Origin of the sequence: Streptomyces composti (assembly GCF_012034205.1) — a bacterium.
In the GTDB taxonomy this organism is placed as follows: domain Bacteria; phylum Actinomycetota; class Actinomycetes; order Streptomycetales; family Streptomycetaceae; genus Streptomyces; species Streptomyces composti.
In genome coordinates this window covers 1-57671 of sequence record NZ_JAATEM010000034.1, presented here as the reverse complement: position 1 = coordinate 57671, position 57671 = coordinate 1, and the positions used below count along the sequence as shown (strand labels likewise).

Sequence of the window (57671 nt, the reverse complement as noted above, 5' to 3'; positions counted from 1 at the left end):
ACGGGTCGCTCCGGTCGCCGAAGAGCAGCGGTCGTCTCGGCGGATTCTCGTTCCACTCCTGGATGAGCCGGAAGCTGCGCTCGCGCAGCTTGTCGATGCGCGGGTCGCCGGAGGACTCCTGTCCCGGATCCGGCTGGTGCGAGTTGTCCGGCATGACGGTGAACTCCGGCTCGAACAAGGCGTCCACGTCGATGCCGGTCCAGTCCATGTCCGGCACGGCCGACACGACCGTCTCCACCGCATCCGGGTTCTTCAGGCACATCAGGGCCACGTAGTCGCCCCGGCACGGGTGGAAGGCGTCCTCCGTGTGCCAGGAGAGGTGCTGCAGGCTGTTGGAGCCGATCTCGTAGTGCTCATGGCCCTTGATCGGCAGCACGTCGTGCATGATACGTCCGTCCTGCTGCGTCGCCCACCCGAAGACATCACCGAGAGCACTCGCGCAGAGAAGGAAGAAGATCTCCTGCCGGAAGGCCGGCGAGTCGAACTGGCTGTCGCGCCAGTGCCCGGGCGTCGGACCGAGTTCGGCCTCGTCCACGTCCAGACCGGAGACCAGACAGAGCGCCGAGGGTTCGCCGAGCCGGAACTCTTCGAGGAACGACAGCAGATGCGAGGGCAGCGCCTTCGCGAGCACGGGGGCACGGCGGATCAGCTCTGGATTCTCGATCGTGTCGTACGCCGCGGCCAGCTCAGCCAGCATCGGGGTGAGCGCCGCGTTGTCCTCGGGTGTGAGCGCCAGGTGATGCATGGCCTGTGTCCTCCCCCTTCCCGCCCGCGGGTGTTCGCCACCCGCGGTCCGACGTGAACGAACCGGAGTCTAGGCGCGGACCGGAATGACTCGCGGTCCCCGTTAGAGGGGACAGGCGAGAAGGGTTCCGGGGTCCTCATAATTTCCGACAACATGACAGTTTCTGCGGAGCCCAGTCGCACTTTGGTGACGCCCGAACCGGCTCTACAGCACGGCGAGCAGCAGGCATCCGGGGACTTATTGAGGGGCTGAGGATGACCGAAGTTGTCAATCTGACGACAATGGAAGTTGACGCGCTGATGGACGCCGATGGTGGGCTCAATCTCACCGACGGGCACGCCCGGCTGGTTCTCACACCACAGCAGTCGGAGATTGTCGCCCGTATTCCGGAGATGTTCGTGGAGGCCACTCGACGGCCGTTCTCCGAGATCGAGCTCGCGGCGCACAAGGCGTTCTTCAGCGCCGTGGGCCAGCACACCGCACCGGTCGGTTCCGGCCGGATCCTCAGCTGCTACTCGTCGACGCTCGCCACGGACATCGTGGCCCGCGCGCTGCCGGCGGGAACGACGGTTGCGGTGCTGCATCCGACCTTCGACAACATCGCCGACCTGATGAGGACACGAGGGCTGCAGCTCGTCCCGTTGTCCGAGGAAGACCTCATGGCCCGGAAGTGGCCGGGCCCCCCGGTCGAGGCGATCGTGGTGACCCTGCCCAACAACCCGACCGGGCTCGTCACTCCCGAGGGGCATCTGCGGTCGCTGGCGGAGCACGCCGCGCGCAACGACCAGACGGTCATCATCGACGCGAGCTTCCGCGGCCAGGTCCGCGACGCCCAGTACGACACCTACGCGGTGCTCGACGCCGCGGGGTGCTCCTGGATCACCATCGAGGACACCGGCAAGCTGTGGCCCACGCACGAACTGAAGATCGGCATGCTCGCGTACAGCGAGCGCACCGACCTGCCGATCGAGTACGCCTTCTCCGAGTCACTGCTCGCGGCCTCCCCGGTCGTCCTGCAGCTCATCACGGAACTGGCCGGCGACTGGGTCGACGGCGGCTACGAGCGGGCGCGTGAACTGGTCGATCGCAACCGGGCCGTGGTCGAGGAGACCCTCTCGCCGGTGGGTCTGAAGCTCGCCGACCCGGAATCGCAGATCAGCGTGGCCCGTATCGAACTCCCCGAGGACGGCCCCGACTCGGACGTGCTGCACAAGGAGATGCTGGCGCGTGGCGTCCACGTGCTGCCGTGCGCGCCGTTCCACTGGGCCGACCCGGAGGGCGGGCTGCGCTACATCCGTGTCTCCCTGGCTCGCCCCTTCGAGACGGTGCGGAGTGCCGTGCTGACGATGGCGGAGGCCTACCGCGACCTCACGCCCGCCAGGTGAACGGCGCCGGCGCCCGGGCGCCGGCCTGCTCGAGGCGGCACCGCCCCCCTGCCGGGGGCGGTGCCGCCTTCCTGCTGCCCGGTTGACGGCGCCCGGTGGCGCACCGGGGCGGCCGGCCCCGGCAAGGAGGCAGCCGTCCGCCGCCGCCTCGTCCCGTTCAGTGCTCGAAGGTCCGCACCACGAAGGTCTGACCTGCGACCGACGGCCATCCCGCCCAGGTCTGGTCAGCCTCCGGCACCGGAGCACCGACCCCGTCGGGAAGGCCGGCCTCGGTGGTGACCACACGCAGCGGAAGAGAGCCCGCGCCCCGGGCGCGGACGACGAGGTCGAGACCGTCGGCCGGTGGCGCCGCGTAGGTGAAGCCCCAGCCCCACGTGCCCATGGTGTGGTTGCGGCCTCCGGGAAGCTCGGCCCCCTCGGCGGAGCCGCCGAGGATTTCGTGACCGGAGGTGTCGGCGTACACGGCGATGCTGTGGACTCCGGCGGGCACCTTCACGCGCAGACGCACGGTCCGCACGCCGCCGTCCTCGGTGACCGAGACGTCCTCGGCACGCGGCAGGTCCAGCCGGGCGCCCTTCGCCTCCCCGTTGGGCAGCGCGACGCCCGCCAGTGGCGGAACCCGGTCGTCGTAGCGGACGGGTTCGTCGCCGAGAAACCTGCCGACCATGGGGTCGGAGGCGTCGCCGAGACTGACCCAGCCGGCCTTGCCGGTGTCGGACTCCAGGACGTATCCGAGGCTCACCGGTTCCGGCTCGTCGGGGCTGTATCCGTCCAGGGCGGCGCCCACCCCCAGCGTGAGCACGCCCGACACCGCGGTGGTCGCCATCGCGGCGGTGGCCACCCGGCCCCGCGGCAAGGGTTCGACGAGACACAGGAGCGTTCCTCCCAGGAAAGCCCCGAGAACCAGCGGTACGGCCACGGCCGACAGGCCGAGGGTGGGCAGCAGCAGGAGGGCGACCGGCAGTATCAGCGCCACGGCCGGCGCCGCGGCCACCGCCGCGGCCACCGAACGCCAGGGGGAGTTCCGGCCCGTCAACCGCAGGATTCCGGCGACGGCGGCGAGACCGGTCAGGGCGGGCCAGGTGAAGAGATAGGCGGCCCCCGGCAGCAGCACGGCACACACCACTGCGAGCAGCGCGAACCAGCAGAGCACGGCCACCGCGGCCTCGAGCGGGGACGCCGTGCGGCGGGCCCACCGGTACCACGCGGCGAGCAGCACGGCCAGCAGCAGCACCTCCCCCACCGCGTACCGCTCCAGGTGGTGGATGGCGCCGTCGGTGAGCACGAAGTCCGGACGGAGCCACGCCAGCACCCACCACACGGCCAGGCCCAGCGCCGCCGCGCCGAGCAGCGTCAGCGGGAACGTGGCCGCGGCGCGTGCGACACCGCGCGCGGCCAGGCCCGCCCGACGCCCGGCCCGCAGGAGCAGCGCCGCGGCCGCCGCCGCCAGCACGGCCAGTGGCAGGACCAGCCAGGCCGGGTAGGAGACGACCGCGCCGAACAGCGAGAAGTACGTGGCGTCCGGACCGCCGCGTCCGAGGTCGTCGCCGGCCAGCCGACGGACCGCGCCGAGGACGCTGTCCCCCATGTCCTGCACGGAGCCGGGGTCGAGCCGCTCGAGGTCGTCGTGGTCGGTGTGGTAGTGGGCGGCGCCCTGCACGAAGGCGAAGTTGAGCCCCCGCATGCCGGCCTCGTCGAAGACGGTCAGGTCCGTGTTGTTCGGCAGGTGCCGGTAGACCTCGTCGGCGAGTGACGTGGTGAACGCCCCCGCCTCCCGCACGGCGGGCGTGAGCCCCGTGCCCGCCGTCTGGAACATCACGGCGGGTCCGGAGACCCCCCTCGCCTCCAGGTTGATCACGACGGTGCGCTCGGGGGCGGCTGTCCGCCCCTCGCCCGGTGAGGCGTCCACATAGGCCTGCGCACCGAGCAGTCCGTACTCCTCGCCGTCGGTGAAGAGGAACTCGACGTCGTTGCGCGGTTGCGGTCCGGCCTTGAGCGCGCGGGCGATCTCGAGGATCGCGGCGACGTTGGCCCCGTTGTCGGCGGCGCCCGGCCCGGTCGGCACCGAGTCGTAGTGGGCGACGAGGAGCACGCGGCCGGTGGGCCGCTCGCCGGGCATGGTGGCGTGGACGTCGGAGACGGTGCCCGCGACAGCCGGGGCGTCGTCGGCGGGCCGGACGGCGACCCGGGTCAGCACCTCGGGCTCGAGCCCCAGCGCCCGCAGCTCGCGTACGAGGTACTTCCGTACGTCCTCCTGCGCGGGTGAACCCGTCGGGTGCGGAACCTTCGCGATGTGGTCGAGCCGGCCGATGGCGCGGGCTGCGGAGAAGTCCTCCTCGGCGGCGGAGGCCGGCCGGGGGTCGGGGGTGAGCAGCGGCAGCGTGGCCGCGGCGGCGGTGAGGAGCAGCAGCAGGAATGCGGCCAGGGCCGGTGTCCGTCTCCGCATGGTGGTCATGGCCTGCACGGTCGTACCTCGCGAGGGGATGAGAGGAATCAGGTCGCAGGGGAGCGCCGGTCCATGGCGTCGACGGCGACGACGCGCAGCTCGGCCGTGTACCGCTCACCGGCCCGGTCACGCAGCCAGAGCCGGTCGGTGCCGGGCAGCATCTCGGAGACGGTGAACCGGTCGGCACCGCTCTCGGCGGTCCTGCGGACGGACTTGGCCAGCAGATTCACCAGGGCCAGGCTGCGGAAGTCCACGGCCATCGGCTTGCGTTCGACCGGCACCCGGTAGAAGCCGCGATCGGGCAGGCCGTGCCGCGCCCGCCAGGCCCGGGCTGCCGCATACCGCCGCTGCTCGTCCTTGACGAACGCCCAGTCGCAGTCCGCGGCCCGGAAGGTCCAGGCCTCGCGCTCGACGACGAGCCGGTCGATGGTGACGCGGGGGCGGTGGCGCGCACCGCCGAACGGGCTGAAGGCGTTCGCGGCGAGCAGCGACAGCGGCTCGCCGATCACTTCCGCGAACGGGTACTCCCGGCCGTCGGTGCGGTGGCGCACGCGGAGTTGCTCGTCATCCCCTCGCTCCACCACCAGGTCCGTGACCGGCAGGACCGTCGCGCCCGGAGGCGGCTCGAAGGAGTCCGCGCCGATCGACAGGTAGGTGTAGGACGGCAGCCGCAGCTCGGCGGCCCGGGCCATCCGGGACGTGGTCAGGGCGGCGTCCATCCGCGGGATGACGGTCACTCGGCGGTCCATGCCCGAGGCGGCCGCGCTGTCCCTCAGACGGCCGGGGTCGGGGTGCTGAGAGGCGAAGAGCTGGCTCTCCAGTGTGTTGATGGCGCAGTGCATCTCGCCCAGGACGAAGTCCACGTCGCCGCGTTCGGCGGCCTGCGGGCTGTCCGCCATGAGCATGATGTCGGGCGAGTTCCAGCGGGCACAGCTCCACAGCGGTTCCCCGGTCGCGAACTCCCGGGCCGCCCGCTCGGCGACGTCCGCGGCCGAGACCACATGGCGGCGGGTGCTCTCGAAGGCGTCCAGGGGCAGTCCGAGGACTCGGCGCCAGCGCTCGCGGAACTCCGCGACCACCTCGTCGACCAGCTCCGAGCGGACGTCGTCGGTGGAGAGCCGGGCGACCTCGGGCAGCAGCGAGGTGAGCATCTGCAGCAACGGCATCGTCCCGGCCCCGCTCCGCGCCCGCTCACGGTCCAGGATCTGGCGGGCCCGTGCGAGGTAGCGCTCCCCGATGGTGTTGGCCAGCCAGAGCGCGCTGTCGAGGAGCAGTCCGAGAGGCGCCGCGAGCCGGTCGGTGATCGTGCGGCCCACGCTCAGATCGATGTCGCGGACGGTGTCCTCGTAGACCAGTGTCCGGCCGGCGTAGGTGCCGCCCGCGCGGCGGGTGGACGAGGACTCGGTGAGGCGTTCGAACTCGGCGGCGAGGTGCCGGCTGGCACGCAGCAGCCGGTCCGGGTCTCCGGCCGAGGCGGCCACCTCCGCCCGGGCGGCGAGGAGTGCCTCGAGCGGCTCGGCGGCGCGCCGGCGTACCGCCGGGTCGCCGATCCCGGCGATCCGTTCGGCGAGTTCCCGCTCGGGCTCGGGAACCAGACCTCCCGCCAGGTCCATGCGGATGATGTCGAGATCGCGAAGGCGCAGCAGGGCGGTCACGGTCTCCAGGTCGAAGGGCGTGCCCGCGATGTCGCCGACGGTGTGTCTGCCGTCGCACCGGCCCAGCACCCGGGCCTCCTGCGCGGTCAGGGTGACCGGCTTGCGGAAGGGCAGCTGGACGGTCCAGCCGGTGAGGGAGGCGGAGGGGACGACCCGCGGTGTCAGAAAGGGCAGCACCTCCCGGCGGGCGCCGATGGCGTGGGCGAGCGCCTCGACGGCCCAGCCCTCGAAGTAGGTCGTGCGGCCCTTCACCAGCCCCGGGCCGGGTACGGCCGTCAGACCGGTCTCCTCCGGGCAGATGCGGGCCCAGCCGACCGGGCCGAAGAATCCGACCGTGTCGTTCTTCAGGCAGTAGCGCTGGAGGTAGGTGACGATCGTCTGCTCGTGGTACCGGCCGCGCACATTGCGGGGTTCACCGGCGGCCGCCTTGTCCAGGCAGTTGTGGACGAGTGCGGGGTTCTGCCAGGTGACCGCCTCGCGGAAGACCGGATCGGCGGCGGTGCGGCGCACGGCCGCGCTGAGCCGCTCCGTGGCGGCCTGGAACACCTTCGTGTAGTGGGCACGGGAGGTCTCGTCCCGGTCGTCGAACCGGTCGGCGGCCTGGGCGAGTTCGTCGTCGCACAGCTCGTTGATCCGGTCGGCGGGGAACCCGGCGCTGCGCAGCGCCGCGTCGCCCCAGAGGTCCCAGCCGGAGGCACCCAGCGGCAGCCGCCGGAAGTACCCGGCACCCGCCGGGCCTGCGGGTTCGGCCCTGCTCGTGCGCGCTGCGGCTGGTTCCCTGTCGCGGCCGGTCATCGGTCGGAGACCGGCTGGCGCGCGGTGCCCACCGTCGTTTCCCGGCCGGTGCCCCCGGTCGCACCCGCGTCCTCGGACGGACCGGCGTCCGCACCGCGGGCCGGCTCCTTCTCGGAGGACGGCTCGGCCTCGGGTGACGGTTCGTCGGGCTTCGTCACCTTGTCCGACAGGCTGCGCAGGCCCGGGGTCAGATAGCCCACGGCGGCCGTCGCCAGGACCAGCAGCCCGAGCAGCCCGAGCAGCAGGGCCATGCCGCGTCCGGGCCCGGTGCCGATGACGCCGCCGACGCTTCCCGCGAGCGCGCCGTCCTCGGCGAGCAGGGGCTCGAAGATGCGGTCGGAGACCGGCCCGGCGAGGAGGTAGCTGCTGCACAGGACAGTGTTGGTGATCATGTTGAAGGTGGCGAACGCACGTCCCTGCAGATCGGGTTCCACCTCGGTGCCGATGATGCTCCGCGAGGTGCCGTCGATGATCATCGAGCAGAACATGAAACCGAACGCGGCGATCGCCACCAGGGTGACGCTGGGGCGCAGCGATCCGAGGCACAGGAACAGCCCCAGGGGGATCGCGAAGCCCGCCGTGCCGTGGACGCGGCGCCGGGGGCCGCCCCAGGAGGCCATGGTGACGCTGCCGAGAACCAGTCCGACACCGCCGACCGTGAGCACCATGCCCAGGGCCGAGACCGACGCGAAGCCGATCACCATCGGCGTGATGAGGACGTCGACGAAGCCGACGCTGAGGTCCAGCGCCGCGTAGAACACGGCGAGGGTGACCAGGGCGCGGTTGACGGCCAGAACGCGCCAGCCCTGCCGGATCTCGCTGCGCAGCGACCCCTTGCCCTCGCTGCCGGCCTCCGACGCCGGCGGGGCGGGGATGCGCGTCAGGAAGAGCACCACGACGTTGAGGAAGAAGGTGGCGCAGTCGATGAACAGGACCCCGTTGAGTCCGATGGCGAGCATGAGCGCACCGCCGAGCGCCGGCGCCACGGTCTGGCTGATGGCGTTGGCGACCCCCATCATGCCGTTGGCGCGGCCGATCTGCTCCTTGGGCGCGAGCAGGACGACGATCGAGTTGAGCGCCGGGACCTGCATGGCTCGCAGCAACGACCGGATCACCGTGGTGACGAAGATGTGCCACGGTTGCAGATGACCGGCCGTGAACAACAGACCCAGGGTCAGTGTGGTGCCGATGCCCACCGCGTCACCGACGAGCAGGATCACCCTGCGGTCCCAGCGGTCCACCAGCGCTCCGGCCAGCGGTGAGAACACGATGGCGGGCAGAAACGCGAGCACGAAGGTGAGGGCGAGCTGGGTGGTCGATCCGGTCTCCAGATAGACCCACACGCCGAGCGCGAATCCGGTGAGTGCCGATCCGGTCATCGTCACCAGGCTGCTCGCCCAGATTGCTATGAATTTCCGCATGCGCGACTGCCCCATCCACGGTTTATGTCGGGTCGGAAATGGGATCACGTCGCTCAGGACGTAATGCCTTTCCCTGTCGGAGGCGTACGGCGCCCAATGGACCGTGCACGTAGACATGTTCAGGGATCGGGCGGCACCGGGTGCATCCCCCCTTTATGGGACGCCCGCCCCCTCCGACGGGCGATTACCTTCCTCGGCATGGTGTGGGCTGCCGCCCATATGCGCGCCTCGTCGGACAGCAGATGAAATGCCGCACCGTCCGGCGCAGGCGACGAACCAACCGGCCTCAGGTCCCCGGCAGCAGAACCGGCGCCACGAGCGGTGCGCCCGCAGCGCAGGGGGGCTTACCCGGTCCGCCCGGATTCCCCGGGTGGACCGTCGGACATCGCATGCTTGGGAGGGCCCCTGATGATCGACCGCGCACACCTTCTGGTCGACATACTCCGCTCCCGGGCCGAGCGGGAGCCGGACGCCACCGCCTACGAGCTCGTCGGCAGGGACGGGCGGACCACGGAGCTGAGTCACGGCTCGCTCGCCGGGCGGGCCTCCGCCCTGGCCGGGCAGCTGACCCGTTGCGGTGACGGACCGGCGCTGCTGCTCTACCCCGCCGGCCTGGAGTACGTGGTCGCGGTGTTCGCCGCGTTCCTGGCCGGCCGTCCGGTGATTCCCGCCTATCCGCCGAACCAGTCGTCCCTCCCGGACCGCGCACGGATCGACGGCATCGTGCAGGACGCCCGTCCCTCGGTCGTCCTGGCCCCCGAGCAGCACACCGGCATGGGGGAGGCGTCGTTCCTGACCGTCCCCGGGGCGGAGGCCGACGGCACGAACTGGTTCCGCCCGCCGGGTGCCGCGGACCAGCAGGTCGGAATCATCCAGTACACCTCCGGCAGTACCGGGAACCCTCGCGGAGTCCTGGTCCGCCACGACAGCATCGCGGCGAACACGGCGGCCATCGCCCGGGCGTTCGGTCTGAGCGAGTCCTCGCGCGGGATGACCTGGCTGCCGCCGTACCACGACATGGGTCTCATCGGAGGGCTGCTGGCACCGATGTCGGCAGGCATCCCGGTACGGATCATGCCACCGGAGGACTTCCTCAAGGCGCCGCTGTCCTGGCTGCGGCAGATCACGGAGCACGGTGTCACGGTCAGCGGCGGCCCCGACTTCGCGTACCAGCTGTGTGTGCGCCGGGCGCACGACGACGCCGCGCTGGAGGGGCTCGACCTGTCGGGCTGGAGCGTGGCGTTCAGCGGCGGCGAGACGGTCCGGCAGCAGACCATGGAGGCGTTCGCGCGGCGCTTCGCGCCGGTCGGCTTCGATCCCGGGGCATTCGTGCCCTGCTACGGGCTGGCGGAGGCGACGCTGATCGTCAGCGCGGGCCACTGGGCGGGGCCGGCGTCCGACGCCACGGTCAGCTGCGGCGCTCCGGTGGACGGCCAGCGCGTCCACGTGGTGGACCCGGAGACGGGCGCGCCCAGGCAGGAGGGGCAGGAGGGCGAGATCTGGATCGCCGGACCGCACATCACGCCCGGTTACCACCGCGCCGACTCCACCTCGCTGTTCGGCGAGCTGCACGGCGAGACGTACCTGCGCACCGGTGACCTCGGCTACCTGCGGGCCGGCGAACTGACCGTCACCGGACGGGCCAAGGACGTCATCGTGTTCCGGGGCGCCAACCACCACGCGTCGGACGTCGAGGCGCCCGCCCTGGAACTCCTCGGCCGCAGGGCGGGTACGGCCGCCGCGTTCCTGGTGGACGGCCCTTCCGCGTGCCCGGTCCTGGTCCTGGAGGTGCGCGGCGAGCGCACCCCGGAACTCGCCGCACAGGTGCGCGCAGCCGTGCTCGCGGGCACCGGGCTCCCGCTCGGACTGGTGGTCCTGGTACCGCCCCGTGCCGTACCGCGCACATCGAGCGGCAAGGTGCGGCGCTCGCACTGCCGGGAGAAGTTCCTGGCCGGGGCCTACGCCGACGCGATCGCCGACGATCCGCAGCGGCTGGGCGAACTGTCCGCCGGGGAGCCCTCGCCGCCGGCGGCGGCCGACGAGCTGACCATGCTGATCTGCGGGATCGTCGCCGCGGTCCGGGACATCCCGGACTGCCGCCCGACGGACGGCCTGATCGATCTGGGACTGGACTCGGTCCTGGCCGCCGAGGCGGCGGCGGTCCTGGAGGACGCGCTGCAACTGCCGGTGCCGCTGGGGACGGTGCTCTCGGCGGCGACCCCGCAGGACGTGGCGAACGAGCTGATGAAGGGATGGCTCGCCGACGGGCGGGCTCAGGACGCGGTACTCGATCGCGTCCTGACGGCGATCAAGGGCGAGGCGGCGGCGTGATGGACCTGACGACTGGACGAAACCTGGTGGCACGCTGGCGGGCAGCGCGCGGCGCGAGCGGCCCCGCCTCGGTCAGCCCGGCCCAGCAGGGCATCTGGCTGTTCGAGGGGCTCCACCCCCACACCCCGGTGTTCAACCTGACGTTCGCGGTCCGGCACACGGGACCGCTCGACCAGGAGCGGTTCGACGCCGCGGTCACCGCACTGATCGGCCGTCACCCCGCCCTGCGCAGCACCTTTGCGGCGGGCCCCGAAGGCCCCGTGCGCACGGTGCACGCCGAGGTCGCCGGACCCGCCACCGTCTGGACCGACCTGCGCCACGACCCCGAAGCGGCCGAGGAGTTCGCCGCACGGGCCGCCGCGGAGCCGTTCGACCTGGGCCGGGCGCCCCTGGTCCGGGTGCACGGTGTCCGGCTCGCGGACGAGGAGCACCTCCTCGTCCTCGTCGCCCACCACCTGGTGTGCGACGGCGGTTCGCTGCGCGTCCTCTTCGGTGAGCTCGAGCACCTCTACGGCGGCGGTGAGCTGCCGCTGCCCGGGGCGGACGTCCCCGCTGCGGTGTCCGACCCCGGTCATCTCGCCTACTGGAAGGAGCAGCTGACCGGGCTGCCCGTGCTCGACCTGCCCACCGACCGGCCGCGGACGGCGGATCGCGGCTTCGCGGCCGGTTCTGTCCCGGTGGACCTGCCCGCCGACCTGGTGAACGCAGCCGAACGGCTCGCGGCAGAGGAGGGCACCACCCTCTTCACCGTCCTCCTCGCCGCCTACCAGCTGCTCCTGGGCCGTCACAGCGGGCAGAGCGACTTCGGCGTGGGCACAGCCGAGGGGGGCCGTTCCCGTCGTGGCCGGCACGGCATCGTCGGGCTGCTCACCAACCCCCTGGTGCTGCGCACCGATCTGTCGGGCCGCCCCACCTTCCGTGAGCTGGTACGCCGTGCCGGACGGACGAGTCTCGACGCCCTCGCGCACCGCGACGCCCCCTTCGAGGACGTCGTCGCCGCGCTGGGGGCCGGCCGCAGCATGGACCGGTCGCCGCTGTTCCGCACCCACTTCGTGTTCCACGGCGAGTTCGGCACGCCCCGGCTGGGCGGCGCCGCGCTGCGACCGGTACCACTGCCGCGCCAGGCCACCCAGCACGATGTCGAACTGCACCTGTGGCGCGACGGCGAGCGGGTGTGGGGCAGCTGGGACTACAACGCCGGCCTCTTCGACGCGACGACCGCCCGCGCCATGGCCGAGCGGCTGCGGGTACTGCTCACCGAGGCCGTCGCGGACCCCGACCGGCTCGCCGCGCACCTCGGCCTGCACACCGAAGAGGACCGCGCCTTCCTCGCCCGGTGGGGCTCGGGTCCCCGGCCCGGCACGGAACCGGTTCTTCTCACCGATCTGTTCGCCGAACAGGTCGTCCGCGTACCGGACGCGGTCGCCGTCACCGACTCCCGGCAGCAGCTCACCTACCGCCGGCTGGACGAGCGCTCCAACCAGCTCGCCCACCTGCTGCGGGCCGGCGGCACCGGTCCCGAGGACATCGTCGGCATCCAGCTGCGGCGCACCGCCGATCTCGCCGTGGCGATGCTCGGCATCCTCAAGGCCGGTGCCGCCTATCTGCCGCTCGACCCGGCCTATCCGGCCGAACGCATCGCGTTCATGCGCGAGGACAGCGGCGCCCGCACGATCCTCACCGAGCTGGACCACGAGGCCCTCGACCGGCAGCCGGTGACACCGGTCACCGGAACCGGCACCCGGCCGGACTCGCTCGCGTACGTCCTCTACACCTCGGGCTCGACCGGCGATCCGAAGGCGGTGATGCTCACCCACGCCAGCACCGTCGAGATGGTGCGCTGGGGGCTGCGCGAGTACACCGCACACCAGCTGTCACGGGTGCTCGCCTCCACGTCGGTCTGTTTCGACGTGTCCGTCTTCGAGTTCTTCGGGACGCTCAGCGCGGGTGGCACGGTCGTCGTCGTGGAGGACCCTCTCGCCCTCCTCGCCCCCGACGCCCCCGACGTCACCCTGATCTGCACGGTGCCCTCCGCCGCACGGGAGCTCGTCGCAGGCGGCGGTCTGCGCGGCACCCCCAAGGTGATCGGTCTCGGTGGCGAGGCCCTGCCGGGCGCCCTGGTGGAGGATCTGTACGCCACCGGGCACATCGAGGCCGTGTACAACCTCTACGGCCCGAGCGAGGACTCGACCTACTCGACCTGGTCCCGGGTACCCCGCGGCGAGCGGGTCCCGGCGATCGGGCGGCCGCTGCCGCACGAGCACGCCTATGTGCTGGACGCCGAACTGCGCCCGGTGCCGGTGGGCGCCGTGGGCGAGCTGTACCTGAGCGGGGCGGGCCTCGCCCGCGGCTATCTGAACCGCCCCGCCCTGACCGCCTCGCGTTTCGTCGCCGATCCGTTCGCCCCCGGCCGGCGCATGTACCGGACCGGCGACCTGGTCCGCTACCGGCCGGACGGCGAGCTGGCCTATCTCGGGCGTGAGGACTTCCAGGTCAAGGTGCGCGGACAGCGCATCGAACTCGGCGAGATCGAGGCCGCCCTGCGGCGACGCCCGGAGGTGGACGACGCCGTCGCCATGATGCACGGCGACCGGCTCGTCGGATATGTGACGGCCACCGCGCCCGGCGCCGTCGACCATGCGGAGCTGCGCAGCCATCTGCGCCGGACCCTGACCGACGCGATGGTGCCCTCCGCCTTCGTGGTGCTCGACGCCATTCCGCGCACCCCCAACGGCAAGGTGGACCGGCGCGCCCTGCCCGCCCCCGTGCAGCCGGCCGGCCGGGGCGAGCCGCCCCGCGGCGCGACCGAGGAACTCGTCGCCGGCATCTGGCGTGAGGTGCTCGGCGTCGAGACCGTCGGGCGTGACGACGACTTCTTCGACCTGGGCGGGCACTCCCTGCTCGCCGGGCAGGTCCTCACCCGGCTGCGCGAGCGCGCCGGCGCGGACGCCTCCGTGCGTCTGCTGTTCGAGCGTTCCGTGCTCTCCGATCTGGCGGCGGCGCTGAAGGACGACGGCACACGGCCGGGGCCGGCGACCGCTCCCCGCCTGCCCGGTCCGGACGGCACCGAGATGGCCGCGGTGACCACGGGGCAGCAGCAGCTGTGGTTCCTGTGCCGCATGGATCCCGCCGCCCACCGGGCCTGGCTGATGCAGGGATCGCTGCGCATCAGCGGCCCGGTCCGCGCGGAGGTCCTGGACCGGGCACTGCGTACGGTCGTACAACGCCATGAGACGCTGCGCACCACCTTCCGCGAGGTGGACGGCCAGCTGCGGCAGCTCATCCACCCCGAGCCGCTCGCCGGCCTCGAACGGGTCTCGCTGAGCACGGAGTCGGAACTGGCGGACCTCGCCGAGGAGGCGGCGCAGGGGATCGACCTGAGTGCCGGTCCGCTGCTGCGCGTCCACCTCGCGGAACTGGGCGAGGAGGACCACATCCTGCTCCTCACCGTTCATCACCTCGTCGCCGACGGCTGGTCCCTCGCCGTGCTGGGCGAGGAACTGGGCCGGGTGTACGCGGCGGGGCTGGAGGAACGCGACCCCGGACTCGAGCCGCTGCCCGTCCAGTACGCCGACCACGCCGCCTGGCAGCGGGAAGCGCTGGACGGCGGAGCCCTCACCCCCCACATCGACTACTGGCGCCGGCAACTGGACGGTGTGGCCCCTCTGGAGCTGCGTACCGACCGGCTGCGCCCGGCCCGCCCGAGCTACCGGGGTGCGCTGTCCCGGCACCGGGTCCCCGCCGGCGTCGTACGGCGCCTGCACGCCCACGGGGCGGAGCACGCGGCCACTCCGTACATGGTGCTGCTCGCGGCATTCATGGTGCTGCTCCACCGGCACAGCGAACAGACGGACATCGCGGTCGGCTCGCCCGTCGCGGGCCGCAACCACAGCGACTTCGAGCGCCTCGTGGGATTCTTTCTGCACACCGTCGTGCTGCGTGCCGAGGTCCGCGACGACGTGCCCTTCACCGAACTGCTGCGGCAGGTCCGCCGGACCGTGCTCGACGCCCTCGACCACCAGGACGCGCCGTTCGAGGCGATCCTGGAGGAGCTCGACCTGCCCGTACGGGGCCCGAGCCGCACCCCGCTGTTCGACGTGATGTTCAACTATCTCAGTCAGCCCGGGGCCGGTTTCACCGCGCCGGGTCTGAACGCCGAGCAGATCCCCGCCGAGCGGCTGCCCGCCAAGTACGACCTGGAGCTGTACGTCGAGGACCTGCCCGACGGCTCCGTCGACCTGCTGCTCAGCTACAGCCAGGACCTGTTCGACTCCGGCACGGCCGAGGCCGTGCTCGACCGGTACGTCACACTGCTCGCCCAGGTCGCGGCCGACCCGGGCCGTGCCGTGGGCGACCTGCGCCTCACCGACGGCTCCGGCATCCCCCATACCCCGTCCGTCGCCCCGGAGGGGGCCACCGTCGCCGACGCGTTCCTGAAGCAGGTGGCGCTCCACCCCGACCGGGTGGCCCTGTGGACCCCCGATGTCGTCCTCAGCTACGCCGAGACCGACCTCCGTGCACGCGTGCTCGCCGGCGCCCTGCGCGCGCGGGTGGCGGCCGGCCACGGGCGGGTCGGGATCCTGTGCGGGCAAGGGGTCGAGGTGCCCGTGGCGATGCTCGGCATCATGGCGAGCGGTCACGCCTACATGCCGCTCGACCCCAACGCTCCTGAGAGCCGCCTGTCACAGCTGATCGAACTCACCGACGCCGACGCCATCGTCACCGATCGCGCCAACCGTGCGCTGGCCGAGCAGGTCGCGGGCGGCAGGCCCGTGATCGACGTGAACGACGGCACGGCGCGTCCGCTGGACGCGTGGACCCCGCTCGACCCGGACGGCGTGGCCTACGTCCTGTTCACCTCCGGCTCCACCGGGCAGCCCAAGGCCGTCGTGCAGAGCCACCACAACGTGGCCCGGCACACGTACGCCTACGCCGAGGTGCTCGGTGTGCGGGAGACCGACCGGCTCACCATGGTCTGCTCCTACACCGCGGACGGCGCCGGCCAGGACCTCTACTCGGCCCTGGTCCACGGGGCCACCGCCTGCCCCATGGATCTGCGCCGGGACGGAGCCGAGGCGGTCCGCGAGGCCCTGGCCCGCTCCGGCGCGACCATCTACCACTCCACACCGACCGCGTTCCGGGAACTCGCCACCGCCGTCGGCGCCGCCGACTGGCCCGACACCCTGCACACCGCCGCGTACGGCGGCGAGAAGCTGACCCGCGACGACGTCACGTTCGTGCAGCGGAAGCTTCCCGACTGCCGGATCGTCAACGTCTACGGGCTCACCGAGTGCAGCGTCGCCCTGATGCACGTCATCGAGCCCGGCGAGGCGCTCCCCCGCGCGTCCGTGCCCATCGGCCGCCCCATCCCCGGCGTCGACGTGCATCTGCGTGGCGGGGACGGCCGCCCCGCCGAGCTCTTCGGCGAAATCATCCTCACGGGACCCTCCCTGGCCCTGGGATACCTCGACCCCGCCCAGACGGCGGCCGCCTTCCACGAGGGACCCGAGGGCCGCAGCTATCACACCGGCGATCTCGCCTGGCTGCTCCCGGACGGCTCCCTGGAACTGGTGGGCCGCCGCGACGGCCAGGTCAAGCTCTGGGGGCACCGGGTCGAGACCGGTGAGGTCGAGGCCCGGCTGCGCGCCCTCCCCGGCGTCACCGACGCCGCTGTCGTGCCCGTCACCGACCCGGCCGGGCAGCTCCAGCTCGCCGGCTACTTCACCGGGACCGCCGAACCGGCCGACGTGCGCGCCGAGTTGTACGCCGTCCTGCCGCACTACATGGTGCCCAGGGTGCTCGTCCCGATGGCGAGCCTGCCGTACACCCGTACCGCGAAGATCAGTCGTACCGAGCTTCCCGCACCCGACTGGCACGCGCCCGCCCCCTCGGCGCCGCCCCGCACACCCACCGAGCAGGCCATCGCCGATGTCATCAGCGAGGTCCTGGAGGTCCCCGCGGTGGGCAGGCAGGACAACTTCTTCGACCTGGGAGGCCAGTCCCTCCAGGCGTCGAAGGTGGTGGGCAGGCTGCGCGAGACGCTCGGCGTGGAGGTGTCCGTCCGTCAGATCTTCGAGCTGGGCACGGTGGAGCGCATCGCCGCCGCCCTCGCCCCCGGCCGCCCGGGAATCGAGCCGCGCCCGGAGGGAGCCGAGGCGGTGCTCTCCTACGACCAGCGGCGGCTGTGGCTCGAGGACCAGCTCCGCTCCTCCGTCGCCTACAACGTGCACGGCAGGCAGCGGCTGATCGGCGATCTCGACGTGGCGGTGCTGGAGCGCAGCATCCGGGCCATCATCGCCCGGCACGAGACCCTGCGCACCACCTTCCCCGTGGTGGACGGCCGCACCGTCCAGTCCGTGGCGCCCCCGGACGACGCCTGGCGCATTCCCGTCGAGGACCTGAGCGGCTTCGCCGGAGACCGGCTGGGAGCCGCGCTCAAGCTGGCGGACGAACAGGCCACCACCACCTTCGACCTGGCGGCCGGTCCTCTCTTCCACTGCCTGCTGGTGAAACTCGCCGACGACGAGCATCTGCTGAGCATCACGATCCACCACATCGTCTCGGACGCCTGGTCGATCCGGCTGTTCCTCGCTGAGCTGTCGCGGCTGTACGAGGCGGGCGGCGATGCGGACGCCGCCGGCCTCGCCCCGCTCCCCGTCCAGTACCGGGACTACGCGGCATGGCAGCGCACCTGGCTGACCCCGGAGAAGCTCGAGGCACAGGTCGGCTACTGGCGGCAGCACCTGGAGGGCAGCCCGGCCGCCCTCGACCTGCCGGTCGCCCGACGGCTGTCCCCCGACCAGGGCGCCGAAGGCGGCCGGGTGTGGGCGGAGCTCTCCGCCGAGGAGACGGCCGCCCTGCACGAGCTGTGCCGGGCGCACGGCGTCACTCCGTTCATGCTGCTGCTGACCCTGCTGGCCACGGTGCTGCGGCGCTGGTCGGGCCAGGACGATCTGGTCATCGGGGCGCCGGTCACCACCCGCAACGACGCGGCGACGACGGACCTGATCGGCTTCTTCGTCAACACGCTCCCGCTGCGCGTGGACCTCTCCGGCGACCCGGCCTTCGACGCGCTGCTCGGCCGGGTGCGCAAGGTCGCCCTCGACGGGTACACGCACAACGAGGACACCCCGTTCGACGTGCTCGTCAACGAGCTGAAGGTGCCGCGCGACCCCAACCACACCCCGCTGTTCCAGGTCGTCCTGAACATGGTGGAGAGCACCTCGGAGGACTGGGAACTGGCGGGCGTCTCCGTGCGGAACGTGGAGCCGCCGGCCCTGCCGAGCAAGTTCGACCTCACCCTGACCGCACACATGTCGGACACGGCGGTGAAGTTCGAGCTGGTCCATCACCGGGACCGGTACGACACCGTGATGATGCGCGCCCTGCTCGATCAGGTGCGGACGCTGCTGGCCGGCGCCGCGGCGGACCCCTCCCGCGGCATCCTGGAGTATCCGCTCCAGGCGCCGGAGAACGTTCCGGCCGCCCCGGCCCTCCGCACGGAGGAGGTCTCCCGTCCGGAGCCTCCCGCGGCCCGGCACATGGCGCTGGCGGACGGCTCCGGTTTCTGGACGTACGCGCAGATGTACGCGGCCGCCGACCGGACCGCGCGCAGCCTCGCGGCGCGCGGCGAAGGGAATGTGGCCGTGATCAAGCGGCCCACGGCGGGTTTCGCCGTCGCCGCGCTCGGCTGCGCCCTGGCGGACGTCCCGTTCTCGGCCGTGGCGGCCGATCCGGGGCTGGCCCACCACCCGTTCATCACCACTGTTCTCGACCCGGCTCCCGGCGAGGACACCCCCGAGACAGCGATCGACGTACGGGCCCTCCTCGCCGAGGCCGCCGACACGGCCGGGGAAGGCCCCGTGCCCGTCGTGGACGACTGGACGGCCGGCCGGTACGGCTTCGGCCGGCAGGACAGGTTCGCCGTGCTCACCGGTGGGGCGGGCGCCCTGATGTGTGCGCTCAACGCCTCCCGGGCCGCCGGTGCCGCCCTGGTGATGCCTGACGAGGCGGCAACCGCCTCCCCCGCGGCCCTGATCGGCTGGCTGCGGGACACCCCGGTGACCGTCCTCCACCTGACCGGGCCGCAGCTGCGGGACCTGGCCGCGCACGACGTCCGGTTCCCCTCGCTGCGCCGGGTCCTCCTCGACAACGACGGCCGGCTGACCTCCCACGACGTGGAGCTCGTACGGCGCATGGCACCGTCCTGCCGGATCACCGCCCTGTACCGCCTGGACGCCGCGGGCCGCCCGCTGGCCGCCTTCGACGTGCCGGACGACTGGTCACCGCGGACCGCACCGCTGCGGGTTCCCCTGGGCACCGAGGTTTCCGGGACCCGCGCCGAGCTGCTGAACCCCGCGGGACTGCCGGTCGCGCCGGGCGAGATCGGAGAGATCCGCGCCGCGTCCCGGAGCACCGGTGATCTGGGGCGGCGGCTCCCGGACGGGACCCTGGAGTTCGCCGGTACGGCGGGTACCCGGACCGACCTGGTGGAGGTGGTCGCGGCACTGCGGGACCTGCCCGCCGTCCGGGACGCGTTGGTCACCGAACTCCCCGGCGCCGACAACCGGGTGAGCATCGTCGCCTTCGTCGCCGCCGACGAGGACGCGGTCAGCGTGTCCGAGCTGCGCCGGCACCTCACGCTCCGGCTCCCGGAGACCCTGATGCCCCAGCAGCTGCTGACCCTCGAACGGCTTCCGCTCACCCCCGACGGCGACTACGACCCGAGCGGTCTGCCCGATCCGGCCGGAGACGACGGCGGGGACGTCTATGTCGCTCCTCGTACCCCGGTGGAGCGCCAACTGGTCGAGATCTTCGAGGAGCTGCTCGACGTCGAGGGCGTGGGTGTCCACAACACGTTCTTCGAGCTGAACGGCTTCTCACTGCTCGCGACCCAGCTCGTCTCCAGGATCAGGGAGACGTTCCGGATCGAACTGGCGCTGCGTGAGGTCTTCGAGTCCCCGACGGTCGAGAGCCTCGCGCAGCTGATCGTCCGCGCCCAGGCCGAGCAGGCGGACACCGCCGCGCTGGAGGTCCTGCTCAGCGAGCTGGAGTAGCACCGCGGGCCCGCGCGGTGTCGAGTACGCCCCGGCGGATACGGATCCGCCGGGCGTACTCGGGGTCCCGCTCCATGAGCATGTGGTGCGTGCGGCGCAGGGCGTGGTGAGGGATGCCGGGCCACAGGTGGTGGACGGTGTGGTAGCCGTCGGCGTGCGGGTGGACGAGCACCCGCTGCAGCAGCCCGACGTTGGAGATGGTGGCGTCGAAGACGGTGTCGCAGTCGGAGTAGATGTGCTCGTCCGCCTCGGCGACGAGCCGCAGCACCGGAAGAGCCAGAAAGGCGGATACGAGCCAGACCGCCTCGGCGGCCACCGCTCCGGCGGGCCCCGCGGCCAGTCCCGCGGGTACGGCCACGAGCGTCACGCTCCACAGCAGCATGGCAGCGGTCACGGACAGGTCCGACCTGACCTCGCTCAGCCAGCCGATCTGGTAGCGCACGACCCGGCTGAGCACGGACGCCGCGAACGCCGCGGCCGACGAGCGGCGCATGCCCTCCAGGTCGAGTTCGGCGTAGCGCCGGCGGTCGGGGTCCTCGGCGGTGCCGAACCTTCCGTGGTGGCGCAGATGGCTCTCCCGGTAGGCGGACAGCCGCCCGCCGGTCGGCAGGCCGGCGAGCAGGAGGCCCAGCACGTCGTTCCAACGACGGTGCCGCCGGGCCCAGTTGTAGTGCGACGCCTCATGGGTGAGATTCTCCAGCGCCCTCAGCTGCCGGGTCACGAGGACACAGCCGGCCAGAGCGAGGGGCGCGGACGCCCACAGGCTCACGGAGACCAGTGCCCATCCGCAGGCCAGAGCCGCCGAGACAGCCACCAGCACGTCCAGAGCCGCACAGCCGGCGGTGAGCACCGGGCGTGTCCGGTGCGCGGCGGCGATCTCGGCCCGCAGCTCCGGCAGCGGCCGGTACCCCTTCCGGTACGGCTTCTCGTCCTCGGGCTGGGCGACAGAGCGTGTCTGGTACGTCGTCATCGGTCCCCCCGGCAGCAATGGAGCAAGTCCGGCCGTTGCTGGGGGGAGCGCACGGAAGCAGCGCACATACTGTCGGCCTGCGTGCCGTGAGTGCCGAGCATCGGACACGCTCATCCACCGCAGCGGGAACTCGGCGGAGTTCCGTCGACGTGCTTTCGACGTGTGCCGTCACGGCGACCGATATCGGTCCGTCAGCTCGCCAATTATTGCCTCAGCCAGTCCATACGCATTCGCGACGACCATGGCCGCGAATACCCCGCAGCGCTTCCCTGTCGCGAGCGATGCTATAGATCCGTGTCATTCACTTCCTGTCCCCTTTACCGGGGACCGCGATCATCTTCGTATGTCCGCCGCGTACGGGTGGCTAGATTCGGCCGGCGGCTGTGCACACGCAGACCCGGTTGCCGTCCGGGTCGGCCAGAACGGTGTACGACGGTGCGTGGCTGTCGTCGAACATCTTGCCCCCTGCCTCGAGCGCGGCCGCGATGCGGCCCGCAGCCGCCTCCGGTGCCAGCCACACGTCGATGTGCCAGCGCTGACGGGGAACCTGGTGCGCGTCGGTGGGCTGGAACCACATGCTGGGGACCCGGTTCGTGCGGTCGAAGACCGTGTCGCGTACGAGGGTGCCGTCGGGGTCTCCGGTGAGCAGCGCGGTCCAGAACGGTCCCGAGACCGTCGCCGAGGGCGCGTCGAGGACCAGCTCGATCTGGGTGACCTCGTCGGGAACCGCCCGCAGACCGTGCTCCGCCGCGAGCGTGCTGATGGTGCGCGCCCAGGTCAGCTCCTGCTCCGTCACCTGCCGTCGTCCGGTCTCGGCGTCCGCGGTGTACAGGGCCACGTCGACGTACCCCGGACCCATCCGGATGTCGGGTATCGCGTACCCGGAAGCGGCCGCCCGGCGCGTCGCGGCCGCCACGAACTCCGCGCCGCTCACGGCGTCGGCGGTGCGGAACCGGGCCATGAGGGGCTGGGCGAGCTTCCGCCAGTCGGTCAGCCCGCTGTCGATGGCGGCGAGCAGGTCCTGGAATCCCAGTGCATCCATGCCCGCCCATGTTGCCGGATCGGGGCCCGAGCGGGCGAGGAACGGTTCCACGGCAGCCGGGCGCAGGTGCTGAACTCATCGCCGCCAGACCGTGTCTCGGGACGTGCGTTAAGTTCGGACGGCCAAGGATCTCGCTGCGCCAGAAAACACACGTCTCCCGGTAGGAAGCCACCTTTCATGACCGTCTTTCGCATCGCCCCCGCCGTCACCGACGCCTTCCCCGGCACCCTGATCGCGCTGATCACGGCCACCGGGCTGCGCGGCCACGAGTCCTGGCCCGGGACCGTCCAGGCCCTTGCCGACCTGGAGCGGCAACTCGCGGAGGGAACCTGGAGCCCCGCCGACGAGAGCGATCCCCGCATCGAGGCGTGGCACACCGCATACCGTTCCTTCGGGGTCAACCCCCGCCGGGTCCGGCCCAGTGTCGACGCGCTCGGTCGCCGCATGGCCAAGAAGGGCAGCCTGCCGCGTATCAACCCGGCGGTCGACACCTACAACAGCGTCTCCGTCCGGCATGGCCTGCCCGCCGGTGCCTTCGACCTGGACCAGGTGGTCGGCGACGTCGAGATCCGGTACGCGGACGGCGGTGAGGAGTTCACTCCGCTCGGTGAACCGGACGCCGTCGAGAACCCCGGGGCCGGCGAGGTGATCTACGCCGACGGCGCCGGTGTCCTGACCCGCTGCTGGAACCACCGCGACGCCCACCGCACCCGCGTCACCGAGGACTCCACCGACGTCGTGTTCATCCTGGAGTGCCTGCACGAGTCCGATCACGGCCATCTGCTCGAGACGGCGGCGAAGGAACTGCAGGGCCTGCTGGCCCCGCACGCGGAGCGGACCGCCGTGCACCACCTGGGTGCGGCCACGCCGGACGTCTCCGTCTGAGATCTTCACGCGTCCGGTCCCGGACTGCCTCATCGTGCACTCACACATCTCGGCATGCGCCGGGGATAGTGTGCGGTGATGCCCATCCGGGCACCGGACGGACCGCGAGGAGAGGGACATGGCTGAGGTTCTAGTCTTCCACCACGGGCACGGGCTGACCGCCGGTGTCCGCGAGTTCGCCGCGAACCTGCGGCAGGCCGGACACACAGTCCATGTCCCCGACCTGTTCGAGGGGAAGAGGTTCGACACCCTCGAGGAGGGCATCGGCTACGCCGAGAACATCGGTTTCGACACGGTCGTCGAACGCGGAGTCGCCGCCGCGGAGGCGCTGCCCGCGGAACTTGTCTACGTCGGATTCTCACTCGGCGTCCTGCCCGCGCAGAAGCTGGCCCAGACCCGCCCCGGCGCGAGGGGCGCACTGCTGCTGGAGGCATGTCTGCCGGTGTCGGAGTTCGGTGACGTCTGGCCCCGGAACGTACCCGTCCAGGTCCACGGCATGGACGCCGATCCGTTCTTCGCCGGGGAGGGCGACGTCGACGAGGCCCGCGTGCTCGTCGAGTCCGCACCGGACGCCGAGTTGTTCATCTACCCCGGTGACCGGCACCTGTTCACCGACAGCAGTCTGCCCTCGCACGACCGGGATGCCGCGGAACAGGCCACCCGGCGGGCGCTCGACTTCCTCGACCGCCTCGATCAGCCGCGCACCTGACCGGCTGTCCCCGCCGAGCCCCCCCCTGACGCCTCCGCTCCGTTGATCGCGCCCCCTCGCGCGGCGGGCGTGTCCGAAGGACACTCATAGGCAGTCGAGTTGCTGCCGGAGGGGGACGGGACATGAGGGACGGTCATCGGGCCGACGCCGAGCGGCTGTTGGCGCGGGCCGTGGAGGAGGAGGTGCGCCGGTCGGGCGGACGCCTCGACGGCAAGGTGCTGCTCGCCCGGGCGCGCGGGGCACTGGACGCCATGGCCGAGACGGCGGCGGAGGAGTACGAGGCCTACACCCGCGCGCTGGACGAGGCGGAGGCCGGGCAGCTCACCTTCCGCCAGCGCTACGCCCGCGAAGGCGCCGGGACCCCGCTGCTGGTGGCCGGGGTCGCCGGGGTGGCCGCCGTGGTCGCGGACCTCGCCCTGGGCACCGGGGCGAGCACCGCGCTGGGGGCCGGGGTGACGGTCGGGGTGGTCGGTGCGGCGGCCACGGTGGTGAAGGTGGCCGGGTCGCACCTGCCCGCCGCCCACCACCGCGCCGGTGCGATGAGCCAGCCGGGCGGCCCGGAGCAGCTGCGGCTGCAGTGGCTGACGGCGCTGGAGGTGCGCGGCATCCGCCCGTTCCTGGATCAGCAGCGGGTGCTCGCCGCGTCGACCGGCGCCAAGACCACCGGGCCGCGGCTGCGGGGCGCCGACAAGAGCGCGGCGGCCCGCGGGCGCAGCGTGCTGGAGCAGTCGTTCGGCCAGCTCCCGGACCCGGCGGGCCCGTTCGCGGGGCGGCGGCAGGAGATGGCGAGGATCCGGCAGTGGGTGCAGGCCGCCCGGGCGAGCACCGAGACCCAGCCGACGGTGGTGGTACTGCACGGCGCGCCGGGCAGCGGCCGCACCACGCTCGCCCTGCGCGCCACGCACGAACTGCGGGACTACTTCCGCGGCGCCTGCGTGGTCGATCTGCGCGGCGACAGCCCCGGCGAGCCCCCGCTGTCCACCCGGGACGCGCTGCTGCATCTGCTCAACCGGCTCGGCGCACCCCGCGAACAGCTGCTGTTCCGTGAACGCTCCTCCCCCGACCAGCAGGTCAAGCGGCTGAGCGAGCTGTACCACCAGCATCTGACCGGGATGCCGGTGACGGTCGTCCTGGACGACGCCTGCGACCCGCAGCAGGTGCGCACCCTGGTCCCGGAGCGCTCCGACAGCCTGGTCCTGGTCACCTCCCGGGCACCGCTCGGCCTGCCGGACGACCTTCCGGCGCGGGTGCACCAGCTGCCGGTGGAGCCGCTGGACGCGGCCGGCGCCGAGGAGCTGCTCACCAGCGCCGCGCAGGACTCCTCGGGCCCCTACGACGCCGAGTCGCAGGAACGGATCCGCCAGCTGTGCGGCGGGCTTGCGCTGGCGCTGCGCGTCGCCGGTTCCGCGCTCGGCCCGCGCTCGCCGCGCGCCCTGGCCTCCGACCTCGCCGCCTACGGGCCGGTCGAGCCGGTCGAACGCGCCCTGTGGCTGCGCTACACCGACCAGCCGGAGCCGGTGCGGCGGCTGCTGCGCCGGCTGGCGCTGGCGGGCCGGGCCTCACTGGGCGCGGCGGCCGCGGCGGCGCTGCTCGCCACCGACGAGGCGGATGCCACCCGCCATCTGCAGACGCTGGCCCGCGCGGGCCTGATCGCCCAGGTGCGCCGGGGCCGCTACCGGCTGCACGACCTGGTGCGCGCCTTCGCGCTGGCCCGGCTGCTCGACGAGGAGGACCCGGCGGAGCGGGCCGCCGCGCAGGAACGGCTGATCGTCAACTACGCGGAGCTGGCCGACTCGGTGCTGCGGCTGGTGGACGGCAACATGTCGACCCGCTCGGACCGCTTCGGCTCCTACGGCTTCACCTCGCTGGACGAGGCGCTGCGCTGGCTGGACGACGAGTCCAGCTTCATCACGGCGGCGCTGCGGCACGCCGAGGGCGTGGACCAGGGGGCGGTGCTCAATCTGCTGGGCGCGCTGTGCGACTACTGCCTGCTGCGCGGGGACCTGTACCGGCTGGGCGAGATCAACGAGCTGGCGCAGGCCGTCGACGAGGGGCTGCTGGTGCGCTCGGTGCAGTGGCGCACCGGTATCGCGGCCCGCCAGCTCGGCGAGCTGGACAAGGCGCGCAGCACGCTGACGTCCGTGGTGGACCTGTACCGGGAGGCGCATCACGACGCGGGCGCCGCCCGCGCGCTCACCTCGCTCGGGATCACCCTGCACCACCAGGGCAACCTGACGGAGGCCTCGGCACGGCTGCGGGAGGCTCTGGACATGCAGGCGGCGCCGGAGCTGGCCACGGACCGGGCGTGGACGATGCACGCGCTGGCCGCGGTGGAGCGCGACCGGGCCCGGCTGGGCGAGGCGCTGGAGCTGCTCACCGAGTCGCTGGTGCTGCACCGGGCCGGCGAGTCGGTGCACGGCCAGGCCTGGGCCCACTTCCAGCTCGGCCAGCTGTATCTGCGTCTCGGCGACGTGCCGCGCGCCGAGACGGAGCTGCGCTCGGCGCTCGAGCTGTACGGCCGCACCCGCGACGGCCGGGGTGAGGCCTGGGCGCTGACCCAGCTGGCGCGGGCCCGGCTGACCGACGGCGAGCCCTCCCAGGCGGTGGAGGAGCTGCGCGCGGCGGCGGCCCGGCACCGGGACAACGAGGACGCGCGCGGTGAGGCGTGGACGCTGTACTACCTGGGACAGGCCCTGGAGGAGACCGGCGACCTGGACCGCGCGGTGCGGGAGCTGGAACGCGCCCGGACGATGTTCTCCCGGATGCGCGACGTCTACGGCCTGGCCTGCGCCCGGCACCACTCGGCGCGGGTCACCCGGGACCAGCGGGCCGCGCAGACGGGCTCGCTGCGCAACTCGGGCTTCGCCCGGCAGCTCCTGGTGGACGCCCGCGCCGACTTCCGGCGCATCGGCGTCGCCCACGGGGAGGCGTGGACCTGCCTGGAGCTGGCGGTGGTGGACGCGGGCAACGCCCGCACCCAGCAGGCGCTTGCGCTGTGCGACGAGGCGATCACCCTGTTCGTCTCCTACGGCGACCGGCGCGGCGAGGACTGGGCCCGCTTCCTGCGCTGCACCCTCCTGCCGTACGCCGCCCCCGGCGGCGTGGAGGTCGGCACGGCGGTGGCGCAGGAGGAGCTGACCCAGCTCGCCCGCGCCACCCACCCGGCCCGCGACGAGAAGCTGGACGACTATGTGGAGGCCTACCAGCTGCTCCTGGAGCGCGGTGTCGACCTGGACGCCGGCTGGCAGGCCTGGCGCCTGGGCATGGTCCCCAGCCGCCACGCCCGCGAGGTGATGGGCGTGACGGCGGGCTCGAAGGCGTAGCCCTGCAGCCCTGCGGGGCCGGGGCGGCAGGGCCCGGGCCGCCCCGGCGAGGGGTCAGTCCTGCTTCTTCGCCGAGTCGGCCGTGTCGCCGGCACCGCCGGCGCCGCCGGTGCCGGAGACGGTCGCCTTCGTGTCGTCCGCCGCCTTGCCTCCGTCCTCACCGGCCTCGGGTGCGATGGGGGCCGGGGCCTCGAGGAAGTCGACCCGGTTCATGTGCCGGTTCATGGACTTCATCAGCCCCCACACCGCCAGGGCCATCACCGCGAACACGATGAAGCCGAGGACGCCGGGGGTGACCTTGTCCTTGTCGATCTCCTTGGCCAGCGGGACCAGGTGGGTCAGGGCCAGGCTTGCGCTTGCACTCATGTCAGGCATTGTCCCGGATGCCCGCGAAGAGGTCGTCCTCGGGGAGGGAGGTGTCGACGAGCGACTTCGCCAGCTCGTACTCCTCCGTCGGCCAGACCTCCTTCTGGATCTCCAGCGGGACCCGGAACCAGCCGCCGTCGGGGTCGATCTGGGTGGCGTGCGCGATCAGCGCCTTGTCCCGGATCTCGAAGAAGTCGGCGCACGGGACGTGCGTGGTGAGCGTGCGTTCCTTGCGCCCGAACTCGTCCCAGCGCTTGAGCCACTCCCCGTACGGCGACTCCAGGCCGCGCTCCAGCATGGCCTTGTGCAGCGCCTCGGTGCGGGGCCGGTTGAAGCCCTGGTTGTAGTACAGCTTCAGCGGCTGGAACGCCGGGCCGTACTCGTCCTCCGGGTACTTGCTGGTGTCGGCCGCACCGTCGAAGGCCACCATGGAGATCTTGTGGGTCATGATGTGGTCGGGGTGCGGGTACCCCCCGTTCTCGTCGTAGGTGGTGATCACCTGGGGACGGAAGGAACGGATCCTGCGCACCAGCTCGCCGGCCGCCCTGTCGACGTCCTCCAGGGCGAAGCAGCCCTCGGGCAGCGGCGGCAGCGGGTCGCCCTCCGGCAGGCCCGAGTCGACGAAGCCCAGCCACTCCTGCTTGACGCCGAGGATCTCGCGGGCCTCGTCCATCTCCTTCTTGCGCACCTCGTGGATGTGCTCCTCGATGTACGGGTCCCCCTGCAGCTTGGGGTTGAGGATGGAGCCGCGCTCCCCGCCCGTGCAGGTCACGACCAGCACGTCCACCCCCTCGGAAACGTACTTCGCCATGGTGGCCGCGCCCTTGCTGGACTCGTCGTCCGGATGCGCGTGCACGGCCATCAGTCGCAGCTGGTCAGTCAAGACTCAATCCTCAAGTCGCTAGGCGCCCGGTGTGCGGTGGCGCATTCCTCGGTGGGCGCCCTGTGTGCGGGGCGCCTTCGGCGGCTTCTATAGTGACCGAATCGGGGGCGGAATAATTCCGGAGCCCGGCCCCCAAGGAGACGATCATGAGTACGGTGCGTACGCGACTGCCCGAGGGCCGTTACGGCCGCTCCTCGGACGAGCGCGCAGACCGCACGCTCAGGGTCGTCGGCGCCGCGCTCGGGGCTCTTCTGCTGGGCCTGGTCGGCTGGTTCGGCTACCACTACGTGGTCCAGAACGAGATCAGCGCCGAGTTGATCAGTTTCGACGCCGGCGAGGACGCGGTGAAGGTGCGTCTGGAGGTCCGCAAGGACGCCGGAGCCACCGGATACTGCACGGTCCGCTCCCAGGCGGAGAACGGTGCCGAGGTGGGCCGCGCGGACTTCCGCTTCGACGAGGACGCCACCCGCATCGACAAGGTGGTCACGCTGCGCACCACCGCCCCCGGAACCACGGCCGAGCTGCTCGGCTGCCACGCGGACTGATCACTTCCGGGTGTCGCGAGGAGGACGCATCCTCTGACCTGCGGCAACCCGACTCAGGAGGCTTATGTCCTCCCCCTTGGGGAAGTGAATTGTTAGGCTCGTGGTTTCGCCCATCCGTGGAGGCACATCCTTCTGGGTAGGGCGATGCTTTGTATCCCAGTACCTACGAGGAGCACCTGTGACCCAGACCAGCGAGAACGTCACCTGGCTGACCCAGGAGGCGTACAACAAGCTCAAGGACGAGCTTGAGTACCTTACTGGTCCCGCGCGGGCGGAGATCGCCGCAAAGATCGCCGCCGCGCGTGAGGAGGGCGACCTGCGTGAGAACGGCGGGTACCACGCGGCCAAGGAGGAGCAGGGCAAGCAGGAGCTCCGTGTGCGCCAGCTCACCCAGCTCCTCGAGAACGCCAAGGTGGGCGAGCCGCCGGCGGCCGACGGCGCGGTGGCACCCGGCATGGTCGTCACGATCGCCTTCGACGGCGACGAGGACGACACGCTGACCTTCCTGCTCGCCTCGCGTGAGTACGCGAGCGCGGACATCGAGACGTACTCGCCGCAGTCCCCGCTGGGCAGCGGTGTCATCGGCCACAAGGTCGGTGAGGACGCCGAGTACGAGCTCCCGAACGGGAAGACGGCCACCGTGAAGATCCTCAAGGCCGAGCCCTACACGGGCTGATCCCGCCGCACGGGACCTACGCGTCGAAGGCCCCCGCACACCGCGCCGAAGCGCGGTGCCGGGGGCCTCGTCGTGCCCTGACGCCGGCGGCCGTCCGGCCGGAGGCTTTCTGATCGTTCGGGCCGGGCCGGTGCCGGTCCGGCCGTCCGGCACCGCCGCCGAGCCCGGTCAGGGCCTGGCCGGTCAGGCCGCCGCGGAGCGGTACTTGCGGACCGCGAGCGTCCGGAACACCGCGATGATCAGCACGGAGTAGATCACCGAGGCGATCACCGGGTGCTGCATCGGCCAGGCGTCCGAGGGGGACACCCCGGGGTTGCCGAAGAGTTCACGGCAGGCCTGCACGGTGGCGCTGAACGGGTTCCAGTCGGCGACGTGCCGCAGCCAAGGGGTCATCTGGCTGGAGTCCACGAAGGCGTTGGACACGAACGTCACCGGGAACAGCCACACCAGCCCTCCGGAGGTGGCCGCCTCCGGGGTGCGGACCGACAGGCCGATCACCGCGCCGATCCAGGTGAAGGCGTACCCCAGCAGGAGCAGCAGACCGAAGGCGCCGAGGACCTCACCGAAGTTGGTGTGGGTCCGCCAGCCGACCAGCAGCGCGACGGCGGCGAGCACCAGCAGCGTGAGCGCCGTCTGCACCAGGTCGGCGAGGGTGCGGCCGGTGAGGACCGCGCCGCGCGCCATGGGCAGCGAGCGGAAGCGGTCGATGAGACCCTTGTGCATGTCCTCCGCGATGCCCGCACCGGCACCCGCGGTGGCGAAGGTGACGGTCTGGGCGAAGATGCCGGCCATCAGGAACTCGCGGTAGACGGACGGATCCGTGCTGCCCGCGATGTTCATGGAGCCGCCGAAGACGTAGGAGAACAGCACCACGAACATGATCGGCTGGATCAGCCCGAAGATGACCACCTCGGGGATCCGGACCATGCGGATGAGGTTGCGCTTGGCGACGACCAGGGAGTCCCGTACGGACTGGGTGATGGGATTGCCCGGTGCCGTGACCCGCACGGCGTCGGTGACGGCACTCACTTGGCGGCCTCCTTCGTGTGACGGTGTCCTCTGGTGCCCTTCGCGGCCTGCTCGCCGTTGCCCTCGTCCTTGGCCTCGGCGACATGTCCGGTCAGGGACAGGAAGACGTCGTCGAGGGTGGGCCGGCGCAGCCCGATGTCGTCGATCTCGATGCCCCGGGCGTCGAGATCGCGGATGATCTCGGCCAGCAGCTTGGCGCCGCCGGTGACCGGGGTGGTGATCTTGCGCATGTGGTCCTCGACCGTGGTGTCGCCCTTGCCGGCGCCGTGCAGGCTGTACTTGTCGAGCAGCTCGGCGGCGGCGGCGATGTTCTCCCGGTCGTGCACCACGACCTCCACGCGCTCCCCGCCCGTGCGGGCCTTGAGCTGGTCGGAGGTGCCCTTGGCGATGACCCGGCCGTGGTCGACCACCGCGATGTCGTGCGCCAGGTGGTCCGCCTCCTCCAGGTACTGCGTGGTCAGCAGCAGCGTGGTGCCGCCGGAGACCAGCTGCTTGATCACGTCCCACAGCTGCTGGCGGTTGCGCGGGTCCAGGCCCGTGGTGGGCTCGTCCATGAACATCACCGGCGGCGAGACCACCAGGGCCGCCGCGAGGTCGAGCCGGCGGCGCATGCCGCCCGAGTAGGTCTTGGCCGGGCGGTCGGCGGCGTCGGCGAGGTTGAACTGCTCGAGCAGCTCGTCCGCGCGGGCCCGGGCCGCCTTGGCCCGCATCTGGTAGAGCTGGCCGACCATCTGCAGGTTCTCGCGGCCGGTCAGGTATTCGTCGACCGCGGCGAACTGGCCGGACAGACCGATGGAGCGCCGCACGGCGTCCGGCTGCTTCAGCACGTCGATGCCGGCGACGACCGCCTTGCCGCTGTCGGGCCGCAGCAGGGTCGTCAGGCACCGGACGGTGGTGGTCTTGCCCGCACCGTTCGGCCCGAGCAGACCCAGGACCGTGCCTTCGGGGACGTCGAGGTCGACGCCGTCCAGTGCTCTGACGTCTCCGAAGGTCTTCACCAGACCCTCGGCATAGATGGCGCCTGGCATATGTGTCTCCACGTCGTCGGGGGATTCTTCGGAAAGCCTAGGTATGTGCGGTTCGCACCGCGCGGGGTTTTCCGGCGCGGACCGGTCCGCGAAGCCGGGCACGACGCGCGGTGGCGACGCTCACACCATAACGCGATGTATCGCGTTTCTCAATGCGCTTGCTCAAAGGAGCTCTCTCACGAGTGCCGCGACAGCCCTGGGCCCGGCGACCTCAGCCGACGACGGGGTAGCCGGCCCCGGCCGACGACGGGGTGCCCGCCTCGGCCACGGGGTAGCCCGCCTCAGCTGATGACGGTGTAGCCCGCCTCGCGCAGGGCCTGGTTGACCTCGGCGCAGTGCGCCGGGCCCTTCGTCTCCAGATGCAGCTCGACCTCCGCCTCCGTGAGCCCCAGCCGTGGGTCCGTCCGCACGTGGCTCACATCGAGGACGTTAGCGTCCACCACTGACAACACCCCGAGAAGCGTCGCCAGCGCACCCGGCCGGTCCGTCAGCCGCAGCCGGACGGCCAGGTAGCGGCCCTGCGCGGCCATGCCGTGCCGCAGCACCCGCTCCATCAGCACCGGGTCCACGTTCCCCCCGGACAGCACCGCCACCACCGGACCCTCGAAGGCGCCGGGCCGGCTCAGCAGCGCCGCCACCGGGCTGGCCCCGGCCGGCTCCACGACCAGCTTGGCCCGTTCCAGGCACAGCAGCAGCGCGGTGGACAGCTCGTCCTCGCTCACCGTCAAGACCTCGTCGACCAGCTCCCCGACGATCCCGAACGGCACGTCCCCCGGCCGCCCCACCTTGATCCCGTCGGCCATGGTGGACGGGTTGTCCACCGACACCGGACGCCCGGCCGCCAGCGAGGGCGGATAGGCCGCAGCGCCCTCCGCCTGCACCCCCACGATCCGCACGTCGGGCCGCAGCGCCTTCACGGCGACCGCGATCCCCGCGATCAGACCCCCGCCGCCGATCCCCACGACGATGGTGCGCACCTCCGGGCACTGTTCCAGGATCTCCAGGCCGACCGTGCCCTGGCCCGCGATGACGTCGGGGTGGTCGAACGGGTGGATGAACACCGCGCCCGTCTCCCGGGCGTACTCCGTGGCGGCGGCGAGCGTCTCGTCGACCACCTGCCCGTGCAGGCGGACCTCGGCGCCGTACTCCCGGGTGGCGCTGATCTTCGGCAGCGGGGCGCCCTTCGGCATGAACACCGTGGAACGCACCCCGAGCAGCGAGGACGCCAGCGCCACGCCCTGCGCGTGATTGCCGGCGCTGGCCGCCACCACACCGGCCGCACGCTCCTCGGGCAGCAGGCCGGCGATCCGCACATAGGCGCCGCGCAACTTGAACGAGCCGGTGCGCTGGAGGTTCTCGCACTTCAGGTGCACCGGGGCACCCACCAGCCGGGACAGCTGCCTGCTTCCCTCCATCGCGGTCGTCCGCGCCACGCCGGAGAGCATCTTCTGCGCACCTCGCACATCGTCGAGAGTGACGGTCCGCAAGGAGTCAGTTGCGCCGTAGCTCATGACACCAGCATCTCAGTTCACGGGCGCGGGCGACCGGTGTGACCATCTGGCGGACGTGGCTTTGCGCAGCGCCGGTACGGCCCGCCCTCCGGCCGCGTACTCTGTCCCCCAATCAGCAGCCTTCACGAAGTGAGCCCCCGGCCATGCCCACTACACCTGAAATGTCGATGGACATGACGAGCGTCGGTGACAACGGTCTCCTCGACACCCTCCAGCACGAGGTGGCGTTGTTCGCCCGCCGCGCCGAACAGACCCGGCTCGGCGGGGTCGGGCAGGTGCGCAATTCCATGGACCGCGCCGCCTACCTGCTGCTCAACCGTCTCGACAAAGAGGGCCCGATGGGGGTCAAGGCGCTCGCCGCGAGCATGGGCATCGACTCCTCCACGGTCACCCGGCAGGTCGCCCCGCTGGTGGACACCGGTCTGGTCAAGCGCACCTCGCACCCGGAGGACGGCCGCGCGGTCGTCCTTCAGCTGTCCCCGCGCGGCCAGACACGTCTGGAGGAGGTGCGCGCCTCCCGCCGCCGGCTGATGGCCGAGCTCACCCACGACTGGAGCCCTCAGGAGCGCGAGTCCTTCTGCACGCTCCTGACCCGCTTCAACGCGGCCCTGTCCGCGCGGATGTCGGCACAGGGGGTCCCGGCACCGGAGACCCGGCAGGACTCCTGAGCCGGACCGCGCTCCGGCACACCTCCCGAACCGGACCCGTACGCCGGGCACGCGCACCCCTTGACCCCGGCGGGCCCGGCTGGCTGATATGAGACCGGGTCCCCATGTGCGGGAGGCACGGTGCGACACGGGCAGGTGTCCCAGGAGGCCCGCCGGGGCCGCGAGTTCGAGGCGTTCGTCGCGGGTGCGGGCGGGCGGCTGCTGCACGCCGCCACGCTGCTCACCGCGGAGACGCCCGGGGACAACCCCCGCGCACGGCGCCTGCTCATCCACGCGCTGGCGCAGACGTACGCCGACTGGAACCGGCTGCGCGGCGAGGACCCCTACGACCGTGCCCGCCGCCATCTGGCCACCCGCTTCGCGCACCACGCCTGGCGGCATCAGCTCGGCGGCCTGCTGCATCCCCGTACGGACCCGTCGGGCCCGCTCGCCCGGCTCAGCCCGCAGGAACGGCTCGTCCTGGTGCTGCGGCTCTACGAAGGGGTCGCCGAGGAGCAGACGGCGGCGCTGCTGGGCCTGTCCACGGAGCGGGTGCGGGCCATCTGCCTGCGCGCGATCACCGCGGTCCTGCGCCCGCCGCCGGGACCCGCCCCGGCGGTCGGGGGTGTGAAGGCGGTGTCGTCATGAGCCGGGGCAGCCGTGAGGCGCTGGTGCGCCGGATGCTGGAGGAGGACTCGCCGGCCGCCGTGCCGCCCGGTCTGCACACCGAGGCTGTGCGGCTCGGGGCGCGCGTGCTGCGCCGCCGCACCGTCGCGCGGTGGGTGATGTGGGTGCTGCTGCTCGCGGCGGCCGTGGCCTTCACGGTGTGGGCCGCCACCGTGCAGCCGTGGGTGGAGCCGCCGTCGGAGACGACCCCACCCCTCACCGGCTGGTGAGCCGGGCGCAGCCCGCCCGGTGAGCCGGGCGCTACTTGCCCAGCGCCTGCTGCAGGTCCTCGAGCAGGTCGTCGACGTTCTCGATGCCCACGGACAGCCGCACCAGGTCGGCCGGCACCTCCAGCGCCGAGCCGGCCGCGGAGGCGTGCGTCATCCGGCCGGGGTGCTCGATCAGCGACTCCACACCGCCCAGCGACTCGCCGAGGGTGAAGACCCGGGCCCGGTTGCAGACCTCGACGGCCGCCTCCTCGCCGCCCTCCACGCGGAAGGAGACCATGCCCCCGAAGGACCGCATCTGCTTGGCGGCGACCTCGTGACCGGGGTGGTCGGGCAGCCCCGGGTACAGCACGCTGGTCACCCGCGGGTGCCGGGTGAGCATCTCGGCGACCCTGGCGGCGTTCTCGCTGTGCCGGTCCATGCGCACCGACAGCGTCTTGGTGCCGCGCAGCACCAGCCAGGAGTCGAACGGCCCGGCGACCGCGCCCATCGCGTTCTGGTGGAAGGCCAGCTCCTCGCCCAGCTCCGCGTCTGCCGTGATCAGCGCACCGCCGACCACGTCGGAGTGTCCGCCCATGTACTTGGTCAGGGAGTGCACGACGACGTCCGCACCGAGCGACAGCGGCTGCTGCAGATAGGGCGTGGCGAAGGTGTTGTCGACGACGAGGCGGGCGCCCGCGTCCCGGGCGATCTGGGCGACCGCCGCGATGTCGGTGATGCCGAGCAGCGGGTTGGACGGGGTCTCCACCCACACGATCCTGGTCCTGGGGGTGAGCGCCGCGCGCACGGCGGCCGGGTCCGAGGTGTCGGCCACCGACCACTCCACGCCCCAGCGGGCGACCACCTTCGCGAAGAGACGGAACGTGCCGCCGTAGGCGTCGTCGGGGATCACCACGTGGTCACCCGGGCTGAGCAGCGTACGCAACAGGCAGTCCTCGGCCGCCAGTCCGGACGCGAACGCAAGGCCGCGGCGGCCGCCCTCGAGGGCGGCGAGGTTCTCCTCCAGCGCGGTACGGGTCGGGTTGGCGCTGCGGCTGTACTCGTAGCCGCCGCGCAGGCCGCCGACGCCGTCCTGCTTGTAGGTGGACACCTGGTAGATCGGCGGGACGACCGCGCCCGTCAGGGGGTCGGCGGTGTTGCCCGCGTGGATCGCGAGCGTCTCGAAGTGCTGACTGATGTGCCTGTCGCTCATGGGGTCCGAGGGTAGTGCGCCGACGGGGCAGGCGCCCGGATCGGCCCCGGGGCGGGGGCCGGGGCGGTGCCGGGCGCGAGGAGGCCGGGCCGGCCGCCGGGCGGCGCGGGTGTCACGGCGGGCGGCTGCCGGGCGCGCCGCACCGGGCCGGGGAGGGAGTTTTCCACAGGTCCGGCACCCACGTTGGCCAAGTGTGGACGCGGTCTGGTTCGCTTGAGGCATGGAAATTCTGTGGGTGCTGATCGCGCTGGTCATGCTCAGCTTCGTGCTGCTTCCCGTGCTGCGTCGCCGGCGCGGCGCGGTCGGTCTGGTCACCCCCGACCACCCGGACGCGGCAGACCCCGCGAACTACGGCTTCATCCCCACCGAGGAGCTGGACATCCGGCTGCCCGGCCCCGACCAGGACCTGCTGGACGTCCTGGACGTGGTGCAGCGCACGCAGGACTACCGCGCGGCCCAGCAGCTGCTGGCGGGCACCGAGGCGGAGGGCGAGCTGCGCTGGCAGCGTGTGCAGGCCTTCGCCGGCGCCGCCTCGCTGGAGCTCCAGCAGCGGCCGGGCGGGGCGGACGGGGCGCCGGGCGGGCAGTGGCTGCGCGCCTGGCGGGCCGAGGCGCCCAAGGACGCGGGCGGAGCGGCCGTGCACGCCGAGTTCCTGGTGCAGCAGGCGTGGCGCACGGCGGCACCCGGGACGGACGAGTTCCGGATCATCATGGAGGAGGCCAAGGCGGCGTGCGGTGAGGCGGCGCTGCTGGCGCCGGGCGATCCGATCCCGTACATCGTCGAGCTCTCGGTGGCCCGCGGACTGGGCTACGAGCACAAGGACTTCGAGCAGCTCTGGCTGAAGATCCTGGACCGCGCGCCGAACCACATGGGTGCCCACCTGGCCGCCCTGCACTACTGGTGCGAGAAGTGGCACGGCTCGAAGCAGCTGGCCTACTCGTTCGCGGAGTCCGCGGCGGCGCGGGCCCCGGAGGGTTCGCTGCTGGCGGCGATGCCGTTGTTCGCGGTGTTCGAGCACCTGCCCGAGGTGAACCTGGTCAGCGGCTTCTACCAGAGCGAGGTCGTGACCAAGGCGATCCACGGCGCGCTGCACGCGGTGCACTCGGCCCGGCCCGACGATCCGATGCTGGCGCATGTGCGGCACATGCTGGTCTTCTTCCTGGTGCGCAGTGAGCGCTGGGCCGAGGCGATGAGCCAGCTGATACACGTCGACGGCCACGTCGGCGCCCTGCCGTGGACGCTGTCCCAGGACCCGGCCGCCGAGTTCGCGGTGTACCGGGCCCTGGCGGTGGCCGGGTACGAGGCGAACGGCGGCAGCCCGGCGACCCTCCCCCACTGACGGCTCCGGCGACCTGCCCGGACAGCTCGCCCGCCGACGTACCCGTCCATCCGCCGGGCCGCTCGCCGAGTCCCCCGCTGTCCGCCGCCGGGCCGTTGTCAGCGGCCGGTGCTTTGATGGGTTCCATGACCGGCAGCAGCGTCGCCGTCGAACGGCGGATGGCCGCACCCCCGCAGCGGGTGTGGGAGGCCTTGACCAACCTCAAGGGCATGGAACGCACGCTCAAGGGCGTCACCAAGGTGGAGGTGCTCACCCCGGGGCCCTTCGGCGTCGGCACGCGCTGGCGGGAGACCCGGCGCATGATGGGCAAGGAGGCCACCGAGGAGATGTGGGTCACGGCCTGCACTCCGGCCCAGCGCTACGTGGTGGAGGCCGAGTCCCACGGCATGCGCTACGTCTCCGAGTGGGACCTGCGCCCGGACGGCTCCTCGGCCACCACGGTCCGCATGACCTTCACGGGCACACCGACCGGCCGCCCGAACCTGCTGGCCCGGCTGCTCGGCAGGTTCGGCGCGGGCGCGGTGCGCAAGGCGATCGCCAAGGACCTGGACGACATCGCCGCCTCGGTGGAGCGGGCAGGAGTCTGACCGGCCGGACCTGCCCGGCTCCGGCCCACCCGGCGGCTGCCGGTCACCTCCCAGAGGGCTGTTTCTCCGCGGCCGGACCGGGCGAGTGGGAAGCGGTCGGCCGAGCCCGAACGGCGAGCGAACCGGCCGGGGTGACCGGGCAACCGAGCCCTGAGCGGTGCCCGAGGCGGTTCGGCCCTGACGCGGTGCCTCAACGGGCTGAGGCGGACGAGCCGGTCCCGGAAGCTGAGCCGGTCGAAGTGACCGAACCGGTCCCGGCGACCGCTCGACCACGAAGTCCTCCCAGGTCCGCTCGCCCAGCAGCGCGCCGTCCGGCGTCAGGTCGGCCCCGCCCGGTGGGCGCGGCCCCCTTTGCCCGGCAGCGGGAGCGGCAGGGCGGGGCGCGGGCGCCGGCCCAGCGCCCCGGCACAGGGGACGGCCAGTGAACGCTGGTCGTACAGCCGGGGCCTCGCCATGTCCGCGACCAGACCGGCCGGAGGTCCCATGGTTGCTGTCATGACCGCTCCTCGGGCCGGGTCCGCCGAGCGCGCGGAGTGCGTCGCTCGCCGGTATGACGGATCAGAGCAGCGAGATGTGAACGCGGCGGCCGTTGAGGGGTTCGATCCGACGCCGCCGGGATGCGCACGCTATCCCTTGAGCCCCTCGACGAAGGGCCCCCAGGCGCGGGCGGAGAGCATCAGCACGGGCCCGTCGGCGACCTTGGAATCCCGCACGGGGACGACACCGGGGACTCCGTCGGCCACCTCGAGGCAGTCACCCCCGTTTCCGTTGCTGTAGCTCGACTTGCGCCAGAGGCGGCGCCGGGAAAGTCACTGGCGATCTCCACGCAATCCCCGCCGTCGCCGTTGCTGTGGCTGCTCTTGCTCCAGAGCGCTTCACTCAGGTCGATCCGGTTGCTCGCCATGTCGGCAATCCTCTGCCGCAGCCTTGATCCTGGCCGGGGACGCCTCCGGTGACAGCGCGACGGCCCTGAGGCGATCGTACGACTTGCGGTACTGCCGTACGAGAGCTGGATCGTCGATGGTGTCGCCGCTGTACACCGAGCTGCTGACCAACGTCATCGACGACCTCGGCGAGGGCACTCGCGTCACCGTCCGCGTCGCCCCCACGGTCACCGGCCACACCCGTGTGGAGGTCACCGACCCGGACCCGCGCACACTGCCCGTCCTGACAGCAGCCACCGCCACGGACGAGTCCGGCCGCGGCCTCGCCCTGGTCGGCGCGACGGCGCTCCGCTGGGGCGTGGACCAGGGGACGGACCGGAAGACGGTCTGGTGCGAGTTGGGACCACCCTCTCTGTGAAGGATCGCCGGTCGCCCCTCCCCCGCACGCGCGCAGCGGCCCTCCCGGGGGACGAGCCGCCGGGAGGGCCGCGTGGTCAAGTGACCCCAGCAGCAGGGCTACTTGCCGTAGTACGCGTTGTAGATCGAGATCGTGGACTTGTTGTTCCTCTTGTCGGTGATCTTGGCGTGGAAGGAGACGGCCTTGCCCTTGGCCGGGTTCTTCACGGTGATCCTGCCCTTCTTCACCGGGATCTTCTTCCAGGTCTTGCCGTAGTCGTAGGAGACATGGACGGAGAGGGACTTGAGGTTCTTGCCGCGGGCGGAGCCCTCGACCTTGACCGGGAAGGTCGTCTTCCTGCCGGCCGGGACCCTGCTGTCGAGGCCCGTGGCCGCCTGGAAGCGGACCGTGGAGGCGGGGAGCTGGGCGAGGTCCGCGGGCTTCTTCGAGCGGAAGGTCCAGCTCGCGTCGATACGGGTGGAGGCGGCGGCGACCTTGACGCTGCGTTTCACCGATGTGGTCAGCCGGTAGGCGGCGTCACCGGACGGCACCGTGAACGCGGCCTCACCGAACAGCGGATCGTCGGTGGAGCCGACCTTCTTGCCGTTGCGGTAGAGGGTCGTGGTGGCCGAGGTGACCTGCGACTGACCGAAGTGGCCCTGACCGTCGGCGAACAGCGGGAGCCGCCCGTAGATCGTGTTGTCCTCCCGGAAGAGGCCGGAGTCGGCGTTCAGGCGGGGGCCGAAGACCGCCGTGTTGAAGGTCTTGGTGTACTTCTTCGCCGGCTTGAGGGTCCGCAGCTCCGTCTCGGAGTACTCGGCGTCCGGGACCGGATAACCCTCGTCGTCGCGGGCGCCGGAGTACTGCTGGAAGGCGAAGGCCCACCGGACCTTGTCCGAGGTGGACAGGTACTGGGTGCGCGTGGCGGGCAGCTTCTGCTCGACTCCCCCGCCCACCACCCAGTCGTCGGCGAACTCGCCGAACGCGGTGACCGCACCGGTCTTGCCCGCGGTCGGCGCGCCGAGGCGGTGCTTGACCGTGGCGAGTTCGCCGGCCTTGTAGTGCTTGACCTTGTGGCCCTGGATCTTCTTCACCCGGGCGCTGGCCGCCACGATGTAGTCGGCGGAGGCGTCCTTGGTCCAGTGGCCGCTCCAGGTCTGGGTGAGGCCCGTGACCTGGGGGCCGAGGTGGGCCAGCCGCAGCTCGGCGAAGGAGGCGGCGTCGTAGCCGTTGATCAGGCCGCCGTCCCCGGCGTGGAGCACATAGCTGATCGACGCGGAGCGGGGCTTGGCCTTCGCGTCGGGCACGGTGATGTCCGCGGCCCTGGTCTTGCGGGCGTCGATCGTCACGGTCGTCTTCCTGGTGACGGCCAGCTTCGGCTGGATCGTCCAGTCCAGGCCCCGCCCGGCCGTCTCCGGGTCCTTCTTGATCACGGAGTCGAGGGCGTAGGTGCCCTTGGGCAGACGCAGCGTGGTCGTGCCCTTCTCGGTGGGCGGCACCTGGAACTGCCGGCCGTGGCCAAGGCCCGCGTAGCCGAACAGTGAGGTGAAGTGGTCGGCGGGCGCGCGGCCGTCCCGGCCGATGTGCCGGAACGTGACGTCGTAGGACTCGACCTCCCGCATGACGTGGGCGGCGGTGCGCACGCTCTGGCCCCCGCCCGTGGCGCTCACCACCGCCGCGTACGCGCCGTCGAGCTTGCCGCCGAGCCTGGTGTTCACCGTGAGACCGACGGAGGCCTCACCGCCGGCCGGGACCTTCAGCGTCTTCGCGCCCAGGCGGAAGAACCCGGCCGGGGCGGCCTTGCCCTTCGGGCCGGTCGCGGACGCCGTCAGCTTCAGGGTGACGTCCTTGGTGCCGGAGTTGCGGTAGGTGAGCTTCTTAGTGACGGGCCTGTCGTCGGTGTGCGGCCACTGCTGGACGCCGAAGCCCAGCGAGACCGGCTCGGCGACCACGGTCTGCCTGACCGCCTTGTCGATCTGCACGCGGCCGGTGCCCTGCTGGAACGGCGTGTACCTCCCTCCCTTGGCGGACGCGACGAGTGCGGCCTTCAGCTCCGTCGCCCGCCACTGCGGGTGCTGCTGCTTGAGGATCGCCGCGGCGCCCGCGACATGCGGGGTCGCCATCGACGTACCGGAGATCGTCATGTAGCCGGCCGGCTTCTCGCCCTCCTCCCGGGCGATGGCGTTGCCCCGGGCGGAGGCGGCCGTGATGTCCACGCCGGGGGCGGTCACGTCCGGCTTGGCGGCTCCGTCGCCGAGGCGCGGTCCGGTGGAGGAGAAGTCGGCGAGCCTGTCCTTGCCGTCGACGGCGCCGACGGTGAGGGCCGCGTCGGCGGTGCCGGGCGAACCGAGCGACTCGGGGCCGGAGTTGCCGGCCGCGACGGCGAACAGGACGCCCTTCTCGGCGGTGAGCCGGTCAACCGCCGCCTCCAGCGGGTCGATGTCGGGCGAGTCGGGACCGCCCAGGCTCATGTTGATCACATCGGCGCCCTGCTGGACCGCCCACTCCATGCCGGCCAGGATCTCCGAGTCGTCGCCGAAGCCGTCGTCGTCGAGCACCTTGCCGTTGAGGATCTTCGCACCGGGGGCCACGCCCTTGTACCTCCCGCCGGACCTGGCGCCGCTGCCGGCCGCGATCGAGGCGACATGCGTGCCGTGACCGACCTTGTCACCGGCGTTCGGGGAGGAGGTGAAGTTCCTGGCGGCGATCACCTTGTTCTTCAGATCGGGGTGCTTGGCGTCCACCCCGGTGTCCAGGACTGCGATCTTCACGCCCTTGCCGTCGTACCCGGCGGACCACGCCTTGGGCGTGCCGATCTGCCCGACCGAGGTGTCGAGGTGGGCCTTGCGGACCCCGTCCAGCCAGACACGGTCGATGCCGGAGGCGGTCCGGTCGCCGTCGGTGACCGCCTTCCACAGTTCGGACGTGTCCCGGTGCGGGGTCTGCACGGCGTCGGCGTTGAGAGTCTTCAGGGTGCGGCGCAGGGTGCCGGCGTCCCGCACCTCCGCCTTCGCCGACCGCGCCCCGCCCTTGTACCCGACGATGACCTTGAGACCCCGCTTGTGGGCGCCGCGGACCGCGGCCCTGGTCAGCTCCGTGACGTCGAAGAGCCGCCGGTCCAGCTTGCCGCTGAGGACGAGACGGACGACGTCCGTGGGCATCACATAGGTGTGGCCGCCCACCCGGCGGATCTGGACGGGTATGCGTTCGCGTCCCTCGGCGCGTTCCACGCCGACGACGCGGCCCTTGGCGTCGACGGCGACCCGGTCGCCCGTGATGAGCGTGACGCGGTGCTTGACGACCCCCGTCGAGACGGCGCCTTGCCGCTGCGCGCCGGCCCGCCGCTGCGCCTCGCCGGCCCCGTCGGCCGGGCCGGTCGCCGACGCGGGCCCGGCCATCCCCACCAGCAGCGCCACGGCCGCCGCGGTGGCGGCCGCGCGTGGTCTGTTCACTTGTCTGCGCACGTATCCCCCTGGCGAATGACCCGGGTGGAGTCCCCTCACCCGGCCGGGGGTGGTCTCGTACGCCTGCGCGCACCCCCCGGATCACGCAGTATCGCCAGGGGTGATCAAGCGCCTCAAGGGCTGTGGACAATGTCGCCAAGTCGCCGGTCGGCCGCAACGCGGTCGCCGCAACTCCGTTACGCAATCGCCGGGTTGGGGCTCTGCTGCCAGTCGTTCCGGGGTATGCGGCTGACGGCGCGTCGGAGGTCCGCAACGTCTTTCCGGCGTGCCCCTGACGGTGGGTCGGCCATGCGAACCGCCGCCCGCCCTTCACGGGCGGACGGCGGTTCAGGGAGACCGGGAGGGGCCTGGCGTCAGACGGCGGAGCCCGCCTTCCACTGCTCCCAGCTCATGTTCCAGCCGTTGAGGCCGTTGTCCGGGGCGATGGTCTTGTCGCCGGTGTTCTGCACGACGACCACGTCGCCGATGAGCGAGTTGTTGTAGAACCAGGCGCCCGGCGTGTTCGGGTCGTTGGCGCCCTTGACGTCCTGCAGGCCCACACAGCCGTGGCTGGTGTTGACGTTGCCGAAGATGGACTTGGCGCCCCAGTAGTTGCCGTGGATGAAGGTGCCGGAGGTGCTCAGGCGCATGGCGTGCGGCACGTCCTTGATGTCGTACTCGCCCTCGCCGTCGTCGTCGGTGAAGCCGACGGTCGCGCCGTTCATCCGGGTCTCCTTGAACTTCTCGGAGATCACCATCTGGCCCTCGTACGTCTTGTTCTCGGGCGAGCCGGCGGAGATCGGGATGGTCCGGATGGTCTTGCCGTCCCGCGTGACCCTCATCTGCTTGGTCTTGGCGTCGACGTAGGAGACCTGGTTCCGGCCGATCTTGAAGGTGACCGTCTTCTGCTGCACGCCGTAGACGCCCTCGGCGCCCTCGACCCCGTCGAGCGCCAGCTTGAGGGTCACGGTGGAGCCCTCCTGCCAGTACTGCTCCGGGCGGCAGTCCATGCGGTTGGCGTTGAACCAGTGGCAGGCGACCTCCTGACCGCTGGTGCTGGTGACGGTGATCCCCTTCTGCACCGCGGCCTTGTTGGTGATCGCCTTGTCGAAGTTGATCGACACCGGCATGCCGACACCGACCGTGGTGCCGTCGTCCGGGGTGAAGGTGCCGATGAAGCTGTTGGCCGGGGACACGGTGGTGAACGAGGCGTTCTCGTGGGCGGCGCGGCCCTCGGAGTCCTCGGCGGTGACCGACAGCTTGTAGGTGGTGGCGCGCTCCAGCTGGACGGAGGGCTTCCAGCTCTTCTTGTCCGCCGATATCTGCCCCTCGACGGGCTTGCCGTCGGCGGTGGTCAGCTTCACCTCGGTGAGCGTGCCCTTGGCCACGGTCACCGTGGCCGCCTTGTTGATGGAGGCGTTGGTCGAGCCGTCCTTCGGCGTGATCTTGATCTGTGCCTCGGAGGACTTCTTGGCGGCGGCCTCGTCGACCTGGGACTGCGAGTCGCCGTTCCCCCCGTCGCCGGAGCCCTTGTCGTCGCCGCCGGAGCAGCCCGAGAGCACCAGCACTCCGCCGAGCAGAGCGGACGCGGCCATCAGACCCCTGCGCCGCTTACCGTCCGTCATCACACGCTTCTCCATCGTTGCCGATTCCCCAGGTCCCCCGCGGGCCTCCCGTCCCGGTGCACGCCCGGCCCGAGAAGACCCCGCCATAACGTTCAACGCTACGACCGATTGATCCCGTTCCCCACGGCCCGTGGGTGTGGGGCTCACCACGTCCGCCGTGGCGGACGGTGCGGCAGTCGGTCCGCGCGCCGCTAGAGACGTCGTGTGCCCGGCGGCGGTTGCCGCCACGGGTCACGATTTCCCCAACCGGCCGGCGGACCGCCGCGCCGCCGTCACCGCGGGCGAAGGTCCGGGCCTCACTCATGGCCGTCCCGGAGCCGTCGGACTCCTGTCAGCCGTCCTGTCGCTTCGGACGTCCGTCCCGTCAGTCGTCGTAGGGCTCGTCGCCGCCATCATCCTCGCCGAGATCCCACTCCGGCGAGTCCGGGTCGTAGTCGATCCGCTCGCTCGTCCAGGAAGCCTGCTGCAGTTCCACCCCCGGTACCTCGCCCACCAGATCCAACGGGTCCACCAGATAGGCGAGGGCCTCGGCCGTGTCCTCCGTCACAGCGCTCTGGGCATGCGCCCGCTCCGCCTCCGGCATGCCCTCGTCCTCGGCGATCCTGCGCAGCGCGGCCTCGGTCACCGCGCCCTCGTCGTCGATCTGGAGCACGACCTCGAGGCGAATGCGGACAAACCCTGACGTCTCTGGAGTAGTCATGCCCGGAGCGTACGGCCGGAGGCTCCCGTGACTTTCCTGTGACCCGCGACTTTCACTAACATCGCCCCACACGGCCAATTCGCCAGCGCCACAAGGGGATCGATATTCCGTGTCATCCGCCGCCCGTCCGTTGCTGACCGCCACCGCCGCGGGCACCCTGCTGTGCGCCCTGTGGTTCGTCCCGTCCGCCAACGCGACCTCGGAATCCGCGGAGCCGGCGGCCACGACCAGCCCCTCGCCGCAGGTCACCGAGCAGGGCCGAGCGGCGTCCGCCCCCTTGAACAGCGCCGAGGAGGCCGGGGCCGGGCAGAGCGGCACCGACCGGGAGGACGCCCGCCTCGCCGCGACGGGCTCCTTCGACAGCACCCCGTACATACTCGGCGGCACGTCCTTCCTCGCCTTCGGCGCGGCCTTCGTCACCTACTCGATCCGCCGCGAACGCCTCGACTCCTAGCCCCCGCGCGCCCCGCGCCCCGCTCAACTCTCCCGGCTGACGCGCCCCGCGTACTTCCCTGGCCCGTGCGCCCGAACCACCCCGGCTCACGCGCCCCGTACAACTCGCATCCGCCGACCGGCAGTACGCCTCCCCCTTGACCACCGCCGGCCCCCTTGACGACCGCCGGCCCCCTTGACGACCGCCGGACACCCCCCTGACGACCGCCGGGGCCCCGCGGACCCCGCCGCGAGACCCCGGTACGGCGGACGACGGGGCATCACCTCACCGCAGCGGCCCGGTGACCTTCTCCACGGCCGCGATCAGACGCCCCTCCCGGACGAACGCCTCCGCCGCGGCGAGATCCGGCGCCAGATAGCGGTCCGGCCCCGGACCCGCGACCCCCGCCTCCCGCACGGCCTCGATGACGGCCCGCGTCGCGGGCGCGGGCGTGAGGCCCTCGCGCAGCTCCACCGCCCGGGTGGCCGCGTACAGCTCCACCGCGATGACCCGCGCCAGATCACCGACCGCCGTACGCAGCTTGCGCGCCGCCGACCAGCCCATGGACACGTGGTCCTCCTGCATCGCGGAGGACGGGATGGAGTCCGCCGACGCGGGCACGGCCAGCCGCTTCATCTCGCTCACCAGCGCGGCCTGCGTGTACTGGGCGATCATCAACCCGGAGTCCACACCGGCGTCGTCGGCGAGGAACGGCGGCAGTCCGTGACTGCGGTTCTTGTCCAGCAGCCGGTCGGTGCGGCGCTCGGTGATGGAGGCGAGGTCGGCGGCGGCGACGGCGAGGAAGTCCAGCACATAGGCGACCGGGGCGCCGTGGAAGTTGCCGTTGGACTCCACCCGGCCGTCGGGCAGCACCACCGGATTGTCGACGGCGGAGGCCAGTTCGCGCTCGGCGACCGTGCGGGCGTGCGCCATGGTGTCCCGTCCGGCGCCCGCCACCTGCGGGGCGCAGCGCACGGAGTAGGCGTCCTGGACCCGGGGGGCGTCGTCCTGGTGATGCCCCGTCAGCCCCGAACCCTTCAGCACGGCCAGCATGTTGGCGGCGCTCGCGGCCTGGCCGGGGTGCGGGCGGATGGCGTGCAGCTCGGGGGCGAGGACCTTGTCGGTGCCGAGCAGCGCCTCGAGGGTGAGGGCGGCGGTGACGTCGGCGGACTTGTACAGGGTCTCCAGGTCGGCGAGGGCCATGACCAGCATGCCGAGCATGCCGTCGGTGCCGTTGAGCAGGGCGAGGCCCTCCTTCTCGCGCAGCTCGACGGGTTGGATGCCGTGCTCGGCCAGCAGTTCGGCGGCGGGCCGCACGGTGCCGTCGGGTCCCTCCGCCTCGCCCTCGCCCATCAGCGTCAGGGCGCAGTGGGACAGCGGGGCCAGGTCGCCGGAGCAGCCGAGGGAGCCGTACTCGTGCACGACCGGGGTGATGCCGGCGTTCAGCACATCGGCCATGGTCTGCGCGACCTCGGGCCGTACGCCGGTGTGCCCGGAGCAGACGGTCTTCAGCCGGAGGAACATCAGGGCCCGTACGACCTCGCGCTCCACCCGGGGACCCATGCCGGCGGCGTGCGAGCGGACGATGTTGCGCTGCAGCTGAGCGCGCAGTCCGGGGCTGATGTGCCGGGTCGCCAGGGCGCCGAAGCCGGTGCTCACCCCGTAGACCGGGTCCGGCTTGGCGGCCAGCGCGTCCACGATCTCCCGGGACGCGGCGAGCGCTGCCACCGCCTCGGCCGACAGTTCGATGCGGGCACCGCCGCGCGCCACGGCGAGCACGTCGGACGCGGTCACGCCGGACGTCCCCACCACCACAGTGTGCATATCCATATTCAGGAGCGTACGCAGTGAATTCCAAACTGTCACCACTGGGAGCGGGGTTCACCCCTTACCGATCCGGTCGCACGGCCCCGTCAGGGCGCGTGGCGTCCGCGGAAGCGCCGCCGCTCCCCGTCGCCCGCCTCGCCCACCGGCTCGTCCGCGAGCCGCACCACGGGATCGTCGGGGCCCTCCCGTCCGGCCACCACCGGATGGTCCAGGCGCTGCGCCTTGGCCCGGTACTGCGCCGCGTCGGCCAGCCGGAACAGCCTGCGCGCCGAGTGCACCGGTCCGATCGGATCCCCCGTGGACGCCACGCCACAGGCCACCCCGTCCCCGAGTCCCAGCTCGACGGCCCTGCGGCACACCTGGTCGGCCGCCTTGACCACCTCGTCCGCCGGCGGGCCCACCGCGAGCAGACAGAACTCGTCCCCGCCGAGCCGCGCCGCCAGCGCGCCCGGCAGCGTGGCCCCGCACAGCGACAGCACGGTCCCGAAACGCTCCAGGAGCCGGTCCCCCACGGCATGCCCGAGCGTGTCGTTCACCCGCTTCAGCCCGTTGACGTCGCACACCACCAGGCTGACCACGGTGCCGTCGCGCCGGTGCCGCTCGATGGCCTCGTCCAGCCGCGCGTCCACGGCCCGCCGGTTGGCCAGCCCGGTCAGTGCATCGGTGAACGCCAGCCGCCGGGCCTCCTCCAGCCGCTCCGTCTGCGCGATGCCCGCCGCCACCACGGCCGCGAGAACCGTCGCGAAATCCGCATCGCTCCGCCTGAAGACGGGCGCACCGACCGGCCGGGCCACATACAGCTCCCCCCAGGCCCGCCCGTGCAGCACGATCGGGGCCACCACGCAGCAGCCCCGGCCCCGGCGGCGGAGCGCGGCCACTCTCTGATGGCAGTAGCCCTGCCGTCCGGCCGCCGTCCCCTCGGCCGTCTCCACCCAGGCGTCCGGCTCACCGCCGCCGGCCCACCGCTCGTGCAGGAACTCGGTGATCTCGGCGAACTGATGCACCGGGTAGGACTCGTCCTCGGGGAACTCCTCCTCCCCCTCGGCCAGCTCACCGACGTTCACCAGGACACGCAGCCGGCCGAGCTCCCGCTCCCACACGGAGAGGGCGGCGAAGCTGCCGCCGAGGGCGCGGCGGGCGCCGGTGGCCGCCGCCTTCCAGGCCTCCCGCGCGTTCTGCGCCGCGGCCATGCTCTGGGCCAGCGCCACCACCGCCGTCAGCCGGCTGTCCTCACCCATTCCTCCAGGCTAGGGAGGTTTACGCAGGAAAGGGGCTCAAATCGGGCGAAAGGGTCGCATGCCACCGCCTGCCGAACTCCGTCACTCACCAGGCCACTGCGGCTTCCGCTTCTCGTTGAAGGCCGCCACACCCTCCGCCCGGTCCCCGGAGAAGGCCACCGAGCGCCAGGCGGCGTCCTCGATCTCCAGCCCGGCCGGCAGGTCGATCCCGTGCCCGAGGCGCAGGGCCCGCTTGGCGGCACGCAGGCCCACCGGCGAATTCGCGGCCATCCGCGCGGCCAGGCTCAGGGCCTCCTCCCGGTCCCGGCCCTCCTCCACCAGCTGATCCACGAGACCCAGCTCACGGGCCTCCTGCGCCTCCACTCTCCGCGCGGTGAAGATCAGCTCGGCCGCCCGCGCGGCCCCCACCCGCCGCGGCAGCAACTGCGTACCGCCACCGCCCGGGATCACCCCCACGGAGACCTCGGGCAGCCCCACCACCGCCGTACGGTCCGCCACGATCACATCGCAGGACAGGGCCAGCTCGAAGCCGCCGCCCAGCGCGAACCCGTGCACCGCCGCCACCGTCGGCATCGGCAGCTCCAGCACACCCGTGTACGCACTCCGCGCCACCGGCCGCTGGCGCACCAGATCGGCGTCGCTGAACGAGTTCCGCTCCTTCAGGTCCGCACCCACGCAGAACGCCCGCTCGTGCGAGGAGGTCAGCACCACCACCCGCACCCCGCGGTCCGCGCCCAGCGCCGCACACGCCCCGGCGATGGACCGGGCCATCTCGGTCGACACGGCGTTCATGGCCTTGGGCCGGTCGAGGACCAGCTCCGCGACATGCCCCTCCTCATGCCGCCGCACCAGCACGAACTCCCCGAACCGCTCCTCGCTCATGACACCCTCCGGTTAACGTGTGTTAACAAGTTTGCCGTTCCGATCATCGCAGGCCGCGTCCGCCGGGAAAAGGGCGTACGCCCGGTTCCCCGATCACCCCCCGTCCACCCGTTCGAGTGACGTCGGACGACTCCCGGCCCCACCGCCCCGCCGAAGGCCTAGCGTGCGCAGCACGGCGGGCGCACTCGGGGGCGCGTTCGCAGGGGAGGGGATCGCGATGACCACGGACACACCACAGCGCACGACCCAGCGTCCACCCGTGCGCCTCCGCTTCACCACCCGCATCCGCGGCCGCCACCGCCGGCCCCGCCACCGCAAGGCCCTGGTGGCCGCGGGCGGCCTGGCGCTGGCCATGGGCGCGATGAGCGTCGTACGCCTGGCCACCACCCCCGGCCCCGCGGACACCGCCATCGGGGCCACCCCCGTCACCCCCGCGGTGACCCTCAGCCCCTCCGCGGCCCCCTCGTCGTCCCCGGACCGCCCCGGCACACCCCGCCCCGCCCGGCCACGCCCGACCTCCCCCACCGCCCTGGGCGCCAAGGACTCCACACCACTCCCGGAAGCCACCGAACCGAAGCAGCGCGCCTCAGCGCCCCCGCCCGGCACAACCCCGCCCTCCGGCCCGGACACGCCTGCGCCCGCATCCCCCACGCACCCGGCACCACCCCAGGACCGCCGCCCGGCCCCGGGACCCCCTGCCCCGCCTCACGCCCCGTCGACGCCTCCACCACCACCCACCGACGACACACCCGGAACCGGCGGAGACGGCAGCCGAGGGCTCTGCGTACCGCTGCTCGGCCTCTGCCTGGGCGGCGGCCTGGGACTCGACCTCGGACTCGGAGGCTAGGAGGCCGACGAAGGCGGGGCGGAGTCGCGACGGGTGAGCAGCCAGGGCTCCACCACACCCAGACCGCGCACCGGACGCTGCCACATCGGCTGCAGGGCGAACCGGTACGCCGGCGGCTCCTCCCCCTCCTTCTCCGCGGCAGCCGCCGCCTCCGCCGCGGCCGCCTCGGAGGCGGGGGCGTCACCGGTACGGATCAGCTCCTCGGCGAACGCGGTGTCCACCAGGACGGCGTCCCGGGGAGCTATCGAGGTGAGCCGGGAGGCCAGGTTCACCGTCGTACCGAACACATCGCCCATACGGGTGGTCACGGTGCCGAAGGCCATCCCGACCCGCAGCTCCGGCATGGTCTCGTCGTTCGCCATCGTCTCGATCAGGCGGAGCGCGATCTCGGCAGCCGTCCCCGCGTCGTCGGCGGCGTACAGCACCTCGTCGCCCAGCGTCTTGATGAGCCGGCCGCCGCGAGCCGCCACCAGGTCGGCGGCCGTGGTCTCGAAGGCCTCGACCAGCTCGCCCAGCTCCTCCTCCTCCATCCGCCGGGTGAGGCGGGTGAAGCCCACGAGGTCGGCGAAGCCGACGGCCAGGCGGCGGTCCACCATCTCCTCGTCGTCGGCTCCCTGCACCACGCGGCCGGCCGAGGCGGCGAGCTGGCGGCGCCAGACGTAGACCAGGAACTCCTCCAGCTCGGGCAGGAGCAGCTCGACGATCGGGTAGGTCACCTCGGTGCGGGTCATGCCCGGCTCGGGCGGCTCGGTCAGGCCCTCGAGGAAGGAATCGATCTGCCACTCGGCCAGGCGGGCGGTGGTCTGGCCGGTGGAGCGGGCGACCTGTACGGCCATGGCCTCGCTCAGCAGGCCCGCCTCCACGAGACCGGCGAGACGCCGCAGGGCGAGTACGTCGGCTTCGGTGAGGGCCTTGGCCTGGCCGACGTCGGCGAAGCCCATGGCTCGCCAGAAGCGGGTGGCGAGTTCCATGGTGACGCCGGCGCTGCGGGCCGCCTGGAACGGGGTGTAACGGCGCTCGGCGCCCAGAATGAGCTGTTCGAGGCGCAGAGCGAGCGGATCCTCACCGGTGTCGGCGCCCTGCGCGTCCGTGCCGGAACCCGAGTCGTCGACGGTCACGCGTTGCTGCCCTTCCGATCTGCCACGGCCATGTATCGACCGGCCATAACTCTACGGCAGGTGTGCGCCAGCTCACTCGGTCCGGGCGAGCAGGGGTGAGGCACGGGGGTGCACGTGCCTCTCGGGGTTGCGCGTATCCGCGCATCGCCGGCGCCGGCTCGCATCCGGGCTGCGCCCCGCAGAGGCCCGCCCTCAGCCGGCCGGGCGCAAGTGGACGATGTCACCGGCGCCCACCGGTTCGCGGAGGCCCTCGCGGGTGGCGAGGACGAGGCGGCCGTCGGAGTCGATGGCGACGGCCTCGCCCACCACGGACCGCTCCCCCGGCAGCTCCGCCCGCACCCTGCGCCCCAGCGTCGCGCACCCCGCCGCGTACGCCTCCTGCAGCCGGCACAGCCCCGCGTCGCCCCCGGCCGCCCGCCACCGCCCGTACCAGTCGTCCAGCGACCGCAGCACCCCGCGCAGCAGCGTCTCCCGGTCCGTGCTCACCGCCCCCGCCAGCGCCAGCGACCCCGCCGTCGGCACCGGCAGCTCCGCCTCCCGCAGCGTGACGTTGATCCCGACGCCGATCACCACACCGCCGTCACCGGCCCGCTCCAGCAGGATCCCGCCCGCCTTGCGCTCCTCTCCCCCCACCTTCACCAGCAGGTCGTTGGGCCACTTCAGCGCCGTGTCCACCCCGGCCGCCCGCGACAGCCCCGCCGCCACCGCGACCCCGGTCAGCAGCGGCAGCCACCCCCACCGCTCCACCGGCACACCCTCCCCGGGCCTCAGCAGCACGGAGAAGAACAGCCCGGACCGCGCCGGCGCGCTCCACTGCCGGTCGAGGCGCCCCCGCCCCGCCGTCTGCTCCTCGGCGACGAGCACGGCCCCTTCGCCGGCCTCCCCCTTCAGCGCCCGCTCCACCAGATCCGAGTTCGTCGACCCCGTGCGCTGCACCACGTCCACCTCGGACCACAGGCTCCCCTCCCGCACCAGCCCCCGCCGCAGCGCGGCCACGTTCAGCGGAGGCCGGTCGAGATCGGACCAGGGACTGCTGTTCTCTGCTGCATCTCGCGGCGTCATGCAAGCCACGATAGGTGTGGCAAAGACCGCACTGCCGATGTCAAGGCACCCCACTACGCTACGGATGAGTAACCGTCCCCCCTTTTGAGCAGGCAGGGAGCCGCATCCCGATGTCCGAGCCGGAAGAGCAGCAGCCTGACATTCACACGACCGCGGGCAAGCTCGCGGATCTGCAGCGCCGTATCGAAGAGGCGACGCACGCCGGCTCCGCACGCGCCGTCGAGAAGCAGCACGCCAAGGGCAAGCTGACGGCCCGTGAGCGGATCGACCTCCTGCTCGACGAGGGCTCCTTCGTCGAACTGGACGAGTTCGCCCGGCACCGCTCCACCAACTTCGGCCTCGACGCCAACCGCCCCTACGGCGACGGCGTCGTCACCGGCTACGGCACCGTCGACGGCCGCCCCGTCGCCGTCTTCTCCCAGGACTTCACCGTCTTCGGCGGAGCCCTCGGCGAGGTCTACGGCCAGAAGATCGTCAAGGTCATGGACTTCGCGCTGAAGACCGGCTGCCCGGTCATCGGCATCAACGACTCCGGCGGCGCCCGCATCCAGGAGGGCGTCGCATCGCTCGGTGCGTACGGCGAGATCTTCCGCCGCAACACCCACGCCTCCGGTGTGATCCCGCAGATCAGCCTGATCGTCGGCCCCTGCGCGGGCGGCGCGGTCTACTCCCCGGCGATCACCGACTTCACGATCATGGTCGACCAGACCAGCCACATGTTCATCACCGGCCCCGACGTCATCAAGACCGTCACCGGCGAGGACGTCGGCTTCGAGGAGCTCGGCGGCGCCCGCACCCACAACACCGCCTCCGGCGTCGCCCACCACATGGCCGGCGACGAGAAGGACGCGATCGAGTACGTCAAGCAGCTTCTGAGCTACCTGCCGTCGAACAACCTCTCCGAGCCCCCGTCCTTCCCGGAGGAGGCCGACCTCACGGTCACCGACGAGGACCTGGAGCTGGACACGATCGTCCCGGACTCGGCGAACCAGCCCTACGACATGCACTCCGTCATCGAGCACGTCCTCGACGACGCCGAGTTCTTCGAGACCCAGCCGATGTTCGCCCCGAACATCGTCACCGGCTTCGGCCGCGTCGAGGGCCACCCGGTCGGCATCGTGGCGAACCAGCCGATGCAGTTCGCCGGCTGCCTGGACATCCAGGCCTCGGAGAAGGCCGCCCGCTTCGTGCGCACCTGCGACGCCTTCAACATCCCGGTGCTGACCTTCGTCGACGTCCCCGGCTTCCTGCCCGGGGTCGACCAGGAGCACGACGGCATCATCCGGCGCGGCGCCAAGCTGATCTACGCCTACGCCGAGGCGACGGTCCCGCTGATCACCGTGATCACCCGCAAGGCGTTCGGCGGCGCCTACGACGTCATGGGCTCCAAGCACCTGGGCGCCGACCTCAACCTGGCCTGGCCCACCGCCCAGATCGCCGTGATGGGCGCGCAGGGCGCGGTCAACATCCTGCACCGCCGCACCATCGCCGAGGCGGACGACCCCGAGGCGACCCGCGCCCGGCTGATGCAGGAGTACGAGGACACCCTCCTCAACCCCTACGTCGCCGCCGAGCGCGGTTACGTCGACGCGGTGATCATGCCGTCCGAGACCCGCCGCCACATCGTCCGGGGCCTGCGTCAGCTACGGACCAAGCGGGAATCCCTGCCCCCGAAGAAGCACGGCAACATCCCCCTGTAAGGACCCAAGGAGCCGTTGTGACGATCAAGGTCGTACGGGGCAACCCGACACCGGAGGAGCTCGCCGCCGCCCTGGCGGTGGTGAGGGCCCGCGCCGCGGCGGCCTCCGCCGAGCCGTCCGGCGCGCCCGCTCCTCGCGACGCGTGGTCCGACCCCTCCCGGATCGCGGCGGGCCATCTGCCGCAGCCGGGCCCGGCGTCCTGGACCCGCACGTACTGGCCGGCCTGACCGCCAGCCGCGGGGCGGGGCGCACGGCGCCCCGCCCCGCGAACACCGCGCATCCGGTGAGAACGCCGTGCGAGGGCCCTCCGCGGCCGGTGATTTGAGTACGCCTACTCAGGCGCCCCGCACCCCCGAAGCCGCAGGCTGGGTGCATGCTGTGGTCCGACCCCGAGAACGAACCGCCCGAGGAACTGCGCAACACGCAGGCGATGCTGCGGCGGCTCGGCGTTCTCATGGCGTTGGCCATGGTGCTGACCATGCTGGTGATCGGCGTGAGGTGAGGCATCCGGGGGACGCCGATACGCTGACCGCATGACTGATCAGCCGCGCCGCCGCCTCGTGCTCGCCTCCGCCTCGCCCGCCCGGCTGGGACTGCTCCGCCAGGCCGGACTCGACCCCGAGGTGGTCGTCAGCGGAGTCGACGAGGACGCCGTCACCGCCCCCACCCCGGCCGAGCTGGCGCTCGCCCTGGCCGAGGCGAAGGCCTCGGTGGTCGCCGCCAGGCCCGAGGTCAAGGGCGCCATCGTGATCGGCTGCGACTCGGTGCTCGAGCTGGACGGACAGGCCCTCGGCAAGCCCGCCGACGCCGAGGAGGCCACCGCGCGCTGGAAGTCCATGCGGGGACGGGCCGGTGTCCTGCAGACCGGCCACTGCGTCTACGAGACCCTCAGCGGCCGCTACGCCTCCGCCACCGCCTCCACCGTGGTCCGCTTCGGCGAGCCCACGGACGAGGAGATCGCCGCCTATGTCGCCTCCGGCGAACCGCTGCACGTCGCCGGGGCGTTCACCCTGGACGGCCGCTCGGCCCCGTTCATCGACGGCATCGACGGCGACCACGGCAATGTGATCGGCATCAGCCTGCCGCTGGTGCGCAGGCTGATGGCCGAGGTGGGCGTCGGCATCACCGAGCTGTGGGCGCCGCCGGAGGAGTGACCGGCGAGCCGTCCCCGGCCCTGCCGTCGTCCGTGCCGCCCGGACCGCCCGTGCTGCCGCCGGCGCCGCCCCCGGGGACCGCGTCGGCGGGCCCCGCGGGCTGCTGGGGACGGTCGTAGGTCATCAGCAGCAGCACGATGAGCCCCAGCATCACCACCATGAACAGGAACTCGGCCGGGCCGAGCAGCCCCCAGGCGAAGGCGCCCAGCAGGCCGTGCACCACCGCCGCGCTGATCAGCAGCACCCGGCCGAGCCCGGCGGGCGCACGGTCGCGCAGCGCCACCAGCAGGGCCACCAGGCCGCACAGGGCGAAGTAGAGCCCGAAGACGACCCCGCCGATCTTCGAGGACACCGACATCATGTCCGGGTCCAGACCGGCCAGCGACATGTCCTGACGGTCGACGACGACCCCGAGGAACCAGTTCACGGCGGCGATGCCGAGCGCCTCGGCGAACAGCACGACCGCCACGATCCACGCCACCGGTCTGCGTACCACCGGTCCCCACCCACTTCCGAGCACGACTGTGGTTACCCCGAGTATGTTCGGGCCGACCCGCACGCTACTAACGGGTAAACCTGGGGACAAGGGTTCCTGCGCGGGCAAAGAACCATTGGGCCATTCGTAGGGACTCCACAAAGAAACGGAGTGGGCCGCAGCACGCCCTCACAGAGACCTTGACCACACGGGGCGGCTAGGGTTTGCCGAGGGAGTCCTGCGTACCCGTGGTGCGACAAGGGATTTCGCGGGTCGAGCGAGCCTCGAATCACGCTCCGTGTGGGCAAGCTCACCATTGGGGACGGGTCGAAGTGCCGTGTCGGCAGTCCCTAAACTCGGCTTGTTTCAAGGAGGGAGCCTCAATCGTGCGCAAGGTGCTCATCGCCAACCGTGGCGAAATCGCTGTCCGCGTCGCCCGGGCCTGCCGGGACGCCGGGATCGCGAGCGTGGCCGTCTACGCGGACCCGGACCGGGACGCTCTGCATGTCCGCGCCGCGGATGAGGCGTTCGCCCTGGGCGGTGACACCCCCGGGACCAGTTACCTCGACATGGACAAGGTGCTGAAGGCGGCACGTGAGTCGGGCGCGGACGCGATCCACCCCGGCTACGGGTTCCTGTCCGAGAACGCGGACTTTGCCCAGGCGGTCATCGACGCGGGGCTGATCTGGATCGGCCCGCCGCCGCAGGCGATCCGCGATCTGGGTGACAAGGTCGCGGCGCGGCACATCGCCCAGCGGGCCGGCGCCCCGCTGGTCGCCGGCACGCCCGACCCGGTCTCGGGCGCCGAGGAGGTCGTGGCCTTCGCCGAGCAGCACGGGCTCCCCATCGCGATCAAGGCTGCGTTCGGCGGCGGTGGCCGCGGTCTGAAGGTCGCGCGCACGCTCGAAGAGGTTCCCGAGCTGTACGACTCCGCGGTGCGTGAGGCCGTGGCCGCGTTCGGGCGCGGCGAGTGCTTCGTGGAGCGGTACCTGGACAAGCCGCGGCACGTGGAGACGCAGTGCCTGGCCGACAAGCACGGCAATGTGGTCGTGGTCTCCACGCGTGACTGCTCGCTGCAGCGGCGGCACCAGAAGCTGGTCGAGGAGGCGCCGGCGCCGTTCCTCTCCGATGAGCAGGTGGCCGAGCTGTACCGGGCGTCCAAGGCCATCCTGAAGGAGGCCGGCTACGTCGGTGCCGGCACCGTGGAGTTCCTGGTCGGCTCGGACGGCACGATCTCCTTCCTCGAGGTCAACACGCGGCTGCAGGTCGAGCACCCGGTGACGGAGGAGGTCACGGGGATCGACCTGGTGCGGGAGATGTTCCGCATCGCCGACGGCGAGGAGCTGGGGTACGACGACCCGCCGGTGCGGGGGCACTCCATCGAGTTCCGCATCAACGGTGAGGACCCGGGGCGCAACTTCCTGCCGGCGCCGGGGACGGTCACGAAGTTCGCTCCGCCGTCGGGGCCGGGTGTGCGGCTCGACGCGGGTGTGGAGTCCGGCAGTGTGATCGGGCCTGCCTGGGACTCGCTGCTGGCGAAGCTGATCGTGACCGGGCGTACCCGTGAGGAGGCGCTGCAGCGGGCGTCGCGGGCGCTGGCGGAGTTCCAGATCGAGGGCATGGCCACGGCCATCCCGTTCCACCGGGCGGTCGTGAAGGACCCGGCGTTCGCGCCGGAGCTGACGGGGTCCGACGAGCCGTTCACGGTGCACACGCGGTGGATCGAGACGGAGTTCGTCAACGAGATCCAGCCGTTCGCCGCGCCCGCGGAGGCGGCGGTGGAGGACGAGCCGGGCCGGGAGACGGTGGTCGTCGAGGTCGGCGGCAAGCGCCTGGAGGTCTCGCTGCCGGCGTCCCTGGGCATGTCGCTCGCGCGGACGGGCCTGGCTGCCGGTGCCAAGCCGAAGCGCCGGGCGGCGAAGAAGTCCGGTCCGGTCGCCTCGGGTGACACGCTGGCGTCGCCGATGCAGGGCACCATCGTGAAGGTCGCCGTGGAGGAGGGCCAGGAGGTCAAGGAAGGTGACCTGGTCGTCGTCCTCGAGGCGATGAAGATGGAGCAGCCGCTGAACGCCCACAAGTCCGGCACGATCAAGGGCCTGAACGCAACGGTGGGCGCGTCGGTGACGTCCGGTGCGGCCATCTGCGAGATCAAGGACTGACCTGGCCCTGGCCCGGGCCTCGGCCCTGCCCCCGCCTGGCCGCACAGCTTGCGGCCGGGCGGGGGTCCGCGTTTCACGGCCCGGTGGCGGCGCGCTCGATGGCTCGGCTGCGGCCCGGTGGCGGTGCGCGTTCGGTTGTGCCTGAGGCCCACAGCCCGGTGAGAGTGCGGCTCTCGACTGTGCCTGCCGCCCACAGCCCGGTGAGAGTGCGGCTCTCGACTGTGCCTGCCGCCCACAGCCCGGTGGGAATGCGGCTCTCGACTGTGCC

45 protein-coding genes and 1 pseudogene (1 of these 46 running past the window's edge) are annotated in these 57671 nt (G+C 72.1%); 21 read left to right on the top strand and 25 right to left on the bottom strand.

What is annotated here, in order from left to right; genetic code table 11:
- Positions 1 to 745, bottom strand: partial view of an arginine beta-hydroxylase, Fe(II)/alpha-ketoglutarate-dependent gene (gene vioC, locus HCJ93_RS24775; protein ID WP_167998029.1) — the 5' portion only. Its footprint begins 284 nt before the window's first position; the window shows 745 of its 1029 coding nt (coding positions 1–745); it begins with the start codon at positions 743 to 745; its stop codon lies off the left edge, out of view.
- A 254-nt stretch (positions 746 to 999) separates the two neighbouring features.
- On the opposite strand from vioC, the gene HCJ93_RS24770 reads away from it, so the two are divergent.
- Positions 1000 to 2130, top strand: coding sequence for an aminotransferase class I/II-fold pyridoxal phosphate-dependent enzyme (locus HCJ93_RS24770; RefSeq protein ID WP_167998028.1), 1131 nt, complete (start codon positions 1000 to 1002; stop codon positions 2128 to 2130).
- Positions 2131 to 2287: 157 nt separating this feature from the next.
- On the opposite strand, the gene HCJ93_RS24765 is transcribed toward HCJ93_RS24770, so the two are convergent.
- Genes HCJ93_RS24765 through HCJ93_RS24755 form a run of 3 tightly spaced genes read right to left on the bottom strand, consistent with a single transcriptional unit; the run spans position 2288 to position 8447 of the window.
- Entirely contained in the window at positions 2288 to 4585 is a 2298-nt protein-coding gene (locus HCJ93_RS24765; protein ID WP_167998027.1) for a M20/M25/M40 family metallo-hydrolase, read from the bottom strand.
- 38 nt (positions 4586 to 4623) lie between these two features.
- Entirely contained in the window at positions 4624 to 7026 is a 2403-nt protein-coding gene (locus HCJ93_RS24760; protein WP_167998026.1) for a lantibiotic dehydratase, read from the bottom strand.
- Positions 7023 to 8447, bottom strand: a complete 1425-nt coding sequence (locus tag HCJ93_RS24755) for an MFS transporter (RefSeq protein ID WP_277350768.1) — start codon at positions 8445 to 8447, stop codon at positions 7023 to 7025. The genes HCJ93_RS24760 and HCJ93_RS24755 overlap by 4 nt, the downstream gene beginning before the upstream one ends.
- Before the next feature lie 408 nt (positions 8448 to 8855).
- On the opposite strand from HCJ93_RS24755, the gene HCJ93_RS24750 reads away from it, so the two are divergent.
- Complete coding sequence (locus tag HCJ93_RS24750) at positions 8856 to 10778, top strand: fatty acyl-AMP ligase (RefSeq protein ID WP_167998024.1); 1923 nt, start codon at positions 8856 to 8858, stop codon at positions 10776 to 10778.
- Positions 10778 to 19834, top strand: a complete 9057-nt coding sequence (locus tag HCJ93_RS24745) for a non-ribosomal peptide synthetase (protein WP_167998023.1) — start codon at positions 10778 to 10780, stop codon at positions 19832 to 19834. The genes HCJ93_RS24750 and HCJ93_RS24745 overlap by 1 nt, the downstream gene beginning before the upstream one ends.
- On the opposite strand, the gene HCJ93_RS24740 is transcribed toward HCJ93_RS24745, so the two are convergent.
- Both HCJ93_RS24740 and HCJ93_RS24735 read right to left on the bottom strand, forming a co-directional pair.
- Entirely contained in the window at positions 19818 to 20804 is a 987-nt protein-coding gene (locus HCJ93_RS24740; protein ID WP_167998022.1) for a fatty acid desaturase family protein, read from the bottom strand. The genes HCJ93_RS24745 and HCJ93_RS24740 overlap by 17 nt on opposite strands.
- A gap of 364 nt (positions 20805 to 21168) precedes the next feature.
- Positions 21169 to 21846, bottom strand: a complete 678-nt coding sequence (locus tag HCJ93_RS24735; RefSeq protein WP_167998021.1) for a 4a-hydroxytetrahydrobiopterin dehydratase family protein — start codon at positions 21844 to 21846, stop codon at positions 21169 to 21171.
- A gap of 177 nt (positions 21847 to 22023) precedes the next feature.
- Here HCJ93_RS24735 and HCJ93_RS24730 point away from each other — a divergent pair, with 177 nt between their 5' ends.
- The 3 genes from HCJ93_RS24730 to HCJ93_RS24720 all read left to right on the top strand — a co-directional run bounded on the left by HCJ93_RS24730 (position 22024) and on the right by HCJ93_RS24720 (position 26763).
- Positions 22024 to 22731 carry a B3/B4 domain-containing protein gene (locus tag HCJ93_RS24730; protein WP_167998020.1) on the top strand — a complete coding sequence of 236 codons (708 nt, stop codon included), beginning with the start codon at positions 22024 to 22026 and terminating at the stop codon, positions 22729 to 22731.
- Positions 22732 to 22849: 118 nt separating this feature from the next.
- On the top strand, positions 22850 to 23440 hold the full coding sequence (locus HCJ93_RS24725) for a dienelactone hydrolase family protein (RefSeq protein ID WP_167998019.1): 591 nt from the start codon (positions 22850 to 22852) through the stop codon (positions 23438 to 23440).
- Positions 23441 to 23562: 122 nt separating this feature from the next.
- A complete protein-coding gene (locus tag HCJ93_RS24720) occupies positions 23563 to 26763 on the top strand; it encodes a tetratricopeptide repeat protein (RefSeq protein ID WP_167998018.1) in 3201 nt (1066 codons plus the stop codon).
- Between the two features lie 54 nt (positions 26764 to 26817).
- Here HCJ93_RS24720 and HCJ93_RS24715 read toward each other — a convergent pair whose 3' ends face one another.
- Both HCJ93_RS24715 and mca read right to left on the bottom strand, forming a co-directional pair.
- Positions 26818 to 27138 carry a hypothetical protein gene (locus HCJ93_RS24715; RefSeq protein ID WP_167998017.1) on the bottom strand — a complete coding sequence of 107 codons (321 nt, stop codon included), beginning with the start codon at positions 27136 to 27138 and terminating at the stop codon, positions 26818 to 26820.
- Positions 27131 to 28012: a mycothiol conjugate amidase Mca gene (gene mca, locus HCJ93_RS24710; RefSeq protein ID WP_167998016.1), complete on the bottom strand. Its 882-nt coding sequence runs from the start codon at positions 28010 to 28012 to the stop codon at positions 27131 to 27133. The genes HCJ93_RS24715 and mca overlap by 8 nt, the downstream gene beginning before the upstream one ends.
- Positions 28013 to 28158: 146 nt before the next feature.
- On the opposite strand from mca, the gene HCJ93_RS24705 reads away from it, so the two are divergent.
- Both HCJ93_RS24705 and greA read left to right on the top strand, forming a co-directional pair.
- A complete protein-coding gene (locus HCJ93_RS24705) occupies positions 28159 to 28557 on the top strand; it encodes a DUF4307 domain-containing protein (protein ID WP_167998015.1) in 399 nt (132 codons plus the stop codon).
- Positions 28558 to 28735: 178 nt separating this feature from the next.
- A complete protein-coding gene (greA, locus tag HCJ93_RS24700) occupies positions 28736 to 29233 on the top strand; it encodes a transcription elongation factor GreA (protein ID WP_167998014.1) in 498 nt (165 codons plus the stop codon).
- 183 nt (positions 29234 to 29416) lie between these two features.
- Here greA and HCJ93_RS24695 read toward each other — a convergent pair whose 3' ends face one another.
- From HCJ93_RS24695 to ilvA, 3 genes are all read right to left on the bottom strand, one after another.
- A complete protein-coding gene (locus tag HCJ93_RS24695; RefSeq protein ID WP_167998013.1) occupies positions 29417 to 30262 on the bottom strand; it encodes an ABC transporter permease in 846 nt (281 codons plus the stop codon).
- On the bottom strand, positions 30259 to 31290 hold the full coding sequence (locus HCJ93_RS24690) for an ATP-binding cassette domain-containing protein (protein ID WP_167998012.1): 1032 nt from the start codon (positions 31288 to 31290) through the stop codon (positions 30259 to 30261). The genes HCJ93_RS24695 and HCJ93_RS24690 overlap by 4 nt, the downstream gene beginning before the upstream one ends.
- 281 nt (positions 31291 to 31571) lie before the next feature.
- Complete coding sequence (gene ilvA / locus HCJ93_RS24685) at positions 31572 to 32801, bottom strand: threonine ammonia-lyase (RefSeq protein ID WP_167998011.1); 1230 nt, start codon at positions 32799 to 32801, stop codon at positions 31572 to 31574.
- 161 nt (positions 32802 to 32962) lie between these two features.
- On the opposite strand from ilvA, the gene HCJ93_RS24680 reads away from it, so the two are divergent.
- The 3 genes from HCJ93_RS24680 (at position 32963) to HCJ93_RS24670 (ending at position 34344) form a co-directional block, all read left to right on the top strand.
- Positions 32963 to 33469, top strand: a complete 507-nt coding sequence (locus HCJ93_RS24680) for a MarR family winged helix-turn-helix transcriptional regulator (protein ID WP_206317914.1) — start codon at positions 32963 to 32965, stop codon at positions 33467 to 33469.
- Between the two features lie 120 nt (positions 33470 to 33589).
- Positions 33590 to 34096 carry a sigma factor-like helix-turn-helix DNA-binding protein gene (locus HCJ93_RS24675; protein ID WP_167998009.1) on the top strand — a complete coding sequence of 169 codons (507 nt, stop codon included), beginning with the start codon at positions 33590 to 33592 and terminating at the stop codon, positions 34094 to 34096.
- A complete protein-coding gene (locus HCJ93_RS24670) occupies positions 34093 to 34344 on the top strand; it encodes a hypothetical protein (RefSeq protein ID WP_167998008.1) in 252 nt (83 codons plus the stop codon). The genes HCJ93_RS24675 and HCJ93_RS24670 overlap by 4 nt, the downstream gene beginning before the upstream one ends.
- A 31-nt stretch (positions 34345 to 34375) precedes the next feature.
- Here HCJ93_RS24670 and HCJ93_RS24665 read toward each other — a convergent pair whose 3' ends face one another.
- Entirely contained in the window at positions 34376 to 35533 is a 1158-nt protein-coding gene (locus HCJ93_RS24665) for a cystathionine gamma-synthase (RefSeq protein ID WP_167998007.1), read from the bottom strand.
- 220 nt (positions 35534 to 35753) lie between these two features.
- Here HCJ93_RS24665 and HCJ93_RS24660 point away from each other — a divergent pair, with 220 nt between their 5' ends.
- Positions 35754 to 36872 (top strand): hypothetical protein, encoded by a 1119-nt coding sequence (locus HCJ93_RS24660; protein ID WP_167998006.1) that lies wholly within the window; start codon positions 35754 to 35756, stop codon positions 36870 to 36872.
- 125 nt (positions 36873 to 36997) lie between these two features.
- Positions 36998 to 37459, top strand: coding sequence for an SRPBCC family protein (locus HCJ93_RS24655; protein ID WP_167998005.1), 462 nt, complete (start codon positions 36998 to 37000; stop codon positions 37457 to 37459).
- Between the two features lie 317 nt (positions 37460 to 37776).
- On the opposite strand, the gene HCJ93_RS24650 is transcribed toward HCJ93_RS24655, so the two are convergent.
- From HCJ93_RS24650 to HCJ93_RS29660, 4 genes and pseudogenes are all read right to left on the bottom strand, one after another.
- Complete coding sequence (locus HCJ93_RS24650; protein WP_167997990.1) at positions 37777 to 37956, bottom strand: hypothetical protein; 180 nt, start codon at positions 37954 to 37956, stop codon at positions 37777 to 37779.
- Between the two features lie 129 nt (positions 37957 to 38085).
- Entirely contained in the window at positions 38086 to 38202 is a 117-nt protein-coding gene (locus HCJ93_RS30265; protein ID WP_373563613.1) for a DUF397 domain-containing protein, read from the bottom strand.
- 89 nt (positions 38203 to 38291) lie between these two features.
- Positions 38292 to 38363 (bottom strand): annotated as a pseudogene (locus HCJ93_RS30260) (DUF397 domain-containing protein); the annotation flags it as partial.
- Positions 38335 to 38541 carry a Scr1 family TA system antitoxin-like transcriptional regulator gene (locus HCJ93_RS29660; protein WP_373563612.1) on the bottom strand — a complete coding sequence of 69 codons (207 nt, stop codon included), beginning with the start codon at positions 38539 to 38541 and terminating at the stop codon, positions 38335 to 38337. The pseudogene HCJ93_RS30260 and the gene HCJ93_RS29660, both read right to left, overlap by 29 nt.
- Here HCJ93_RS29660 and HCJ93_RS24635 point away from each other — a divergent pair.
- Positions 38447 to 38761 carry an ATP-binding protein gene (locus tag HCJ93_RS24635; protein WP_373563611.1) on the top strand — a complete coding sequence of 105 codons (315 nt, stop codon included), beginning with the start codon at positions 38447 to 38449 and terminating at the stop codon, positions 38759 to 38761. The genes HCJ93_RS29660 and HCJ93_RS24635 overlap by 95 nt on opposite strands.
- Before the next feature lie 98 nt (positions 38762 to 38859).
- On the opposite strand, the gene HCJ93_RS24630 is transcribed toward HCJ93_RS24635, so the two are convergent.
- The 3 genes from HCJ93_RS24630 to HCJ93_RS24620 form a co-directional block, all read right to left on the bottom strand.
- Positions 38860 to 42138: a S8 family peptidase gene (locus tag HCJ93_RS24630; protein ID WP_167998042.1), complete on the bottom strand. Its 3279-nt coding sequence runs from the start codon at positions 42136 to 42138 to the stop codon at positions 38860 to 38862.
- A 419-nt stretch (positions 42139 to 42557) separates the two neighbouring features.
- Entirely contained in the window at positions 42558 to 43808 is a 1251-nt protein-coding gene (locus HCJ93_RS24625; protein ID WP_167998003.1) for a L,D-transpeptidase, read from the bottom strand.
- A 364-nt stretch (positions 43809 to 44172) separates the two neighbouring features.
- Positions 44173 to 44508: a hypothetical protein gene (locus HCJ93_RS24620; protein ID WP_167998002.1), complete on the bottom strand. Its 336-nt coding sequence runs from the start codon at positions 44506 to 44508 to the stop codon at positions 44173 to 44175.
- A gap of 109 nt (positions 44509 to 44617) precedes the next feature.
- On the opposite strand from HCJ93_RS24620, the gene HCJ93_RS24615 reads away from it, so the two are divergent.
- Entirely contained in the window at positions 44618 to 44962 is a 345-nt protein-coding gene (locus HCJ93_RS24615) for a hypothetical protein (RefSeq protein ID WP_167998001.1), read from the top strand.
- A gap of 264 nt (positions 44963 to 45226) precedes the next feature.
- Here the strand turns inward: HCJ93_RS24615 and hutH are convergent, their stop codons facing one another.
- The 3 genes from hutH to HCJ93_RS24600 all read right to left on the bottom strand — a co-directional run bounded on the left by hutH (position 45227) and on the right by HCJ93_RS24600 (position 48888).
- On the bottom strand, positions 45227 to 46765 hold the full coding sequence (gene hutH / locus HCJ93_RS24610) for a histidine ammonia-lyase (RefSeq protein WP_167998041.1): 1539 nt from the start codon (positions 46763 to 46765) through the stop codon (positions 45227 to 45229).
- A gap of 89 nt (positions 46766 to 46854) precedes the next feature.
- The gene (locus HCJ93_RS24605) at positions 46855 to 48006 is read right to left on the bottom strand and encodes a GGDEF domain-containing protein (RefSeq protein WP_167998000.1); all 1152 of its coding nucleotides are present in this window, start codon (positions 48004 to 48006) and stop codon (positions 46855 to 46857) included.
- A gap of 81 nt (positions 48007 to 48087) precedes the next feature.
- A complete protein-coding gene (locus HCJ93_RS24600; RefSeq protein WP_167997999.1) occupies positions 48088 to 48888 on the bottom strand; it encodes an enoyl-CoA hydratase/isomerase family protein in 801 nt (266 codons plus the stop codon).
- A gap of 217 nt (positions 48889 to 49105) precedes the next feature.
- Between HCJ93_RS24600 and HCJ93_RS29920 the strand changes: the two genes are divergently transcribed.
- Positions 49106 to 49735: a hypothetical protein gene (locus HCJ93_RS29920; protein ID WP_167997998.1), complete on the top strand. Its 630-nt coding sequence runs from the start codon at positions 49106 to 49108 to the stop codon at positions 49733 to 49735.
- On the opposite strand, the gene HCJ93_RS24590 is transcribed toward HCJ93_RS29920, so the two are convergent.
- Positions 49732 to 50853, bottom strand: a complete 1122-nt coding sequence (locus HCJ93_RS24590; RefSeq protein ID WP_167997997.1) for an adenylate/guanylate cyclase domain-containing protein — start codon at positions 50851 to 50853, stop codon at positions 49732 to 49734. The two genes, HCJ93_RS29920 and HCJ93_RS24590, sit on opposite strands and share 4 nt — an antisense overlap.
- A 192-nt stretch (positions 50854 to 51045) precedes the next feature.
- The gene (locus tag HCJ93_RS24585; RefSeq protein ID WP_167997996.1) at positions 51046 to 51915 is read right to left on the bottom strand and encodes a biotin--[acetyl-CoA-carboxylase] ligase; all 870 of its coding nucleotides are present in this window, start codon (positions 51913 to 51915) and stop codon (positions 51046 to 51048) included.
- 110 nt (positions 51916 to 52025) lie between these two features.
- On the opposite strand from HCJ93_RS24585, the gene HCJ93_RS24580 reads away from it, so the two are divergent.
- The 4 genes from HCJ93_RS24580 to HCJ93_RS24570 all read left to right on the top strand — a co-directional run bounded on the left by HCJ93_RS24580 (position 52026) and on the right by HCJ93_RS24570 (position 54769).
- On the top strand, positions 52026 to 53615 hold the full coding sequence (locus tag HCJ93_RS24580) for an acyl-CoA carboxylase subunit beta (protein ID WP_167997995.1): 1590 nt from the start codon (positions 52026 to 52028) through the stop codon (positions 53613 to 53615).
- A gap of 17 nt (positions 53616 to 53632) precedes the next feature.
- Positions 53633 to 53842: an acyl-CoA carboxylase epsilon subunit gene (locus HCJ93_RS24575; protein ID WP_167997994.1), complete on the top strand. Its 210-nt coding sequence runs from the start codon at positions 53633 to 53635 to the stop codon at positions 53840 to 53842.
- Positions 53843 to 53988: 146 nt separating this feature from the next.
- Complete coding sequence (mmpB, locus tag HCJ93_RS29915) at positions 53989 to 54117, top strand: morphogenic membrane protein MmpB (RefSeq protein WP_277350767.1); 129 nt, start codon at positions 53989 to 53991, stop codon at positions 54115 to 54117.
- Between the two features lie 31 nt (positions 54118 to 54148).
- On the top strand, positions 54149 to 54769 hold the full coding sequence (locus tag HCJ93_RS24570) for a Maf family protein (RefSeq protein ID WP_167997993.1): 621 nt from the start codon (positions 54149 to 54151) through the stop codon (positions 54767 to 54769).
- On the opposite strand, the gene HCJ93_RS24565 is transcribed toward HCJ93_RS24570, so the two are convergent.
- Positions 54738 to 55265 (bottom strand): hypothetical protein, encoded by a 528-nt coding sequence (locus tag HCJ93_RS24565; protein WP_167997992.1) that lies wholly within the window; start codon positions 55263 to 55265, stop codon positions 54738 to 54740. The two genes, HCJ93_RS24570 and HCJ93_RS24565, sit on opposite strands and share 32 nt — an antisense overlap.
- A gap of 365 nt (positions 55266 to 55630) precedes the next feature.
- On the opposite strand from HCJ93_RS24565, the gene HCJ93_RS24560 reads away from it, so the two are divergent.
- Positions 55631 to 57403 (top strand): acetyl/propionyl/methylcrotonyl-CoA carboxylase subunit alpha, encoded by a 1773-nt coding sequence (locus HCJ93_RS24560; RefSeq protein ID WP_167997991.1) that lies wholly within the window; start codon positions 55631 to 55633, stop codon positions 57401 to 57403.
- Positions 57404 to 57671: the final 268 nt, after the last annotated feature.

Coding starts and splice junctions, on each gene's coding strand:
- HCJ93_RS24630 (WP_167998042.1), bottom strand. CDS start 42,138: ATGGCCGGGCCCGCGTCGGCGACCGGCCCGGCCGACGGGGCCGGCGAG.
- HCJ93_RS24730 (WP_167998020.1), top strand. CDS start 22,024: ATGACCGTCTTTCGCATCGCCCCCGCCGTCACCGACGCCTTCCCCGGC.
- HCJ93_RS24765 (WP_167998027.1), bottom strand. CDS start 4,585: ATGACCACCATGCGGAGACGGACACCGGCCCTGGCCGCATTCCTGCTG.
- HCJ93_RS24755 (WP_277350768.1), bottom strand. CDS start 8,447: ATGCGGAAATTCATAGCAATCTGGGCGAGCAGCCTGGTGACGATGACC.
- HCJ93_RS24720 (WP_167998018.1), top strand. CDS start 23,563: ATGAGGGACGGTCATCGGGCCGACGCCGAGCGGCTGTTGGCGCGGGCC.
- HCJ93_RS24660 (WP_167998006.1), top strand. CDS start 35,754: ATGGAAATTCTGTGGGTGCTGATCGCGCTGGTCATGCTCAGCTTCGTG.
- HCJ93_RS24680 (WP_206317914.1), top strand. CDS start 32,963: ATGTCGATGGACATGACGAGCGTCGGTGACAACGGTCTCCTCGACACC.
- ilvA (WP_167998011.1), bottom strand. CDS start 32,801: ATGAGCTACGGCGCAACTGACTCCTTGCGGACCGTCACTCTCGACGAT.
- HCJ93_RS24735 (WP_167998021.1), bottom strand. CDS start 21,846: ATGGATGCACTGGGATTCCAGGACCTGCTCGCCGCCATCGACAGCGGG.
- HCJ93_RS24580 (WP_167997995.1), top strand. CDS start 52,026: ATGTCCGAGCCGGAAGAGCAGCAGCCTGACATTCACACGACCGCGGGC.
- HCJ93_RS24650 (WP_167997990.1), bottom strand. CDS start 37,956: ATGACAGCAACCATGGGACCTCCGGCCGGTCTGGTCGCGGACATGGCG.
- HCJ93_RS24705 (WP_167998015.1), top strand. CDS start 28,159: ATGAGTACGGTGCGTACGCGACTGCCCGAGGGCCGTTACGGCCGCTCC.
- HCJ93_RS24655 (WP_167998005.1), top strand. CDS start 36,998: ATGACCGGCAGCAGCGTCGCCGTCGAACGGCGGATGGCCGCACCCCCG.
- HCJ93_RS24600 (WP_167997999.1), bottom strand. CDS start 48,888: ATGAGCGAGGAGCGGTTCGGGGAGTTCGTGCTGGTGCGGCGGCATGAG.
- HCJ93_RS24750 (WP_167998024.1), top strand. CDS start 8,856: ATGATCGACCGCGCACACCTTCTGGTCGACATACTCCGCTCCCGGGCC.
- HCJ93_RS24770 (WP_167998028.1), top strand. CDS start 1,000: ATGACCGAAGTTGTCAATCTGACGACAATGGAAGTTGACGCGCTGATG.
- HCJ93_RS24625 (WP_167998003.1), bottom strand. CDS start 43,808: ATGACGGACGGTAAGCGGCGCAGGGGTCTGATGGCCGCGTCCGCTCTG.
- HCJ93_RS24760 (WP_167998026.1), bottom strand. CDS start 7,026: ATGACCGGCCGCGACAGGGAACCAGCCGCAGCGCGCACGAGCAGGGCC.
- HCJ93_RS24570 (WP_167997993.1), top strand. CDS start 54,149: ATGACTGATCAGCCGCGCCGCCGCCTCGTGCTCGCCTCCGCCTCGCCC.
- HCJ93_RS24585 (WP_167997996.1), bottom strand. CDS start 51,915: ATGACGCCGCGAGATGCAGCAGAGAACAGCAGTCCCTGGTCCGATCTC.
- mmpB (WP_277350767.1), top strand. CDS start 53,989: ATGCTGTGGTCCGACCCCGAGAACGAACCGCCCGAGGAACTGCGCAAC.
- HCJ93_RS24690 (WP_167998012.1), bottom strand. CDS start 31,290: ATGCCAGGCGCCATCTATGCCGAGGGTCTGGTGAAGACCTTCGGAGAC.
- HCJ93_RS24605 (WP_167998000.1), bottom strand. CDS start 48,006: ATGGGTGAGGACAGCCGGCTGACGGCGGTGGTGGCGCTGGCCCAGAGC.
- hutH (WP_167998041.1), bottom strand. CDS start 46,765: ATGCACACTGTGGTGGTGGGGACGTCCGGCGTGACCGCGTCCGACGTG.
- HCJ93_RS24715 (WP_167998017.1), bottom strand. CDS start 27,138: ATGCCTGACATGAGTGCAAGCGCAAGCCTGGCCCTGACCCACCTGGTC.
- HCJ93_RS24665 (WP_167998007.1), bottom strand. CDS start 35,533: ATGAGCGACAGGCACATCAGTCAGCACTTCGAGACGCTCGCGATCCAC.
- HCJ93_RS24670 (WP_167998008.1), top strand. CDS start 34,093: ATGAGCCGGGGCAGCCGTGAGGCGCTGGTGCGCCGGATGCTGGAGGAG.
- HCJ93_RS24740 (WP_167998022.1), bottom strand. CDS start 20,804: ATGACGACGTACCAGACACGCTCTGTCGCCCAGCCCGAGGACGAGAAG.
- HCJ93_RS29920 (WP_167997998.1), top strand. CDS start 49,106: ATGACCACGGACACACCACAGCGCACGACCCAGCGTCCACCCGTGCGC.
- HCJ93_RS24620 (WP_167998002.1), bottom strand. CDS start 44,508: ATGACTACTCCAGAGACGTCAGGGTTTGTCCGCATTCGCCTCGAGGTC.
- HCJ93_RS24745 (WP_167998023.1), top strand. CDS start 10,778: ATGGACCTGACGACTGGACGAAACCTGGTGGCACGCTGGCGGGCAGCG.
- HCJ93_RS24725 (WP_167998019.1), top strand. CDS start 22,850: ATGGCTGAGGTTCTAGTCTTCCACCACGGGCACGGGCTGACCGCCGGT.